General features: G+C 40.7%; 48 protein-coding genes and 1 pseudogene. 15 read left to right on the top strand and 34 right to left on the bottom strand.

Translation table 11 applies throughout. The features are described from left to right. Positions 1-176 precede the first annotated feature (176 nt). Together NDN60_RS08215 and NDN60_RS08210 are read left to right on the top strand one after the other, a co-directional pair. Positions 177-1715, top strand: coding sequence for a BCCT family transporter (locus NDN60_RS08215; RefSeq protein WP_256470489.1), 1539 nt, complete (start codon positions 177-179; stop codon positions 1713-1715). A 42-nt stretch (positions 1716-1757) separates the two neighbouring features. Further along, on the top strand, positions 1758-2225 hold the full coding sequence (locus NDN60_RS08210) for a DUF2798 domain-containing protein (RefSeq protein ID WP_056947689.1): 468 nt from the start codon (positions 1758-1760) through the stop codon (positions 2223-2225). Positions 2226-2348: 123 nt separating this feature from the next. Here the strand turns inward: NDN60_RS08210 and NDN60_RS08205 are convergent, their stop codons facing one another. The 6 genes from NDN60_RS08205 to NDN60_RS08180 all read right to left on the bottom strand — a co-directional run bounded on the left by NDN60_RS08205 (position 2349) and on the right by NDN60_RS08180 (position 8123). After that, the gene (locus NDN60_RS08205; RefSeq protein WP_056947691.1) at positions 2349-3335 is read right to left on the bottom strand and encodes an aldo/keto reductase; all 987 of its coding nucleotides are present in this window, start codon (positions 3333-3335) and stop codon (positions 2349-2351) included. A 113-nt stretch (positions 3336-3448) separates the two neighbouring features. After that, complete coding sequence (locus tag NDN60_RS08200) at positions 3449-4639, bottom strand: NupC/NupG family nucleoside CNT transporter (RefSeq protein ID WP_056947693.1); 1191 nt, start codon at positions 4637-4639, stop codon at positions 3449-3451. A gap of 22 nt (positions 4640-4661) precedes the next feature. Continuing rightward, complete coding sequence (locus NDN60_RS08195) at positions 4662-5813, bottom strand: iron-containing alcohol dehydrogenase (RefSeq protein ID WP_056947695.1); 1152 nt, start codon at positions 5811-5813, stop codon at positions 4662-4664. Positions 5814-5822: 9 nt separating this feature from the next. Then, positions 5823-6422, bottom strand: coding sequence for a YczE/YyaS/YitT family protein (locus tag NDN60_RS08190; RefSeq protein ID WP_076632351.1), 600 nt, complete (start codon positions 6420-6422; stop codon positions 5823-5825). Between the two features lie 48 nt (positions 6423-6470). Continuing rightward, positions 6471-7112 (bottom strand): phosphoribosylanthranilate isomerase, encoded by a 642-nt coding sequence (locus NDN60_RS08185; protein WP_231953182.1) that lies wholly within the window; start codon positions 7110-7112, stop codon positions 6471-6473. A gap of 72 nt (positions 7113-7184) precedes the next feature. Further along, a complete protein-coding gene (locus tag NDN60_RS08180; RefSeq protein ID WP_011373964.1) occupies positions 7185-8123 on the bottom strand; it encodes a PfkB family carbohydrate kinase in 939 nt (312 codons plus the stop codon). A gap of 168 nt (positions 8124-8291) precedes the next feature. Here NDN60_RS08180 and NDN60_RS08175 point away from each other — a divergent pair, with 168 nt between their 5' ends. Next, positions 8292-9383 carry a PfkB family carbohydrate kinase gene (locus NDN60_RS08175; protein ID WP_011373963.1) on the top strand — a complete coding sequence of 364 codons (1092 nt, stop codon included), beginning with the start codon at positions 8292-8294 and terminating at the stop codon, positions 9381-9383. On the opposite strand, the gene uriH is transcribed toward NDN60_RS08175, so the two are convergent. The 3 genes from uriH to NDN60_RS08160 all read right to left on the bottom strand — a co-directional run bounded on the left by uriH (position 9380) and on the right by NDN60_RS08160 (position 11947). Further along, on the bottom strand, positions 9380-10315 hold the full coding sequence (gene uriH / locus NDN60_RS08170; protein ID WP_099947609.1) for a uridine-preferring nucleoside hydrolase UriH: 936 nt from the start codon (positions 10313-10315) through the stop codon (positions 9380-9382). The genes NDN60_RS08175 and uriH overlap by 4 nt on opposite strands. A 193-nt stretch (positions 10316-10508) precedes the next feature. Beyond that, positions 10509-11072, bottom strand: a complete 564-nt coding sequence (gene efp, locus NDN60_RS08165; protein ID WP_016264554.1) for an elongation factor P — start codon at positions 11070-11072, stop codon at positions 10509-10511. A gap of 86 nt (positions 11073-11158) precedes the next feature. Beyond that, positions 11159-11947, bottom strand: a complete 789-nt coding sequence (locus NDN60_RS08160; protein ID WP_011373960.1) for a hypothetical protein — start codon at positions 11945-11947, stop codon at positions 11159-11161. A 152-nt stretch (positions 11948-12099) separates the two neighbouring features. Here NDN60_RS08160 and NDN60_RS08155 point away from each other — a divergent pair, with 152 nt between their 5' ends. Then, positions 12100-13164 (top strand): baeRF6 domain-containing protein, encoded by a 1065-nt coding sequence (locus NDN60_RS08155; protein WP_076645174.1) that lies wholly within the window; start codon positions 12100-12102, stop codon positions 13162-13164. A gap of 14 nt (positions 13165-13178) precedes the next feature. Here NDN60_RS08155 and NDN60_RS08150 read toward each other — a convergent pair whose 3' ends face one another. From NDN60_RS08150 to NDN60_RS08120, 7 genes are all read right to left on the bottom strand, one after another. After that, the gene (locus NDN60_RS08150) at positions 13179-13919 is read right to left on the bottom strand and encodes a class I SAM-dependent methyltransferase (RefSeq protein ID WP_099947224.1); all 741 of its coding nucleotides are present in this window, start codon (positions 13917-13919) and stop codon (positions 13179-13181) included. Positions 13920-14029: 110 nt separating this feature from the next. Then, positions 14030-14464 (bottom strand): universal stress protein, encoded by a 435-nt coding sequence (locus NDN60_RS08145; RefSeq protein ID WP_099947608.1) that lies wholly within the window; start codon positions 14462-14464, stop codon positions 14030-14032. Between the two features lie 17 nt (positions 14465-14481). Further along, positions 14482-16056: an Nramp family divalent metal transporter gene (locus NDN60_RS08140; protein WP_025016221.1), complete on the bottom strand. Its 1575-nt coding sequence runs from the start codon at positions 16054-16056 to the stop codon at positions 14482-14484. Between the two features lie 154 nt (positions 16057-16210). Next, positions 16211-16786, bottom strand: coding sequence for a PepSY domain-containing protein (locus tag NDN60_RS08135; RefSeq protein ID WP_099947223.1), 576 nt, complete (start codon positions 16784-16786; stop codon positions 16211-16213). A gap of 89 nt (positions 16787-16875) precedes the next feature. Continuing rightward, positions 16876-17547, bottom strand: coding sequence for a YoaK family protein (locus NDN60_RS08130; protein ID WP_099947607.1), 672 nt, complete (start codon positions 17545-17547; stop codon positions 16876-16878). A gap of 162 nt (positions 17548-17709) precedes the next feature. Further along, positions 17710-19524 carry a glycerophosphodiester phosphodiesterase gene (locus NDN60_RS08125; RefSeq protein ID WP_056947707.1) on the bottom strand — a complete coding sequence of 605 codons (1815 nt, stop codon included), beginning with the start codon at positions 19522-19524 and terminating at the stop codon, positions 17710-17712. 187 nt (positions 19525-19711) lie between these two features. After that, positions 19712-20866, bottom strand: coding sequence for a CHAP domain-containing protein (locus NDN60_RS08120; RefSeq protein ID WP_056936439.1), 1155 nt, complete (start codon positions 20864-20866; stop codon positions 19712-19714). A gap of 305 nt (positions 20867-21171) precedes the next feature. On the opposite strand from NDN60_RS08120, the gene NDN60_RS08115 reads away from it, so the two are divergent. Both NDN60_RS08115 and NDN60_RS08110 read left to right on the top strand, forming a co-directional pair. After that, entirely contained in the window at positions 21172-21624 is a 453-nt protein-coding gene (locus NDN60_RS08115) for a MarR family winged helix-turn-helix transcriptional regulator (RefSeq protein WP_016264544.1), read from the top strand. A gap of 19 nt (positions 21625-21643) precedes the next feature. After that, on the top strand, positions 21644-22162 hold the full coding sequence (locus NDN60_RS08110) for a GNAT family N-acetyltransferase (RefSeq protein ID WP_016264543.1): 519 nt from the start codon (positions 21644-21646) through the stop codon (positions 22160-22162). Between the two features lie 54 nt (positions 22163-22216). On the opposite strand, the gene NDN60_RS08105 is transcribed toward NDN60_RS08110, so the two are convergent. The 3 genes from NDN60_RS08105 to NDN60_RS08095 form a co-directional block, all read right to left on the bottom strand. Beyond that, a complete protein-coding gene (locus NDN60_RS08105; RefSeq protein WP_016264542.1) occupies positions 22217-22642 on the bottom strand; it encodes a MerR family transcriptional regulator in 426 nt (141 codons plus the stop codon). Positions 22643-22663: 21 nt separating this feature from the next. Then, positions 22664-23524, bottom strand: a complete 861-nt coding sequence (locus tag NDN60_RS08100) for an aldo/keto reductase (RefSeq protein WP_011373948.1) — start codon at positions 23522-23524, stop codon at positions 22664-22666. A 91-nt stretch (positions 23525-23615) separates the two neighbouring features. Beyond that, a complete protein-coding gene (locus NDN60_RS08095; protein WP_056947712.1) occupies positions 23616-24371 on the bottom strand; it encodes a helix-turn-helix transcriptional regulator in 756 nt (251 codons plus the stop codon). Positions 24372-24690: 319 nt separating this feature from the next. Between NDN60_RS08095 and NDN60_RS08090 the strand changes: the two genes are divergently transcribed. Both NDN60_RS08090 and NDN60_RS08085 read left to right on the top strand, forming a co-directional pair. Further along, positions 24691-24819: a hypothetical protein gene (locus NDN60_RS08090; RefSeq protein ID WP_011373946.1), complete on the top strand. Its 129-nt coding sequence runs from the start codon at positions 24691-24693 to the stop codon at positions 24817-24819. Between the two features lie 40 nt (positions 24820-24859). Then, the gene (locus NDN60_RS08085; RefSeq protein WP_011373945.1) at positions 24860-26554 is read left to right on the top strand and encodes an oleate hydratase; all 1695 of its coding nucleotides are present in this window, start codon (positions 24860-24862) and stop codon (positions 26552-26554) included. 58 nt (positions 26555-26612) lie between these two features. On the opposite strand, the gene NDN60_RS08080 is transcribed toward NDN60_RS08085, so the two are convergent. From NDN60_RS08080 to NDN60_RS08045, 8 genes and pseudogenes are all read right to left on the bottom strand, one after another. Continuing rightward, complete coding sequence (locus NDN60_RS08080) at positions 26613-28286, bottom strand: cation:proton antiporter (RefSeq protein WP_312845155.1); 1674 nt, start codon at positions 28284-28286, stop codon at positions 26613-26615. Further along, a complete protein-coding gene (locus NDN60_RS08075) occupies positions 28283-28666 on the bottom strand; it encodes a cation:proton antiporter domain-containing protein (protein ID WP_011373943.1) in 384 nt (127 codons plus the stop codon). Before NDN60_RS08075 ends, NDN60_RS08080 begins: the two co-directional genes overlap by 4 nt. A gap of 282 nt (positions 28667-28948) precedes the next feature. Beyond that, positions 28949-30700 carry an ABC transporter ATP-binding protein gene (locus tag NDN60_RS08070; protein WP_025016227.1) on the bottom strand — a complete coding sequence of 584 codons (1752 nt, stop codon included), beginning with the start codon at positions 30698-30700 and terminating at the stop codon, positions 28949-28951. A gap of 12 nt (positions 30701-30712) precedes the next feature. Beyond that, complete coding sequence (locus tag NDN60_RS08065; RefSeq protein ID WP_016264536.1) at positions 30713-31246, bottom strand: MarR family winged helix-turn-helix transcriptional regulator; 534 nt, start codon at positions 31244-31246, stop codon at positions 30713-30715. Positions 31247-31395: 149 nt separating this feature from the next. Continuing rightward, entirely contained in the window at positions 31396-31797 is a 402-nt protein-coding gene (locus tag NDN60_RS08060; protein WP_025016228.1) for a MerR family transcriptional regulator, read from the bottom strand. 14 nt (positions 31798-31811) lie between these two features. Then, positions 31812-32410 (bottom strand): annotated as a pseudogene (locus NDN60_RS08055) (NAD(P)H-binding protein). Next, the gene (locus tag NDN60_RS08050) at positions 32410-33024 is read right to left on the bottom strand and encodes an MFS transporter (protein WP_307722583.1); all 615 of its coding nucleotides are present in this window, start codon (positions 33022-33024) and stop codon (positions 32410-32412) included. The pseudogene NDN60_RS08055 and the gene NDN60_RS08050 overlap by 1 nt, the downstream one beginning before the upstream one ends. Beyond that, positions 32999-33739, bottom strand: a complete 741-nt coding sequence (locus tag NDN60_RS08045; RefSeq protein WP_307722582.1) for an MFS transporter — start codon at positions 33737-33739, stop codon at positions 32999-33001. Before NDN60_RS08045 ends, NDN60_RS08050 begins: the two co-directional genes overlap by 26 nt. Before the next feature lie 252 nt (positions 33740-33991). Here NDN60_RS08045 and NDN60_RS08040 point away from each other — a divergent pair, with 252 nt between their 5' ends. From NDN60_RS08040 to NDN60_RS08020, 5 genes are all read left to right on the top strand, one after another. Further along, entirely contained in the window at positions 33992-34111 is a 120-nt protein-coding gene (locus NDN60_RS08040; RefSeq protein WP_099947606.1) for a CAT RNA binding domain-containing protein, read from the top strand. Beyond that, positions 34083-34847: a BglG family transcription antiterminator gene (locus NDN60_RS08035; protein WP_157771043.1), complete on the top strand. Its 765-nt coding sequence runs from the start codon at positions 34083-34085 to the stop codon at positions 34845-34847. Before NDN60_RS08040 ends, NDN60_RS08035 begins: the two co-directional genes overlap by 29 nt. A 119-nt stretch (positions 34848-34966) precedes the next feature. Then, complete coding sequence (locus NDN60_RS08030) at positions 34967-36919, top strand: beta-glucoside-specific PTS transporter subunit IIABC (RefSeq protein ID WP_056947719.1); 1953 nt, start codon at positions 34967-34969, stop codon at positions 36917-36919. Positions 36920-36938: 19 nt separating this feature from the next. Beyond that, complete coding sequence (locus NDN60_RS08025) at positions 36939-38390, top strand: 6-phospho-beta-glucosidase (RefSeq protein WP_099947604.1); 1452 nt, start codon at positions 36939-36941, stop codon at positions 38388-38390. A gap of 17 nt (positions 38391-38407) precedes the next feature. Further along, positions 38408-39868, top strand: coding sequence for a glycoside hydrolase family 1 protein (locus NDN60_RS08020; protein WP_056947721.1), 1461 nt, complete (start codon positions 38408-38410; stop codon positions 39866-39868). Between the two features lie 40 nt (positions 39869-39908). On the opposite strand, the gene NDN60_RS08015 is transcribed toward NDN60_RS08020, so the two are convergent. The 4 genes from NDN60_RS08015 to NDN60_RS08000 all read right to left on the bottom strand — a co-directional run bounded on the left by NDN60_RS08015 (position 39909) and on the right by NDN60_RS08000 (position 44803). After that, positions 39909-40724 (bottom strand): Cof-type HAD-IIB family hydrolase, encoded by an 816-nt coding sequence (locus tag NDN60_RS08015; RefSeq protein ID WP_056947722.1) that lies wholly within the window; start codon positions 40722-40724, stop codon positions 39909-39911. Between the two features lie 106 nt (positions 40725-40830). Then, positions 40831-43362 (bottom strand): M1 family metallopeptidase, encoded by a 2532-nt coding sequence (locus NDN60_RS08010; RefSeq protein WP_056947724.1) that lies wholly within the window; start codon positions 43360-43362, stop codon positions 40831-40833. A 120-nt stretch (positions 43363-43482) separates the two neighbouring features. Further along, positions 43483-44226, bottom strand: coding sequence for an SDR family oxidoreductase (locus NDN60_RS08005; RefSeq protein ID WP_056947726.1), 744 nt, complete (start codon positions 44224-44226; stop codon positions 43483-43485). A gap of 1 nt (position 44227) precedes the next feature. After that, the gene (locus NDN60_RS08000; protein ID WP_011373934.1) at positions 44228-44803 is read right to left on the bottom strand and encodes a DapH/DapD/GlmU-related protein; all 576 of its coding nucleotides are present in this window, start codon (positions 44801-44803) and stop codon (positions 44228-44230) included. Positions 44804-44925: 122 nt separating this feature from the next. Between NDN60_RS08000 and NDN60_RS07995 the strand changes: the two genes are divergently transcribed. Both NDN60_RS07995 and NDN60_RS07990 read left to right on the top strand, forming a co-directional pair. Then, a complete protein-coding gene (locus tag NDN60_RS07995; RefSeq protein ID WP_056947728.1) occupies positions 44926-45813 on the top strand; it encodes a LysR family transcriptional regulator in 888 nt (295 codons plus the stop codon). Between the two features lie 115 nt (positions 45814-45928). Beyond that, on the top strand, positions 45929-47161 hold the full coding sequence (locus NDN60_RS07990; protein ID WP_056947729.1) for an ArgE/DapE family deacylase: 1233 nt from the start codon (positions 45929-45931) through the stop codon (positions 47159-47161). A gap of 593 nt (positions 47162-47754) precedes the next feature. Here the strand turns inward: NDN60_RS07990 and NDN60_RS07985 are convergent. The 3 genes from NDN60_RS07985 to NDN60_RS07975 form a co-directional block, all read right to left on the bottom strand. Next, entirely contained in the window at positions 47755-47979 is a 225-nt protein-coding gene (locus NDN60_RS07985; RefSeq protein WP_182159577.1) for an Inner membrane transport protein YeaN, read from the bottom strand. 84 nt (positions 47980-48063) lie between these two features. Beyond that, positions 48064-48933, bottom strand: a complete 870-nt coding sequence (locus tag NDN60_RS07980) for a CynX/NimT family MFS transporter (protein WP_197704867.1) — start codon at positions 48931-48933, stop codon at positions 48064-48066. A 54-nt stretch (positions 48934-48987) separates the two neighbouring features. Beyond that, entirely contained in the window at positions 48988-49545 is a 558-nt protein-coding gene (locus tag NDN60_RS07975) for an XRE family transcriptional regulator (RefSeq protein ID WP_011373929.1), read from the bottom strand. Positions 49546-49879: the final 334 nt, after the last annotated feature.

Below are 49879 nucleotides of genomic sequence, written 5' to 3'. Positions count from 1 at the left end.
AGTAATCACTCCCTATATTGGTTGGAATTAGCTACTACCATTGTAAGTGATTGCTTTGGGCTTTTTAATTTCTGTTCGGATTAATTATAGAATTTGCCTGACTAAACAACTTAGACTTTAACAAACACAGGAGGAACATTATTTTAAAGCGTAAGAATGTTGATAAAGTCGTCTTTATCCCCACGATGTTATTGTTCGGGATTGTCTCCGCATTTCTAATGTTAGGAGGTGACACACTCCAGCACTCTATTTCGCAATTATTGGACACGATGACGTCCCATTCCCAATGGCTCTACATAGGTATTTATATTATTAACTTCATCTTTTTAGTTTGGTTGGGCTGTAGTCACTATGGCCGGATTCGTTTGGGCCAACCTAACGAAAAACCTGAATATAACGATTTTCAATGGGGTAGCATGGTTTTTGCCACTGGGATTGATGCCAGCATCTTAATGCTCAGCACCACGGATCCACTCCAATACTTACAAAATCCACCATTTGGCGCTAAGCCCTTTTCAGCAGCGGCTTACCGCTACGCTAACGTCTGCGGTCAGTTTAACTGGGGACCAATGGCCTGGATGATTTTTGCCACCGCCACAATTGCGATTGGCTATGCACTCTATGTTAAGAATTTACGCGTTCAACGCTTGAGTGCCGCCATCGATTTATTAGAAGGCCCTCAAACTTACAAAAAGGTTCTCCGCCAACTCATCGACTTCATTGTCGTCTTCGGGATTATGGGCGGAATCGGCTCTTCAATTGGGATGGAAATCCCCGTCATTTCTAAAGTCCTTAGCACGATGACTGGTTTTTCAGATACTATCTGGTTAAAACTAGCCTTGTTCGTTGTTTTATTCATTCTCTTCACTTTAACCGTCTACGCTGGGTTAAATAAAGGGATCAAGAAACTGAGCGCTTGGCATATTTACACCGCGATTGGCTTTTTATTACTCGTTTTATTAATCGGCCCCACCCGTCATCTGATTGGTGCTGAAGGTCACAATCTTTTCCATCTATTTGGTAAATTTGGGCAACTCAGTTTAAACGCAACTGGTTCTGATAGCCATTTCGCCCAACACGAAATGCTCTTTTATTGGGGTTGGTGGTTATCTTACATGCCTGTGATGGGCTTGTTCATTGCCCGCATCTCTCGTGGCCGGACTATTCGCCAAGTGCTACTTGGGATGGCCACTTATGGTGCGCTTAGTTGTATGAGTTTTTACGCCATCCTCGGCGGTTACGCCCTCTTCTTACAAAGTTCCGGTCAAGTTGACCTTGTTACTTTATTGAACACACAAGGCCAAGCCGCCGTTATCGCGGCCGTCATTACGACACTTCCTTGGAAGATTGTCATGCTCGCGATTTTCTGTCTATCTTGTTTCATTTTCCTAGCCACGACCATTTCATCATCAGCCTTCATCGTTTCGTCATTTACTAGTCTTGAATTGAAAATTGGCGAACAACCTAACCGTTGGAATCGGATGGCTTGGGTTGTCATTTTCATTTTATTTTCACTCGGAATTGTACTCGTCGGTAGTTTCCAAACCGTTCAAGCGGTTTGTGTGATTGCGGGCTTCCCACTGATTTTTGTCTGTGCATTGTTACTCGTTTCGATTTTCCATGCCGTCCATAACGGTGAAATTCCGATCGAAATTGAAAATGAAGAAACTTCTCATTTTCTGAAAAAAAAACTTACGCCAAAATTTTTTATGTGATACGGTTATATCTGTTAACTTTTCAGAAAGAAGGAAATTGATATGCCTACCAATAAAAAAGAAGGTATTATTTTTACAACATTAATGTGTTTCTCAATGGTACTTGGAATGAGTATCTATAACTTATTATTACACGGGAGTTTTTCATTTGTCGCTTTAATCACCGGCTTGATTCCTGGCTTCATCGTAGCTTTCATCCTCGATGTTTTCGTGATCGGCGTACTCGCTAAAAAAATTGCATTCAGCTTACCACTTAATAAGGACAATAAATTAGTCATGATTTTAACAATTTCATGTTTGATGATTCTTGGTATGGTCACATGTATGTCACTCTTCGGTGTATTAATCGAAGGTGGGATTCCAAACGATCTCGGCGGTGCTTACAGACACGCTTGGGCAATGAACATTATCGTTGCCTTACCACTTCAATTAATCGTAGTGGGACCATTCTCACGTGCGATTCTTGGCAAAATCCAAGCAAACGCAGCAACTGCAGAAACAGCTGAATAAAAAAGAAAGTGTGTTTGAAACGGTTTGACGAGTGACACTAAGCGCAGAAGTCAGTTTCAATAAGCACATTTGAATAGTAAAAAGGCGTTAGGGCAAAATTACATCTGCCCTAACGCCTTTTTACTATTTTAATACCTTTTGAATGGCCGCTAATTCTTCAGGTGCAAACGTTAAGTTGTCTAACGCATGCACACTATCTTGAAGTTGACTCAATCTAGAAGCACCCACCAAGACACTCGCAACGGTTGGTTGTTGCAAGTTCCAAGCAAGCGCCATTTCAGCCAATGATTGACCACGTTGTTGCGCAATTTTATTCAGTTCTTGAACAGTGCTGATTGTTTGGTCGACCTTTTCAGGTGATAAGAATGGACTATCTGGACGGGCAGCACGTGAATCCGCTGGAATCCCATTTAAATAACGGTTCGTCAACATGCCTTGAGCTAATGGGCTAAACGTAATTGCGCCTAAACCTTCTTCAGCCAAGACATCGGTTAAGCCATCTTCAATCCACCGATCCAACATATTGTAACGTGGTTGGTGAATAATAAATGGTGTGCCAAGTTCTCTAAAAATTTTGGTAATCGCTTTTGTTTGTTCAGCGGAATAATTGGAAATTCCGATATATAAAGCCTTCCCTTGATGGACTAATAAATCCAACGCCCGCGCCGTTTCTTCAATCGGCGTCTCAGGATCTGGTCGATGACTATAGAAAATATCGACATAATCTAATTGCATCCGTTGCAATGATTGGTCACAACTAGCGATTAAATTCTTTTTTGAACCCCATTCACCGTAAGGGCCGGGCCACATATAATAACCCGCCTTAGACGAAATAATCATTTCATCCCGATATTGCTTCAAGTCTGAGTGCAAAATCCGACCAAAGTTTTCTTCCGCGCTACCGGCTGGTGGACCATAATTATTCGCTAAATCAAAATGTGTAATGCCCATATCAAAGGCCCCAAAAATAATTTCTTTTTGAGTAGCCACTTTATCTGTTTCACCAAAGTTATGCCATAACCCTAATGAAATTGCAGGTAATTTCAACCCAGAATGGCCGACACGCCGGTAGATCATATCGTCATACCGCGTTTCTTTTGCGTTATACATGCTTAAACGCCCTCTTTATCTGTATTTTTATGCAATCGGTTACATACGATAGTATACCATTTTCTATTAAAATAAAAAAACATCTCTTATTAAAATTAAGAGATGTTTCTTTCCTAAAAATACATACCAACAATCGTACCAGTCAGCATGGAAGCCATTGTAGCACCTAACAATAATTTCATAGTAAATTTCGCAACAACAGCACCTTGTTTCTGATCAATTGCTTTGATTGATCCTGAAATAATACCAATCGTTCCAAAATTTGCAAAACTAACTAGATAAGTCGAGATAATGGCTGTTGCTTTTGGACTCAAGGAATGTGCAATCTGTGATAAATTCCCCATTGCAACAAACTCATTTGTAATTAACTTCGTGGCCATTAAGCTTCCAACCTTAACAATATCGTCAGCTGGCACACCAATAACAAATGCGACAGGTGCAAATACCCAACCAATAATATCAGTGAAAGTGACATTAAAGAAAAAGCCAAATGTATTGTTTAAAAACGTTACTAATGATACAAATCCAATTAACATTGCTGCTACGGTTAAGGCAAGTTGAAAACCATCAACAATATAATTACCTAAAACTTGGAAGAATGGTTCCTTTTCAGTGGAGAGATGAGCTTCTATCGTTTTTTGATCCTCTACTTCTGGTTCATACGGATTAACAATACATGAAATAATAAGGGCTGAAAAAATATTTAAGAAAACAGCGACAACAACAAATTTACCGGGAACCATTTTCATATAAGAAGCCAACATTGCCGCACTTACCGCTGACATTGCGGATGCGCAGATTGTATATAAACGTTGTGGTGATAAATTAGGAATTCGTTCCTTAATTGTTAGAAAAACTTCAGGTTGCCCCAAAACAGCTGTTGAAACTGCAAAATAACTTTCTAATTCACCCATTCCTGATAATTTATTAATGCCTTTTCCTAACCATTTAATAATAAATGGTAAGACCTTAATATAGTTCAAAATGCCGACTAACGCCGAAATAAATACAATTGGCATCAATACGTTGAGGAAGAAGACTGAAGCGCCACTCTTAATTACAACGCCACCAAAAACAAAATCGACGCCACCTGCAGCTTGCCCCATTAACCAACTAAAGAAATTAGAAATACCTGCCAACACTTTAACCCCACCTGATGTATGTAAACACAGGAAGGAAATCACAAATTGGGTAACTAATAAAATACCAATTTGTTTATATCTAATTTTCTTTCGGTTGGAACTGACTAACCAACCAATCGCAAATATAAAGACTAATCCGACTATCCCCATTAATATACTCATAATAACCTCCACTTTCAGTTATCTAGCCAAAGTTTTTCAATAACATCATTGCGCCCTCTTGATCAATTTGCTTAGGTGTATTTCCCGCAAAACGTTCATTAACGACACTTTCTATATTAGTTAGTAATTCATCTTCTGAGATATTAAAATCAGTGAATGGCTTCATCCCAAGAACTTTATCTCTAAATTCACGATATTGAATAGCCGTAATTCTACCGATTTCGGTATCTGTTGGATCTGCGGGGTATTCAGCGCCCAAAATCAAACCAATTTCTTTTACTTTTTTACTTCTAACTGGTGCAATAAATTGAAGTACCCCAGGCAACGCATAAGCACAAGCCATTCCATGGGGCATATGGTACTTAGATCCAATCACATGTGCAACGGAATGACCAGCATGTGTCCCTGCATTATTTAGCATCCAACCACCTAGTGTAGCAGCGACCATCACACGTTCACGTGCTTCTCGATCCTGTCCATCTTCAATTACCTTAGGTAAGTATTTGACTAGTAAATACATAATTTTTTCGCAAATCGCATCTGTGACAGGACTCGCTAAGGTTGATGTATAACCTTCTGCCGCGTGTGAAAATGCATCTAAGCCCGTTGCAATTGTCATCCCTTTAGGTAATGTCATTACTAATTCAGGGTTCAAAACTGCAAATTCACTAACTGCGTTATTCGCTAACACCGCTAATTTGGTCTGATTTTCTGTATCCGTAACGATTAATGCATTCGATAATTCACTCCCCGTACCAGAAGTTGTTGGTACTGCTATCAATCCGGGGCAATCTTTTATTTCGTTACTTGCTGTGACGTATTCGCTAATTTTGCCACCATTTATACGAACGATATTAATTCCTCTAGCAACATCAATGGCACTGCCACCGCCAATTGCAATTAAACTATCACAATCTTGCGCCTTAAAAAATTCAGCACCTTCATCCACCACAGTTGTTGGCGGATCAGAAACGACTTTATTATAGATAGAGAATTGAATATTGTTCTCCGTCAATTTAACTTGCAATCTTTTTACAATTGCAACTTCTTTTAAAAAACTATCCATAACAATTAATGGCTTTTTATATTGTGTTTCTTTCAAAATACTCAAAATCGTTTTAGGTAAATCATCGGTTACTAATACTTTGGTCTTTTGAACTAATTTATAATCCATTTTATCCTCCTAAATTCTCTCACCGTATAACAATTGGCTAAATAATTGGCTTAAATATTGAATTGCTGGTCCTGTTGTTAATGCCGTCAGAATTGTGATTGCACCAAACCGACCACCCAACAAAACGCCAGCAATAATCAAAACAACATCCATTGTTATTTTCGAACGGCGAATACTCCAGCCTGTTTTGTCCCGGAGTGTTAACATTAATCCGTTAAAAGGATCGACACCGATGTTACTAGCAACAAATAGGCTAATCCCTAAATAATATAAAGAACAACCAACTAGACCAGCTAACCCTCGTATCCATAGCGTATTACCTACAAAAACGACGGTATACAGATAACTACCTATGCTGATAAAAAAGCCATAGGGTACAAGATAGATAAGTGTTCCGACATTAATATATTTCCGTCCAAAGAAAAACAAAATAATGATCAAACCAGTATTAATATAATTGGAAGCCACGCCTAACTGCGCATGTGAAAGCTGAGCAGCTTGTCGAATACCATCATAAATAATTCCTACCGGATCATTACCTAGTTGTGTGTTGTTATTAATCGCTACTCCAACACAGACTAAAAATACACCAATGATCGCAGTTGCCATTTTCTTTAGCGATACCGTCTTAAAACTTGTCCATATTATTTTCAATTTTTATAAGCCAACTTCTGCAGCAGCCTTATCTGCTCTTTCACAGAATTCACGCACCTTATCGATATCTTTTTCCATACGACCGCCATCATATTTAATACTTGTCTTTGTTAATGAATCAACGCCATAAGGTTTAATTTCCTTAATACACTCTTCAACATTATCTGGTCCTAAGCCGCCAGCAATAATAACTGGAATATCTACATTAGCAACAATTGCCGCATCAATTGACCAGTCATGTGTTAATCCACTAGCACCAATTCCTGTATCTGCAGCTAAACCAGAATCTGTTAATAAGTAATCTGAGAATTTTGCATATTCTTTAGCACGTTCCACCGCTTCCGGTCCATCTACTAAAACGGCTTGCATTAATTCTGTTTCCGGGCAAACCGCTCTCAATTGATCTCTAAACGCTTGATCTGCAGTATATTCCATCCCAGCAATGTGCAGGATATCTGGACGAACCCGTTTCGCAATATCTAACATTTCTTTAGGATCTTTATTCAACATGATTGCCACTGTTACAACGCCACGTCTTTTGGCTTCAGCAAAAATTTTATCAACAGTTTCTAATGGCACTCGATGCGCTGGTACACCACCATCTTGCATTGGTACAAGCCCAATATGATCGGCACCTGCCTCCATCGTTTTTACGCTTTCATCATAAGTAATAAGTGAATAAATTTGTTTTTTAATCATTAGTAAATCCTCCAAAAATTAATTTTTTACTGCTTGTCGACAACGATCAATAACATTTTGCGCAGTTAAATGTGATGAAACGGCTGAAGCACTTCCCACCGTAATACTTGAAGCAGCTTGCGCATATTGACCAATCTCTTTTAAAGAAGCCTTTTTACCAAAGTGATAATATGCCCAAGCAATGGTTGCCATGCTACAATCCCCAGCACCATTACAACTTATAATTGGTACCTTAATAATTGGCACTAGTACTGTTTGACTTTCATCTGCACATAGAATACCGTGTGCGCCAAGCGAGATAAAAACATGACGAATTCCTTGGTTAACTAAATATTCTGCTGCCATTTTAGCTGAGCTTTCATCGGATATTTTAATTCCAGTTAGAAGTTCTGCTTCCATTTCATTAGGTTTAAACGTATCAATTTTATTTAAAACGTTTTCAAAACGACGTGCTTTAGCAACTGAAACCGGATCAACATACATCGGCACTTTCAAATGATCTGCCAACCATTCAATTGATTCTTGTGGAATATTAGCATCCACAATACATAAAGTAGCCTGATTAATTACCGCTAATCGTTCCTTTAAAAAATCAGGAGTAATATTATTAACGATACTCATATCATTAATTGCCGCTAACATGTCTCCTGAGCCATCAGTTACATAAAGATAGGTTGAACTATTAGCGCCTTTAATTTCAGCTGCATAATCTAAATTGATCTTATTTGTTTCACATTCTCGATGTAATATTGCACCGTATTGATCGTCTCCGTAAACCGTCATCAGATACGTTGGTACACCTAAATTGGCTAGATTATGTGCAATATTTTGTCCAACACCACCAACGGATAGGTTAACCTCACCAGGATTAGAATCACGTTCAATAAAATCCTTGCCTGGCATACCTGCAATATCCATATTCAACCCGCCAACGACTACAACATATTTATCTTCCATTTCGACACCTCCGTCTCTTTATCTCCTGTATGCAAATTCATTATAAAACGCTTACAACTATTTGTAAACACTTTTTTATAAAATAAACTTTTGTTTATCAAAATTGACCTACAGTAGTTAATAACCTATACTTAAGCTACTTACTAATTAGATGGGGACTGGATTAGCATGACAAAACGCGAAGAAGAAATTTTAAAAATAATTAAAGAAAATCCATTAATTTCACAACAAGAACTGGCCGATAAATTCGGTTTAACAAGATCTGGCGTCGCTGCCCATATTTTTAACCTCACCAAAAAAGGTTACATTGCCGGCAAAGGTTATATTATTAACGAGCCAAATTTTGTAACCGTTATTGGTGGCGTTAATATTGATATCCTAGGATTAACCGATACAACACTTATTCAACAAAATTCTAATCCTGGGCATATCACTTTTTCTTTAGGTGGAGCTGGTTATAATATTGCCCATAATTTAACAAAACTTGCAGTTCCAAATTATTTTATTACGGTTTATGGTGATGATCTGAATGGGCAAAAATTTGAAGAAGATGCTCAAAAAAATCATCTCGCTATCCAGCATTCAAAAAAAATACCTGATAAAAGTACATCTTCTTATCTTTACGTCAATGATCCAGATGGCACCCTGAATGTAGGTGTCGATGACATGGGAATTTATGACGATATCACGCCCGATTTCCTTAGTGAACGACTAGCCACAATCAATACTTCCGCTTACTGTATTATTGATACTAACCTACCTGAAAAGACAATCGACTGGCTATTTGACAATTGCAAAGTACCTATTTTTGTTAAAACTGTTTCACTCAATAAAAGTTATAAATTACAAAACGTACTTTCTAAAATAGATACATTAATGACAACTGATAAAGAACTTGCAATGCTAACTAACTCATCTGTGACTGATGCTAAAACTGCTGAAAAAAGTGCCAAAAAGCTACTAAAAAAAGGCATAGAACATATTTATGTTCTAATGCCTCATACTGGATTATTTTATATTGATAATCGAAACACTAAATTAATCGCTGGTATTCCAATCAAGCGTGTTAACAATAATGGCGCCAGTGCCGCGTTAACAGCCGCAGTAGTTGATAGCCGCTTAAACAACCTAGGTTGGGAAAAAACAACACAGATCGCTTACACCGCTGCCCTAATTTGTATGGAAAGCGCCAAAAGCGTTAACCCGTTATTGTCAAAAGATTATCTTCTTAAAACCGTAACCCGTTACTTAGAAAGTTAGCCAATCGTCCGCAACGCATCTTCAACTAGACCCCAGAATTTAGCATGGTCTAATTTAACAGCGACTGATGTTTGGCAATCTTCAGGGATTGGATAGCTGAAATCAGCGACAGTCATCCCGCGCGTCAATGTCCCGTTGAGTTCAATATCAACTGGGACTTTTTTAGTAGTCATGACGGTTGGATCAATCACATAGGCTACCGCACATGGATCATGAACTGGAGGAGCATCGAAGTTTTGGCCCTTCTTGTACATATCGCGGAAGAAGGCCAATAGATCGACAACAAATGCCGATGTTTCAGTATGGATGGCCTTAATTTCTGACACAATATCAGGTGTCGCTAAGGCTTGATGGGTTAAGTCTAGGCCAACCATCGTGACTTGCCAGCCCGCATTGAAGACAATCTTAGCGGCTTCAGGATCAAACTTAATATTAAATTCAGCAACAGAACTCGCATTAGCTTCGTGGTAACCGCCACCCATGAGGACTACTTCTTTAACCCGGTCGATAATCTTAGGTTCTTTGCGTGCTGCCATCGCAATATTCGTTAAAGCACCAGTTGGCACCAACGTAATTGTTTTAGCTGGATGACTCATAATTAAATCGATGATTAAATCGACTGCATGAATTTTTTCAAGTTCGACAGTGGGTTTTGGCAAAACAACGCCGTCTAGTCCAGATTCACCGTGGATATCTGCTGCAACCTTAATTTCTTCAATCAAGGGGCGTGAACACCCAGCGGCAATTGGCACATCATGCATACCAATCATTGTCGCAACAGCTAATGCATTGCGTGTTACCTTAGTTAACGTTTGATTAGCAGCAACTGTCGTAACCGCTAGCAAATCGATTTCAGGATTCCCGTGAGCAAGCATCATTGCGACTGCGTCATCATGCCCAGGATCACAATCGAGAATTATTTTCTTCGTCATTATTAATACCTCCACTTTAAATAACTATCGTTTACATTATCACTATAACGGTGAAGCGCTTACTTGTCAAATCACTATTGGATTTCCTAATAAAAAATCAGCTAAATCACAAGCAATTAATAACAAGCATCTAAAAAACAGCTCACCAAAATTGGTGAACTGTTTTGCATTAAACATTAATTAAAAAACTTTATTATTTTGCTGCACGTTTAACGTATGTGCCTTCTTGGGTGTTAATTTCTAAGACTTCATCAGCACTGATGAAATCAGGCACACTAACCACTAAGCCTGTTTCCATTGTTGCTGGTTTACCAGAACCTGTAACTGTTGCCCCTTTAATAGAAGGTTGTGTTTCAACAACGCGTAAGTTAACAGTTGTTGGTAACGTAACACCGATGACTTCTGAACCGAAGAATTGAATCTTGCAGTTCATGTTTTCTAATAGGTATTTCAATTCTGCTTCAATGGCTGAAGTTTGAATTTCATATTGTTCATATGTTTCAAGATCCATGAAGAAAGCCACGTTATCTTGTGTATATAAATATTGAACATCTTTAGTGTCAATCATTGCTTGTTCAACTTTAACTTCTGGGCGCATTGTTGTTTCAACAATTGAACCAGTCCGTAAGTCACGCAATTTCACACGCATAACAGTATTACCCTTACCTGGTTTGTGGTGATTTGCTTCCAAAACTTTAATTAATTTGCCGTCTTGTTCAAACGTCATACCTGCTCTAAGATTTACTGCTTCAATCATATTATTAATCTCCTTTGTTAAAAAAGTACTCACTTATAACTTTACCAAATGAAAGCCGTTTAATCTAGCTAATCTGGTAGTTTAATTTACTCAATATCTAATTTTTGAACAGTTTCACTTGATTTTGGCGTGTAGTGCTGATACATCTTCGTCACTGGCACCGTTGGCAAGCCTTTTTGACTCAGATAAATAGTTGGTTTTAAATATTTTTTGTTAGCCGGTTGTTTTAATTGATAAGTTTCAATCTTCAATGGATTTTTAACTTTTCCTTGATCTTGACCATTAAATTGAACTTTAGAAAGTGGCAAACTGATGGTTGCTTGATCTACTTTGAAATAAGCACGGTCTTGCTGACTCCCTAAATATTGAACTGACTGATTATCTGTCTTCTTATAGAAGCGATTAATCTGTTTCATACTATGTTGGTCAACGAGTTTAACGGTTGGTTGATCCGTCTTAAATAGGTTCAGCCCGTCTAAATCAGCCCGAACACTTTGCGCACTCATCATTAACCAGACAATCACGACAATACTGATAAAATAAACAATGTGTAAGCTTAAACTGCTAGCAGCATGAGATAAATTAAAAGTATAGCGATCTTCAAGTTCCTTATCCATAACTTGGCGTTTAATCTGGAAAGCAATTAATTTATATGAAACATACCAGATAATCAATGCGACCACCGTTGAGCCTAAGGCCATCAAGATTGTCTTATTAAGAATTTCCGAATCCGTCATTAACGGGTTAAAACCACTTACGATTTTAGCGGTGACACTTCCGAGAACGAGAATGACCACCATTTGTAAAACAAAAAAACGCGTTCTAATGCTTTTACTGATTGCGGTTGGTGTAACTGTTGCCGTTTGTTTCTTCATGCGTGTATCCTCCCTTATTAAGCTACCTATATTTTAGCATAATCCCCCACTCAAAGGCGCTAAAAGTAAACGCCATAAATTAAAGAAAGCACTTTCCTTCTCTGCTTCTTTTCAATATGATACGCTTGAACTAATCAAATGGAGGTGTTTCTATGTTATATCCAGATAGTTTAACGCAGTTACTCACAGATTCAAGTCAGCCTGTTGTTTCATTATTCATTAACTTAGATACAGGTGGTCAAGCACTTAGCGCCAACAAAATAAAACTGAATAGTTATGCTAAACAGATTCGTGACCAACTACTTGCCAATCATCCCGATCAAGCAGGCCTTTTAAAACAAGTTGAAGCCTGCTTATCGATTGCCCCCCAAGAACTCGCTCATGTGCAATCAATTGCCTTCTATATTACTGAGAATAAATGCTACCATCTCATTTTGCATTATCCAATTAATAGCGAATACTTTACGATTGATGCGCATCCAGATTTACGGCCATTAAGTTCCGAACTGGCCCTCAGTTTAAATGGCACGATTTTAAACCTCAACAAAACGAGCTTCAGTCTTAAAACCATTCAACAAAACGTGATTCGCGACTACCCATTACCAGCTGATGCGCCAACAACGATTGAAAAAGGCATTGGGACTGACCGTAAAGGTGAAGTGGTCCAAGGCTTCTCAAGTCCAACCCACAGTTACGTGGTCAAGGATAATGAACAACTCATCGATCAAACCAACTATTTCCGCGTAATTGATCGCTATCTCACCGAACTACTCCCACAAAAGGCCCCTATTTATGTGGTGACCTTACCTGGTAATCTCAATCTCTTCAAAGAACTCGCAACAAACGTGAATTACCAATTAGACCAAACCATTCAGACCTCTCCAGAATCGTTGACGGATGATGAATTACTAACCACCTTACTAAAAGATGGCCGTCACAGCTTACGTCAAGAAGCTCTTGCTTTAGCAGAGCGAGCAACTAACACTTACCACAGCGATCCTGAATTGGGGAATCCCGATATTATTTTATCGCGGATCAACAACCGGCAATTGACCGCACTAATTGTGCCCACCGCACTAACGCCATCTCCAACCATTAGCGCTGATCAGATACCAGTCCTCAACAGCTTGCTGGTGGCCGCGGTTAAAACCGGTCTTGCGCTTTATCCCGTACCGGTTGAAAACCTGCCAACTGGCTTAATTGCACTTGGCTTCTAATCAATGTCCTCCCTTTACACGTGCCAATACAACAACGTATATTCAAGCGTTGTCGTACTGGCACGTGTTTTTTTGTTGATGAATAATCGGTCCAAATAAGCCTTTAGCAATACTTGCGGTACTTCCGCATAATAAGCTTCTAAAAATGCCCGGTCGAAAGTCTCGGTTGTTTGATATTGAAACTTTTGTTGCCGAACTTGATAGCCAGCACTTGTTAACAGTTTAGCCACCGCCGGGATAATCGTTGGCTCGATATTGGGGTTTTCTTCAGCAATCCCAAAGTGTTGTTCCAGTGGCGCAAATAAATCATCGCTATTCTGCGTTAGCCGTAAAAGACCACACCACTGCCGACTTTTTTGCGTAATGTTGAGTAGTGTTTCGTCCGCCGTTACCGCCGGGTTGAGTGCCATCCACACTAAATCATAACTTTGATCTGGGGTTTGTTGGCAAAAATCGGCCACCGATTGTTGTTGATAAGTCACTGATCGCGGCTCCGATAGCGCTTGGTTTTCCACCTGTGCATAACGCAACATCTGTTCTGAGATATCCACAATTGTGTATTGTTGACTATTTTGCGCGAGTATTGGTAGATACCTGCCGCTACCACCGCCTAAATCGACAACCGAATTGGTTGGCAACAAGCGCTGTTCTGTTAAAAATCTTTCAATATCGGTCACAATCGGCACTTGCGATTCCTTTTGAATTTGATAGTATTCCGCCGCAAAATTATCCCAAAATTCAGCCACTTCATCCATGCGCTTATTCCACTTCCTTCTATATAATTGCATTTAGCTTACCATAATTAGGCCCTAAAAAGGCGTTGAGACCATGTTACTTTGTCTCAACGCCTTTTTTTCGTGTTCTGTTAACGCACTACCAATACCGGTACCGGTGCGTATTTAGCCATATAGGCTGCTTGGCTCCCAAAATATTTTGCGATGCCTTCTTTGGCTTTTGAGCCGATAATCAATAAATCGGGTTGGACCTTTGGAATCACCTCTTTAATAATCGCTTCGCCTGGTTCCCCTTCAGCGATTACTGCTCTGACGTTTTTGACCCCTTCAGCCCGCGCTTGTTCCTGATAATCTAAAGCATGTTTTTCCAAATCATTATATTGACCGTGGATATAATCTTTATTCAAAGCCTGGTAGACATTCAACTCATCATTTTCTAGCACCGATACAATGACTAATTCTAAATCATCCTTAACGGCCCGTTTAATCGCATATTCAAAGGCTAATAGCGCATCTGCTGAATCATCCACGCCGACTAATACCCGTCTCATATTTAAAATTGACATCTTAACCCCTCCTCAAGTTATTCCGCAGCTTGAGCCGCGAGTTGCTGTTCAAATCGTTGATTACCTTTATATAATTCAACAATCATCCAGACCAATAGGGCTAAAACAGCTGCAATTAAAACATAGGCGATTTTATCCGCTAATGCTAATTGGGCCGCTGTTGCCTGATCGCCGAAGAACGCTTCGATTTGACCCGGTAAGCCCAACATATTTAAGTAAGTTAAACCAATGACGGATAACCAACCCAACACGCGAATCACGAGTGAGTTTTTGAACCGATCACCCATTTCAACCCGACTATCGGTAAACATCAATAGTGGTAACATTGAAAATGGTAAGGCAAAAGCTAGGAAAACTTGGGAATTATTCATTAACGTATTCAAAGCTTGATGTTCTTCCAATGGTGGCTTGTTGCTGGTCATCATGACACAAATTAATACGGGAATCACTGATAACAAGCGCGTTACTAACCGCCGTAACCAAAGTGGCATCCGTAAATGAACGAAACCTTCCATAATCACTTGACCAGTTAAAGTCCCTGTAATGGTTGAATTTTGACCAGAAGCTAACAAGGCCACTGCGAATAAAGTTGATAGAATCCCGGTCCGCGCAACGCTCGCTAGAATCCCGTTGCTCATTGTTGATGTATCAGATAAAGCTTCAAATAATCCGAAGAATGACGGATCTTTGACCGCACCCGTTTTGAAGACGGCAACACCCATGATTAACAAGAGTGCGTTAACGAAAAAGGCCATCGTCAATTGAATATTTGAATCCCATGTTGAAAACCGAACAGTTTGCGCAACTTGTTCTTCGTTGTTGCGATCAATCTTCCGCGTTTGTGAAATGGCAGAATGGAGATAGAGGTTATGCGGCATCACTGTGGCACCGATAATCCCTAGCGCACCTGTTAGTGGTGACATCCCGCCAACATTTGGTGTCGTGGCGAATGTTTTAGCAGTTGGTACTAACCCAACAATTACCCCTGCCCAATCAGGATTTGATAGCGCAACTTCATAAGCAAAGACAACAAAAATCACGACGATTAACGCCACAACAATTGCTTCAATTTTTCTAAAACCAACTTTTGTTAATAATAATAATAGCATGACATCTAAAATCGTAATAAAGACCGCAATCACTAACGGAATATTAAACAGTAAGTACAGCGCAATTGCCGCCCCAATCACTTCGGCAATATCGGTCGCCATAATGGCTAATTCCGTTAAAATCCATAACACAATCCCCAACGATTTACTGGTTCGTGCTCTGATAGCTTGCGCCAAGTCCATTTGAGTTACAATGCCTAACTTAGCCGCCATATATTGTAACAACATCGCGATTAAACTAGACACCAAAATCACGGACATCAACAGGTATTGGAAACTCTGCCCACCTGTAATTGAGGTTGACCAATTACCTGGATCCATATACCCCACTGCCACTAATGCACCCGGTCCTGAATAGGCCAACAACGTTTTCCAAAATGTTTTACCCTCAGGTACTTCAACTGTCCCATTAATTTCTTCCAGAGATGGCCCGTTAGCATATTCAATCAACTTATGCTTTTTGGGTCCCTTAACTTTATTCATCACACACACTCCCTTTTTTTATTCCTTGTAACACGTTTATTGTACACCGATTTAATTCAAAGTAAATAAAAAGTTAGCAAAGCCTAACTTTTTATTATGCTTAACCACATTAAAAAAGCAGCCCCCACTAAAGGAGACTGCCCGTTATTAATCTTTAATCATCTAACTCAGTATCGATCACTTCACCAGTCGTGGCATCGATCTTCACCTGCATCTTTTGGTGCTTTTGTCGCCCTTCAATTTCCCAATAAACAACGCCATCATCTTTTTCAAGCGTTGCTTCCAAGACATCGCCGCCAAAATAGTGTTGGGCTTTTTTCTGAGCAGCTTCAAGCGTCATTAACGATTTAAAATCGAATCGTTCTTTTTGACGGGCGACACCGTTTTGTTCATCGGTATCTAAGGTTTCTTTCGTTAAATGGCTAATATCACCTGTTTGACTATCAATCTGCATTGCGAGTTCTTCAGTATCGCTCAAACCAGTCAAGCGATAAACTGTTTTGTTCAGTTGCTTTTTTAGCTGCAATTCTGAAATATCCGCGTTTGGATACTGCTGTTTAAACAACTCACGTGCCTTTTCAAGACTCACTTTCGGTTGGAGCTTAGTTGGTGTTTGTTGCTTAACCGTGGTCGCTTTTTTAGTTGACGCTGTTTGCTTAGCTTGTTGATTTGAGCAACCCGCTAGCAACGCTATGGTTAATAAACCGATAAGTAGGGGGGATTTTTTCATGATCAAACCTCGCTTTACTTTAGTATACTTAATTATAACATTTTACTAATCAAAAAAATGGTTTGCCACTTTCGCGACAAACCACTTGATTAGATTTTTTTATGGGGATTCACCTGTAAAATTAACAACGTCACGAGTAAAAAGACGGCTGATAAAATAATGGTCCGTTCGCCCAGTAATGAGACACAAAGGCCGGTCATCACTGCACCTAATGTAAAGCTAATAATGATTCTTAGAATTTCCCAAGCTTTCTCAAGCGCTTGGGCATTCTTTTTAAAAATGCCATCGTATAAACTTTCTGCGAGTGTCCGGACGTTCCCGGTCATCATCAATGAGGTGAATGGTCCCCCATTTAATTCCCGGAATTCTTGTAATTGTGCGGCGGCAATCATCGACACTGATGCGCTCGCCAACAAGTCTGGAATATATGGCGAGATCCCTGCAATCACCGTTAAAACGGCAATTTCAACCCCTAGGATTAACCGTTGCCGTTTGTTAATGGAATCGGCCTCCTTGAAATGATGTTGCACAACCCGCGTTAAAATCGTCCCTAACATAAAGGCCAAAATGGGCGTAATATGCTGGATTAATACCGACCATTTCATTTGACCAATGTGCGTCCCCAACAAAATTAGGTTCCCCGTTTGTAAGCCGGCAAAGACTTGTCCGTACACTAAAAAGGTATAGGAGTCAAAGCCCCCTGCGGCAGCTAATAACCCACCGTATAGTACTTTGTCACTTGTTGCCATTTTATCTGTCATGAATTCGTTCGACTCCTCAAATTAACTATAAGTATTAACTTTATCGGAAAATATGAAGGTCGTCTACTACTTCATTCAAATTTCCAAAACAAAAACGCTCTCAATGAGAAATCTCTCAAAAAAGGCGGTCTAAACGTATTTAGACTGCCTTTTTATCCTGCTTTAATTTTCAGATTCGCCACTGAAACCAGCTAACTGACTGGAATAAATTAGGAGTCTTGTCGCATAACTGGGATGATCATTATTTTCAGCGACCACGGCTTTTAAATCACTCAAGTTATCCGTGATAATACCGTCGACCTCGGTTAATAACAAGCGTTGCATCACATCAGAATCGTTCACCGTCCATGCATAAACCGCTTGTTTCTTGGCATGTGCTTGATCAATAAAGGCCGTGTTCAAGGTTGTGGCTTCCATCGTATAGGCATTGGCCGGCGTTTCTGGAAAACTGATGTTATACGGCAAGATAAAACTAACAAATAAGCGCGGTGCTTGTTTCTTCAATGCCGCTACGACTGGATAGCTCAACGAATGGATACGATCGCCATTTTTCAATAGCCGTTGCTGGTAACGTTTGATAAAGTTAGTCATCATCTGTGGGCTATCTTGAGGCGAAACTTTGATTTCAACCAATAATCGTTGGTGCGCCTTTTCCGCAGCAGTCAGATACTGGTCGAAACTTGGTATTTTTGCTGAATAACCATTCTCGCGAACCGTTAATGCCGTCAATTCGGCTAGTGTTAACTCATGAACGGTCCGATTAACTCCGGCTAATTCTTCGAGATTGTTATCGTGCATCACGACGAATTGATGATCCTTCGTCTCTTGAATATCCATTTCCACATAGTCTGGTTTTTCACGCGCTGTTTTTTGGAGGGCCGGAATCGTATTTTGAACGCCATTGCCGTCATCAACACCCCGGTGGGAAATCAAAGCTGGTCTGTTATCCATCGCACCTTCTAAATAAGCATAATCGTATAAGGCGACACCAGCGGCAACTAAAATCAACAATAACATCGCTGCGCCTTGACGCATTCGTATTCTCAGTGACCGCTGTTTTAAAATCACTTTAACGCGTGTTTCACTCGGCACCAGATAACCTGCCTGTTTTAAGATCAGTTGTAAAATCATCACAATACTCATCGCTAACAATATCTGACTGATAATTTCTAGGATAAAAAGATTTAAAATTGCTAACAAGAGTGCATAATGCGGTAAATTTTGATCGTAATATCGTTGTAGATTAAAGAATAGTAGTTGACTTAAAACTCCGACTAGCGTAATTGCAATTGCTAGAACCCCAACCTTAATTAATAGACGCCAAAACCGACCTCTCGTCGTTTGCCAACATTTTTGCAAGAGTCGAGTTGTCGATAATTTTTTATTGAAGATTGTCTCCGGTAAAAAAGTGATTAAGCGAATCGACAGAATCAATGCTAACGTGTAAACCAAAATGATGGGACCCCAAATCTTAGGTGTGGTCCACATATCCTGAATGATAAATGCTGGGATGGTAACTTTATTTAGTAAAACAGATTTAAAAATAATCTGCCCAAACGGTAGAATCAGCAGAAAATAACCAATCATAATCAGCATTGTTAAGGGCTTCAGAGTCAATAAGTCATGCCCGGATTGTTTTAAAAGCTGCCACTGTGATGCTGGCGTCTGTTCCTGAATTCGTTTGATTTGCCGGAATAAAAAAGCCATTTGAATATAGACTAACCCGCAAATCAACAGCACCAGCAAAACCAAGCTAATTAAAACGAGCGGGTGTTTAGTCAATACTGAAACGAAGTTCGTGTAGGTCAGATATCCAATCCCATTAACCACTAATAAACGGTTTACCCCCCACGTCAGTCCCGGCACAATTAAACTCGTCAAAACAAGATTGATACTCACAACCAATAATACATAGACGCTCCAATGCCGTCCGAATGCCTGAAAATTCGCTTTTAAGAACCTAAACAATCGTCGCAAGCCTTAACCTCCCCAAAAACCACTCATTTTAGTTTGTCACCTTAATTATTATTAGAACCAGTATACCAGATTCAAAGTACCATTCTTCAATCTAGCGCTTATTAGCAATGTCTCACGTGAAACATTGCGTTGCAAAATAAAAGATGATCCGCCGATAATAGAGGGACCATCTTTTTTTAATATTAAATTATTTATGAATATAAGTTAATGATCTCGCGTTAGAAACGGTTTGTGTATTAGGACCAGCAGGACTACCAAAGCCTAAGCCACCTTGTGAGATTGTAACAGTGTTCTTATCCGCATCATATGATTGGACGTAGGCAACATGCCCATATGAAGGATCTGCTGCCCATGAACCAACTTTTTGGCCAGCAGCAAAGCTAATAATTGTGCCGGCAGCTGGATTATGATCAACTGTAAAACCAGCGGCTGCAGCCGAAGCGCCCCATTGGTTCCCATTGCCCCAACTATTACCAGCCCATGGCGCAACAGCTTTAACATACCAAGTACATTGTCCCCAAGCGTAAGCATTACCCGCTGAACTCGTTGCTTTTTTACCTTCGCCAACCGAACTATCCGTTCCCTTTTCACCTTCAGCAGCTGAGGCAGCTAATTCCTTGAGTTCTTTTTCAGTTTCTGCCTTGTTTGCTTTGTCATAATCCGCTTTCAAAGCAGTTAATGCTTTTTTATTATCGTTAATTTTTTTCGTTAAGTCATTTTGATTCTTAGTTGCCTTGTCCTTTAAGTCTAACAAGTTTGTTTTTTGCTTTTCTAAATCAGCTTTGTCAGCTTCAAGTTTAGCTTTAGCTTTTTCTTGGTTATCCTTCAAATCGGTTAACTTCGCTTTAGATTCATTAACATCTGCCAACGCTTCTTTACTTGCTTCGTTTAACTTATTAACGGTAAATGTCCGGGCCACCAAATCCGTTAGGTTGTCTGAATTTAGAATAAAATCCACATAGACGTTGCCACTAACAGCGTCGCCACTTGTCTTTTGAAGTGAGATTAATTGGCCTTCCAACACAGTTGTCCGCTTAGCCACTTCTTCCTTAGCTGCGTCAATCTTAGTCGAAAGATTATCAATTTCATCAGTTGCTTCTTTAATTACAGCTTCTTGAGTTGCAATTTTGGCAGAATTATCTTTAATTTGTTGATCTAGCTTAATGCCCTCTTCGTTAGCGGCAGCAATCTGTTTTAACAGCGCTTTCGCGTCATCTTGATTTTTTTGAATGGCTTCTTTAGCTGCGGCTGAAGAGCTCGCAAAGGCCGGTTGCGTTGATGCAATTGTTACCCCTACCAAACTTACTGTCACTGCACTAATAATCGATTTTTTGAATGTCATTTTATTTTCTCCTATTATTTAAGCCCGTTATCTAATTATACCCATATTATATAGAGATTTTTGTTACAATTCAATGACTTAACCATTAACTTAATTTAACAAGAATCAATTGCCCACAATGTTATCTATCAACACTATAATCCTTTTATTTAAAAAAATCTCGTCTATTTTAAATTAAAAAATAGCTGTCAGCTCCATTATTCTAGCATTGACCACCAAATTACCCTAATAATTTGTTTTTAATTTATGTTGCATTTACAATAAAAATATTTTATACTACTATTCAACAAGAGGGAGGCATTATTGTGAAAGATATTTTAAGACCGATTGGCGTCATCGCTCGCTCACTAGATTCGATTGCTAATATTGAATTCAAAAAATTCGATTTAACCCGTGGCCAGTATCTCTATCTCGTTCGCATTGCGGAAAATCCAGGCATCATTCAAGAGCGCCTGGTCGAACTGATTAAGGTTGACCGCGCTACTGTCACTCGTGCCATTCAAAAATTAAGCCGTGCCGGGTTAATTACCCGCCAAGCTGATGAGACCAATCTCAAAATCAAACATCTCTATTTAACCCCAGCCGGCCAAGCCATCTATCCCGAGATTAAACGGGAGAACGATTATTCCAATCAGGTAGCGCTGCAAGGCCTAACAACAGCGGAAACCCAGGTATTACACGAACTATTAACCAAAGTCAGCACCAACGTTGCCGCCGACTGGGAACAAGTCAAAAAAGGGCAACAGCGGCCCTATTAAACCATAAAGGAGTTTTACCATGTCAATTGAAAAAGTTACCTCAAAACAACTTAAAGCATTACAAACAATCAGTATTCAAACCTTCACCGATACTTTTGGTGCTGATAATTCAGAGCAGGATTTAGCTGACTATCTAGAATCTGCCTACAGTGATACGCAACTTAGTTCAGAAATCGCTAATCCTAATTCAGCCTTCTACTTTATTAAACACAACGGCAATATCGCGGGATACCTTAAATTAAACAGTAACGATGCCCAAACCGAAAATCCTAATCCTGATTCAATGGAAGTTGAACGCATCTATATCCTACCAACATTTAAACGACTTGGTCTTGGCACACAACTCATCGAATACGCCATCAAAATGGCGCAAGAGGCCCATAAAGCCCATATTTGGCTCGGCGTTTGGGAACACAACACTGCCGCACTCGCCTTTTATACCAAGTTAGGCTTTAAGCAAATTGGCGGTCATATCTTCCAACTCGGTGACGATGCGCAACGCGATTTGATTATGCAAAAGGATTTAAACCTTCATTAATATTGGTTATCTGTTAACAAAAAGAGGCGACCTATCAAGGTCGCCTCTTTTTGACTACTTATTCTGATGAGCGCGTTCGTATTCCGTATCACAATCCGCTGTAAAAATAGCCTCTGTCCCAGCCTCACTTGCTTTAGTGTAATACCACTCTTTATGATCTAGTTTTGTCAATTCTGCTTGCAATGATTCAATCTCACTAGCCAACATTTGTCGCCGTTGTTGAATCAGTGCCAAGCGTTGGTCCAATGTTTCATCGCCCGCGGTTCGCCAATCGATATATTGCTTAATGTCTTTCAACTGCATGCCCGTTTTTTTCAAACATTCAATATCACATAAACAATCCAAATCAGCTTGCCGGAATTCACGCCGACCAGCGGGGCTGCGTTTAATAAACGGTAGCAGTCCTTGTTCTTCATAATACCGTAGTGTCGGAATGCTTAAATCATACTGTTGAGCGACTTCGCCAATTGATAATGCCATATTAACCTTCCTTGCGCTTGATTAAAAATCAACCTCATCTGGCACCATGCATTGACCGCCTAAGTTTTCCAAAGCACTAATTTGGGTCATTTCAGCATCTGTTAGTTCAAAATCAAAGATGTCAGTATTTTGCGCCATACGTTCTTGATGGGTTGACTTAGGTAATGGTAACACACCTTGTTGAATCCCCCAACGAAGACAAACTTGCGCTGCTGTTTTACCGTGCTTCGTCGCAATTGCCGCAATCGTTTCATTAGAAAGAGCACTTGCTTCACCAAGTGGTGCCCAAGCTTCAACTAAAATGTCATGCGCTTGATTATAACGCACAGCTTCTGCTTGTGGCCAGCCTGGATGCACTTCAATTTGATCAACCATTGGTTTGATTACAGCAGTCTTCATGAGTTCATCTAAATGATGGGGCATAAAGTTAGAAACACCAATTGCACGAATTTTGCCTTCATTATATAGATCTTCCATCGCCCGCCAAGTTTCAGCGTTTAATTCGGCCGCTTTAGCTCCAAATTGTTTGGTATTTGCTGGCCAATGAATCAAATATAAATCTAAATAATCAACACCTAATGTCGCAATTGTTTTCGCAAATGCAGCCTTAGTAGCGTCATAGCCACGTTCCGTATTCCATAACTTACTTGTCACAAAGATGTCTTCACGAGCAATATCACTTTCTTTCAAAGCATCCCCGACACCTTGTTCGTTACCATAAACGGCAGCTGTATCGATATGGCGATAGCCAACTGATAAAGCTTCTAAGACCGCTTTTTTCGTTTCTTCGTTAGGTGTTTGGTATGTGCCATAACCTAATCCTGGAATTGTAACACCGTTGCTTAAGGCCATTGGGGCCGTTAAGGCAGATAATTTTTGCATTTAAAAGTCTCCTTTTTCTAATCGATAAGACTACTTTACAACCTCAAGCTGACTTGAGGTCAAGCATTTTTACCCGTTAAATTTAAATTAACTACCGTTTAGTAATGATCTCTTGTTTCTTCTGAAGACTATTTTGAATTAATGCTTGATAAGTCTTTTGGTGTTGCTTTAAATACGCTTTAAAATACGCCTTCTTAGCACCCGTTAACCGTGGTTGATCAGCAATCAATTCACCTGCTAGATTAACTTGAACACTACCTTGATACTTTAGTTTGGCATCATTTGACTTCGAAAAGACGACGGTAATATGCTGACTATCTAAAACATCAACAACGTGTCCATTTCGTCGCGTGATAATATTCACCTTACGTTCTTCCAACGGAATTGGATTATAACCAGTTGGTAGGATATAAGTGTAATAGGTCGTATCCTCCGTCTTAAGTTCATACGCACTATTGTTGGCATATGGACTGGTATCTTTATCAAGATGCCAGCCGTAATGCGTTAAATTCTCCCGATACCGTTGTTCCAATTGGTTTAAACGTCGGTTACTAATCACCAATCCTAATAAAATAACTGCAATCATCGTCAAGACGATTTTATAATACTTGTTCATGTGCATCCGTTTCGAAACTTCTTTGGTCATGACACTGTCCTCCCGTAATAATTTATCAAGAGAAATAGCAAATAAATCACTAATCGCCACAATCGTTTCTAAATCGGGGTAGTTTCGCCCAACTTCCCAACTCGAAACTGTTGAACGTGATACATTCAACAGCTGGGCTAAGTATTCTTGGGTCCATTCTCGTTTCAATCTATTTTGTTTGATTTGGTGACCAATGTTCATACTATTCCTCCTGTCACTACGAGTATCATTTAATAACCATTGATTGCCTAGCTATTATCCCACACCCCGCTTCAATAAACGCGCGACATTCTCTAGCATCCTTATTTGGCGCTTTATTTTGACAAACCTTTCATTTCCCAGGAAATAATTAACAGCGACTTAACCTAAACTTAATTAGTCCCCTTTTCCCTTATTTAATAGGGCATTTGTTCTTATTAAATCCTTATCAGCATTTCTGTAAGGGTTTTACCTTTTTGTTTTTTTCAATTCGCAGTATAATATAGATATCCAAGGTAGTTAATGGAAGGGAGCGAATATCATGAAGAAATTCTTATTAGGCAGTCTTGTACTTGCAGGGATCACAGTCACCGGTGCTTGCTTAGTTGCTAAAAAAATGGAACTATTTAGAGATGATTCAGTTGATTACGAAAAGTTTGAAAGTCGTTAATCGCTAGTAATTTCTAAACTGAATCTAGGAGGTTTTTCATATGATCAAGAAAAAAGCAATCATGATTGGCGCTGGCCTTTCAAACATGGCCGCAGCAGTCTATTTAATTCAAGAAGGCGGTTGGTCTGGTGATGCTATTACATTCTACTCATTAGATGACCATGGTTCAAACGATGGTGCACCTGTTTCCGAAACAACCGATGAATACTGGAACAAGAATCATCCACTAGAAAATACTAAAGGTTACGTTGCCCGTGGTGGCCGGATGCTTAATTACCGGACTTACGTCGATTTAATGGATCTTTTAGATCGGATTCCTTCAGCAACTGAACCTAATATGACGGCCGAAGAAGATACCCGTTCATTCGACGCGCAACACCGCACGTTCGACAAAGCGCGTTTATTGGAAGGTAGCAAAGGTATTTTAGATGCTGGCCACCTCGGCTTCAATAATAAAGATCGGTTATTAATGACCAAATTAATTATGATGCCCGACTCTGAAGAAGAAAAACTAGACAATGTTTCAATTGCCGAATACTTCAAAGATGATCCACATATGTTCCAAACTAACTTCTGGTACATGTGGGAAACAACCTTTGCTTTCAGAACACAAAGTTCCGCACAAGAATTACGCCGGTATATGCACCAAATGATTTATGAATTCACACAGATTGAACACTTAGTCGGTGTTAACCGGACACGTTACAATCAATACGAAAGCATCATGTTACCTCTTATTAACTACTTAAAAGATCAAGGTTGCCGCATTATTCTCAACCGTCGAATCACTGATTTAGACTTTAAAGAGACTCAGATGACCGATGAAATCACGGTTACTGGTATGACGATGACCAATACTGAAACAGATGAAGTTGAACACATCACGGTTGATGACGATACTGCTGTTATCTTCACGAACGGTTCAATCACTGATTCTGCAACACTTGGTGATTACAACACACCAGCTCCTGAAAATATGGATTACGGTGCTGCTGCCGGTTTGTGGAAACAAATTGCTTCTAAATTCTACAACCTCGGTAATGCCGATAAATTCTTCGCTGACCGCAATGCCAGTGAATGGGTCAGCTTTACTTTAACGACTAAAAACCATATTTTATTAAACGAAATCGAACGCATTACCACTCAAATTCCAGGGAATGCCTTAAACTCATTCCTATCAACGAAACCAATCACACCACTTGGTCAAAAAGATGTTAATATGTCGATTGTTGTTCACCATCAACCTCACTTCACAACTCAAAAACCAAACGAAGCGGTTATCTGGGGTTACTTCCTCTATCCACGTCGGAGCGGTGAATTTGTGGACAAGCCTTACATCGAAATGACTGGTAAGGAAATGTTACAAGAATTGATTGGTCAATTAGCTAAGGTCGATCCTGGCCCAATCAATATCCGCGAAAAGGAAGCTGAAATTATGGACAGTATCATCAATAACATTCCTGTTTACATGCCATATGCTTCAGCACTCTTCAACAATCGTGCCAAGACAGATCGTCCAGAGGTCATCCCTGAACATTCAACCAACTTAGCCTTCACTGGTGAATTTGTTGAACAACCTTATCAGATGATTTTTACTGAACAAAGTGCCGTTCGTTCTGGCGAAATTGCGGCTTACCACTTTGCTGGGATTCCAATGGCGAAATTAGTCGACACACCACGTTACGATCGTGATATCAAGACATTGATGCGCGCTACTAAGAAAATGTTTGAATAATTATAAAAAAAGAGCCGTTCAGATTTTAATCTGAACGGCTCTTTTGAGTTACTATTGATTAAGCTTCAATCAACGCCATCTCTTCTGTTTCTTGGAATTGTTGCAGTTGTAATAACTGTGCTTGATTAATTTCGGTATACAACACACCAGCAATTGATTGGTTAATATAACCAGCATTGATGCCTTGTTGCACGAAATCATACTCATGTTGGAATGCTTGAACGTATAAGATATCTGGCACTGTTGCCGCACTCTTTTGATAATCATGTTTGATGTGCGCACAGAAATGATTCATCGTACGACGAACCAGATAAACGAAATCATTATCGCTATGCTTTTGCTTCAAGCGATTTTCTAGAACCGTATCGAGATAATGATCAATCGTATCTGTCACTTCATTATTAAGTGCTAATAAATCATCCCGCATCACTTCGCGTTGTTTAATCTGTTCTGACAATTCAGGGTTTTCGGCAATTCGCGCATCCCGGAAACGGCGTTGTTGTTCATGCGTAATCACGCGATGACTTGTATGCCACAATACTTCCTTTTTCCAATGCTTAATAGAATGTTTCATTCGCAAGGTAAAGTGATTACGTTTTGGTTCGACCAGTACGCGTCGTAATATTTTGTCATAAATATTAACGATTTCTGGACTATAACGATTATTAACGTCCTCGCAATGAAGGAAGTTATCCACCACTTCCTTAGTCTCACTCAACAACGCATTATAATTTGCCGTCGACTCCGCGCGATCCACTGTTAATCGATTGCTCTTTTGTGATTGGAGCTGATCCGTTAGTGCTTCGCGAACGGCATGATCTTCAATTTGAGAACGCATTTGTAAAATAACGTAATCGACCATCTTATTGCGGATATGATCCAAATCGGCCATTGTATAAGCTTCCGTTTTTTGTGGCAACATACGTGGCAACACAATCGAGCTGACCACCATACTGATTAAAATAACGAAAGTCGCGATCGCAATTAATTCGTCCCGATATGGAAAGGCGTGCCCTGCAATCTTATTCGGTAGTGAAAAGGCCATCGCTAACGTCACTGTACCGTGAATCCCACTGACTGCGAATAACCGGGCAAAAAATGGCCGCTCATCACTTTTTCGATCACCAAAGAAAGCTGAAATTGAAGCACTATCCCCACGTAATGCCCAAACATAGCGCACAATCCACATGACAACGTAGACTAAAACACTGACCCCTAATAAGGCGGCAGCACCCTGCCAACCCATTTGCGTCACATTTCGAGCAACTTCTGGTAACGAAATCCCTAAAATTAAGAAAACAAAGTCATTGAGAATATCCGCTAGAATATTCCAAATTGTTCGTGAAGTGAGTTGAACGTTAGTTGATGTTAATCGTAAACGATCAGCTTCCCAGTTATGTTCAATCCCGGTTGCGACCACCGCTAAGATTCCGGAAACGCCAAAATGTTCTGCTAATAAGTAAATCGCAAATGGCGTCAATAAACTAATCGGAATCGTCGTTAATTCCGGATTTTTACCATGTCGATTCAAGTTAAAGCGAAGCATTACCAATAAGACCCCACCAACAGCTACGAATAGGAAATGACCAATCCCTTCAACAACCGAGAACGTCCCTTTTGAGAGCACTGACAAAGCAAGGTCCAGCATCACTAACCCGGTCGCATCATTAAATAGCGATTCAAGTTCGAGTGCTTCACCGACACCCTTTGGCATATCATTGTTACCGGTCATTGATTTGACCGCGACTGCATCGGTTGGTGTGACGATTGCGGCCAGCGCAAGCGCCGGGCCTCAATTTGCTTAGTCATAACGCCAACTACTGCTGCTGTGACACCGGCTAAGACAACCGAGAGTAGGAAAATCCCTCGGAATCTTTTACGAATATTGGCAAACGATTGCTTTTGCCCATCGATAAACATCAACGGTGCAATAATCAGTAACATGAAAAATTCAGGTTCCAATTGAAAGTTGTGGAACACTGGCATAAACGATAGGCCCCAGCCCATCGCAATTAATAAAAAGGCTTCTGGTATCCGTGGTACAAGTTGCTTGACCACGTTGACCACGATGACGCCGACTAACAGTAGCGCCACTAGGTAAAATTCATTCATCTTATAATCTCCAATAGCTAACAAATATTGATATATTATGCACTAAATTGTTGCTCTTATCTACTATTATAACTTAAAACAAAAAACAGAGTAGTGTCCAATTGATTCGGACGCTACTCTGTTTTTGAAAGAGCCTAAGATAATCAGTTAATGACGCACGCTTTTTTTAACGTGCTTTCATTAACAACTTCTTCCGCTTAGCGCTATGCCGCAAACGAACGAGGCTATCGTTCATTCACGTCATTGTGCTAATGCTCAGAAGTTAACCGTCAATGACGCACTCTAGTCTTGATTGAATTGTGTCTCCACATATTCTCTATAGAGTTCATGGTTGGCGACTAATTCTTGATGTTTACCAGCACCTGAAACGTGCCCATTTTCAATGAAGTAAATTTGATCTGCATCAACAATTGTACTTAAACGGTGCGCAATGACGAGGGTCGTTCGACCTTCCATCAAGGTTTCCAAAGCTTTTTGGACCATTGCTTCTGATTCGGAATCTAGACTAGCGGTCGCTTCATCCAACATCAAAATCTTAGGATCGCGTAAAAAGGCCCGCGCAATTGCCAATCTTTGCCGTTGACCACCCGAAACTTTAACACCCCGAGTACCGACTTCTGTATCAAGACCCTCAGGCATCTCACGCACAAACTTTTCAGCAAAAGCTAACTGCAATACAGCCCATAATTGTGCGTCTGCGTATTCGCCGGTTAACCCATAAGTTAAGTTATCTCGAATTGTCCCCGCCATAATAGCTGAATCCTGACTGACGAAACCGATTTGTTTCCGCCAATCCGCTAAGGAAACATCGTTAATTGACGTTTCGCCAATCTTGATTGCACCCTGATTTGGTTCGTAATACCGTTCTAATAAGCTGAAGATTGTCGATTTTCCGCCACCGGAAGGGCCTGCAAAAGCGACTACCGTATTAGGTTTCGCTTCAAATGATAAATCATGTAAAATCGTTTGATCATCTTCATAACCAAAATCAACTGATTCAACTTTCAATGTTTGACCTTCGACATCTACCGCCGTTCCATGATCAAAATCTTCTTCAGATTCTTGCATCAATTCTTGAATCCGTTCTGTCGAACCACTAGCCTTTGAGAGCGTTGTAAAGAATTGCCCTAGTGTTGCGGCTGGCCCCATTAATTGGAATAAGTACATTAAAAATGAGAACATCGCGCCAATTGTCATTGTGCCTTGAGCAACTCGCGCTGACCCATAAGCCAAAATACCAACAATTAAGCCCATCATGACCGCGGTCATAATCGGACCCGCAACAGAATCATAAATGGCTTCCCGTAAACCAATCTTATAAAGGCTACCAATAGCTGTTTGCCCTTGTTGGCTGGCTTGTTGTTCTGCATTTGATGATTTGACTAAGCGGATTTCGCTCAATGTTTCATCCGTTTCGCCGTTGAAACGCGCTAACTCATCTTGGCGGGTGTGGCCAATGGCATGTGACTTCTTCGCAATTGGTAACATCACAGCCATAACCAATGGCACTGAAAAGGCCATGATTAAAGTCATTTTCCAATCCATGAAGAGCATAATAGCGAATGCCCCCACAATTGTGAAAATGGCTGTTACTAACCCGGGAAATGATCGTGATAATAAATCTTTGATCTGAGTTGAATCATTCACCAACCGTGATGTCATTTCGCCCGACTTCACGTCATCAAAATAACTCACTCTAAGATGCAATAATTTATGCCAAATGTTATTCCGTAATTTCTGGATAACATCCTCCCCGAAAAAACCGAGTAGCGATCCCGAAGCGGCACTGATCACCGCACTCAAGATGAATAAAACAACAATCCCAATCAACATGTAAATATTAAATTGTTTTGAAAAACTATTGATCAATTGTTTAGCGTAACTAGGAACCGCTAACTGAACACCAGTTGCAACTAGCCCTAATGCTAAACCCAAGAACAACTGCCAATATTTAGGTTTTGTATTCTTAATTAAACCTAGAAAATCTTTGAAACTAAATTGACTTTTAGATGGTGCGACTCTCATTTGTTGCATAATAACAACCTCCTACCAAGGGAATCGTGAACGATTCCAATCGCCGTGATTTTGATGACGCATATGGTGCCCGTATTCGAAAAAGGCTGAATCAAACTGTGTTTGTTGTACATTATTAGCAATTTTGCTTAAAATCACTCGTAATTCATTGATTTCAGATTCGCTTAAGCCAGCCAAAATTGTTTCTGATAATTTATCAGTTTCCAAATCACCTTTTTCGATTGAGTCCCGTCCTTTATCCGTAATGAAAATGAGGGAAACGCGTTTATCTGCTGCTGATGCTTGGCGTGTAACATAGCCATCTTCTTCAAGTGCCTTAACTTGCAAGCTCACTGAACTAGGACGAATATCTAGTAATTCTGTAATTTCAGCATTCGTTAGCCCATCTTTAGCGGCCAATAAATTCAATAATCGTGATTTACCCTTCGTATTCATAAAATCGCGCCGTCTTTCTTTGCCGACCGTCATCCATGCCGATGCCACAAAATACCGCGATTGAACGAGTTTAGCGAATAACGCCATGGTTTCTTGTGTTTCATTTGTCATATTGATCACTGCTTTCATAATTAGTTAGTTTTGATATCGGTTAACCTAACGAAAATTAGTTTAACGCGTTAGTTAGGTTGTGTCAGCAAAAACCTAACAATTAATTTTAAAAAAAGTTGGCACAGTATAAACTGCCCCAACTTCAGTGATTACTGATCAGCTCTATTTTTTTCAACCTCTCTTAATTCTTCTTCTGTGACTGCCATATGATCTTCATAGTGATCAACCTTCCAACGCAGATGGTCAATTGCCGTTTGAAGGTCATCGCGCTTTTCTTCCATAATTGCGATTTGTTCGTTCAACAGTTTAAACTGCTGAGCTGTATTATCTTCTTGGGCATCAAATAAACGAATATATTCCTTAAGCGCTTCGATACTCATCCCGGCTGCACGCATTGTCTTTACGAAATTAATTCTTCTAATAATTCGGTCGTCAATCGCTCGCACGCCAACATCGTTGCGATCAATCGCTGGGATTAAGCCCTCTTTTTCATAATAACGAATGGTTGTCGCGGTAACGCCTGTTTGTTGACTCGCTTCTTTAATATTCATCTCACGTAACTCCTTTATTGTGGCCGGTTAATGCCGACACTTGTTCGTGCATATAATTGCTCGTCTTCAAGCACCCGCCGGACTAAATCAGCAATTGCCCAGTGAGAAACGTCATGCCCGCCAAAAGGTTCATTGCGGCCAGTCACTTCATAATCATGGCTACCTTGATCAAACCAACCGGGTCGAACCACAGTATAATTCAAAGTACTCTCCGTGACAATATCCGCGGCTTTGCGATAGGCTTGCAACATCCCATTAGAGGCCAGATTACCCGAAGCACCAATGCTAGCTGGAATTTCATTATAAATCCCCATAGAAGCAATGAAAACCAGTTTATGAATCTGCAATTTAGTCATCGTTGTGTCACGACTGCCTTGGCTACTTGGGGCAATTGACCACTGACCGCTACAAAAAGAGCATCTTGATTACGCATTACTTTTTCGAGTTGCACGAGATTGGTCGCGTCTCCTTGAACCCACGTGACGCGTTCTTGATTAGGCTGATTAACGTGGCGCGCTAATAAAGTGAGTTGCGCATCCGTTTCGTCTAATAAATGTGCGGTAACTTCTGAACCAATTGAACCTGTTGCACCAATAATTAAGATTTTTTTCATCATTCAGACTCCTTTTTAAGTGTTGGTAAAATTAAGCCGATCACCGCGAGCAACGCACCAATCAAGAGAACGGTCGCTAACCCCATTGCCACGTGGTAACTTGTTAGGCCGTTTTTAAAAGTCGCTGAAACAGCCACAATAAACGACATCCCGATTGAACCCCCAATTTGATGGACCATGTTGACCACGCCCGAAGCTGCGCCAGCATCTGCAGGTAACGTATTGGCAACACCGGCGACCGTTAATGGACTGAGTGTTAAACCTTGTCCAATCCCCATCAAGATCATGGGAACCGCGATACCTAGCGCATAGCCAACTTGCTCTGAGAAAAAGCCTAAGGCACACATCCCAATTGCGGTCTTTGCAATCCCCACGGTTAGTAATTTCGTATTACCAAAGCGCGTTGTTAATTTTGAAACTTGCAAGGCAACGATGAAATTAACCACCGTTAAGGGGAAAAAGCCAATCCCTGCTTGAAGGGGCGTAAAACCTAAATGGGTTTGCATAATTTGAGGTGTCAAAAACCACATACTCAACATTGCACCCAGATAGAAGAAGCGCGCAATATAGCCCCCTAGTCGTTCGCGATCAGCAAACAAGCGCAATGGCATCATTGGTTGTTTCGTTCGTGCTTCTTGCCAGATAAACGACTGCTACTAACAATGCTAGTAAGCGACCTTGTTGGCCAACTAGGCTATAAACAAGTGCCGTCATCCCAATAATCGACGTCAGTGCACCGATTAAATCTAATCGCTTAGCTTGTGTGGCTTGAGTGGTTGGTATGAAAAGAACCGTTAAACCAATCATAATAATCGCAATCGGTACGTTGATGAAAAAGCCGTCCCGCCAAGATAGTAGACTGGCAAAAATACCACCAATAACTAACCCAATACTAGCACCAATACCAGCTGTGTCACCATAAGCCGCAATCGCGCGTGTTCTTGCTTCGCCTGAAAAACTGTCCATTAAGAGTGCCAAAGTCGTTGGTGCCAAGATTGCTGAACCAATGCCTTGAAATGCCCGGGCTAAAATAATCATCACCGCACTATTGGCAAGGCCAACTAATAATGACCCTACCGCGAAAACTGTCAGTCCAATCATGAAAACCCGCTTACGGCCAATAATATCACCAATACTACCGCCAAGTAATAACAAACCACCAAACGTTAGTGAGTAAGCATTTGTGACCCACGATAATGTTGTTTGACTTAAGTTTAATTCGGCGGCAATTTTAACCGTCCCTGTAAAAATAATTGAATTATCCAATAAAATCATAAAATAACTGATGAGGATAATCGCTAAAATAACCTTCTTGTTTGTCTTTTTCATTTTAATAACTTCCATTTCGTTTAATCTCTAATCAACAAAATGAAGTATAGACCTTAAAGTACACTTCAAGACAAGGGCTATTTTTAAATTAATTAATTTATCATTTGATAACGTTTACATAAATAGCTTATAGTAATCATATAAATAGCGTGTTACTGATTCGATCAGGCATGACCTACTATCTCTTCACACATATAGACTGTGTTGAATTAGTGGGTCTTTTTCTTGCCGTGCAAAAAAGAGGAGAGTAAGATGAAATTTCAAAAAAATTTTAATAATAATGCTGCCCTCGTTGAAGACGGCCAAGCGCTTGAATGGATTGTAATCGGCAACGGTGTTGGTTTTGGCAAACACCCTGGACTTGGTCGATGAATCAAAGATTGAACGCCGTTTTATCGCAACCGGTTCAAAGGGGTTCGATGCAACCCAAGTTCAGGCACTAACAGAAATCAATGCAAAAATGCTAACCATTATGTCCGAAATCGTTACGTTAGTTGAGCCAGCATTAGATACTAAGATTAACGATCGCCAATATCTGATTCTAGCGGACCATCTCCAATTCGCCGTTAAACGCATCAACGCCCATGTCACGTTAAACGATCAATCATTACTCTGGGAATTACGTAATTTATTTCCAACTGAATATAAAACTGCGCAGCAGACTATTCAACTGATCAATCAAAAATTAGGCTTCAAACTACCTGATGGTGAAGCAGTGCCCCTCACTTATCATTTTGTAAATATCAAAAACGGCGACAGTGAAATCGAAGACACGATGACCATGGCCAAGTTGGTCGCTAACATCATTGGTATCGTCCAAAAAAACTACGGCATTGTGCTAGACGAAGAGTCATTCAATTACAGTCGCTTCATCTCCCATCTTCGCTACTTCATCATTCGACGTCTCAAAAAGACGCAAGAAACAGACACACAACTTGATCCGGCACTACTTGCTATGATGATCACACGTTATCCACAAGCGTATCAAGTTGTCCAACAAATTACGGCATTTTTGAAACTTGAGATGGATTGGGCCTTACAATCCGACGAAGAAGTTTACTTATTATTGCATATCTGGCGTGTCACCCAGCATCAACAAACTGAATAAAATAGTGTGTTACTGATTCGATCAGGCATTAACCCAGTTAACGAATGCGACCTATTTTTAGGCTGTATTCATTAGCTGGGTTTTTGTTTTAACAATTATTAATCTAAGGAGGTACTATCATGGCTTACGAACAACTTGCAACAGACATCTTGGCAAACGTGGGCGGACCCGAAAATATCCGCAGCGTCGTCCACTGTACGACGCGCTTGCGCTTCAAATTGAAGGACGAAAAAAAGGCGCACACTGATATTTTAAAAAATATGGACGGCGTTGTGACGGTTGTCCAAAGTGGTGGTCAATACCAAGTCGTTATCGGTAATCAAGTCGCTGACGTTTATGACGCACTTTTGAAAATCGGCAATATTACCGGTGAAGGCATCGTCCCTGATGATGACGACCAACAACCTAAAATGAGTTTACTCGATAAATTCATCGATTTAATTTCTGGCATCTTCGCACCAACGCTTGGCGTCTTAGCGGCAACCGGGATGATTAAAGGGCTCGTCGCCCTCTTTGTCGCAGTCGGTTGGCTCACCATCAAATCTGGCACTTATCAAATTCTATTTGCGCTCGGCGATTCATTCTTCTATTTCTTTCCAATTATGTTAGGCTACAGTGCCAGCAAGAAATTCAAAGTCAATCCGTTCCTCGGTATGGTGATTGGGGCCTCCCTCGTTTACCCGTCAATCGTGGGACGAGTCCCTTCAGCGCTGGCGCAAACAGGCGCTAAACCACTTTACACTTTGTTTGCCGGTACGCTATTCGAATCACCAATTTACACAACATTCCTTGGTATTCCAGTGATTATGATGAGTTACGCGTCATCCGTCATCCCAATCGTGGTTGCTGTTTGGTTCACCTCAAAAGTTGAACCCTTCTTCAAAAAAGTCTTACCCGAAGTGATTCGGACATTCTTAGTACCGTTTTGTACGGCCCTCGTCGTTGTGCCGGTGACCTTCTTAGTGATTGGTCCACTGTCAACTTGGCTTGGTGATCTATTAGGCGCTGGTAGTAATGCGCTCTATCAATTCAGTCCAGTAGTTACTGGGGCAGTGCTTGGTGGCCTCTGGCAAGTGCTCGTTATCTTCGGCCTTCATTGGGGGATTGTCCCACTGGCAATTCTCAACATTTCCACACTGGGTTACGACACGATTTTAACACTTGTCTTTGCCGCATCCTTTGCACAAATCGGATCTGTTTTAGCCATCACATTACGAACGAAAAATAAAAAGCTCAAAGGCTTAGGCTGGTCATCTTTCATCTCTGGGATTTTCGGTGTCACAGAACCCGTAATTTACGGGATTACACTGCCACGTAAAAAGCCATTCATCTTCAGTTGTATCGGTGGTGCAGTCGGCGGATTGCTACTCGGCTTATTTGGCACTCGCGGCTACCTCGTGGGTGGACTCGGTGTCTTCGGTATTCCGAACTTTATCAATCCAAAGACCGGTCTCGATATGACCGTTTACGGTGCGCTAATTGCTGCCGCTGTTGCCTTCGTAATTGCATTATTATTAACACTTTTCTTCGGCATTTCTAAGGAAGATCAAGTGGCAACCGTTGAACCCGCTGCTCCTATGGCACCTACTCCTCCGACAGAAGCGCCTGCCAAAGTAACACCTGAAATCATTACTAGTCCCCTTAGTGGCACCGTAATACCTCTTTCAGAACTAAAAGATCCTGTTTTCTCATCAGCTGTCATGGGCAAAGGGGTGGCAATCATTCCTTCTGATGGCCAACTTTTCGCACCCGTTGCCGGAACAGTCAGCCTCGTCTTTCCAACTGGACACGCAATTGGTATTAATTCTGAACACGGTGCTGAAATTTTAATGCATGTCGGGATGGATACCGTCCAACTTGAGGGCAAACCATTTACGGTACATGTGAAACAGGGGCAAGCAGTCCTCCCCGGTGATTTATTATTAACCTTCGATATTGAAGCCATTCAAGCGGCCGGTTACGAAATCGCGACACCGGTCATCATTACTAATAGTAATTTGTACGATTCAGTGGCACCTCTGATTTCAACCGGAACTGTGTCTACTGGCGATCAACTCTTAACTTTAAAATAACATTCAAAGGAGACTAAAGATGACTAATCACACCCCTTTCCCAAAAGATTTTCTCTGGGGCGGCGCAACTGCCGCTAACCAATATGAAGGTGCTTACCAAACCGACGGCAAAGGTTTGTCGCTCGTTGATATTTTGCCAGATGCTCACTATGGCCGCTGGGAAGCCCTAATGAATCCTAAAAAAGCGCAAGCGACTCAATACGACTTCTATCCAAGTCACAAATCCGTTGATTTCTATCATCATTATGAAGAAGACCTGCGCTTGGTGGCTGAGATGGGCTTTAAAACCTATCGGCTATCAATTAGCTGGCCTCGTATTTTCCCAAATGGTGATGATTTAACACCTAACGAAGCCGGTCTCGCCTTTTACGATCGCGTGATTGATCTGTGTCGCGAGCTCAACATTGAACCACTCGTGACCATCAACCATTTCGATACCCCACTAGCGATGATGGATAAGTGTAACGGCTGGGCCAATCGCCAGATGATCGACCACTACTTGCGCTTTTGTTCGGTGCTTTTTAAACGCTATAGAGGTAAAGTTCACTATTGGTTAACGTTTAACGAAATCAACATGATTCTCCACATTCCGTTCTTAGGCGGTGGCATGGACATTTCCGATGCTGCTCATCCAGATCAAATTAAATACCAAGCTTCCCATCACCAATTAGTGGCTTCAGCGTTAGCAACCAAGCTTGCACATGAAATCGATCCAGATAATCAAATTGGCTGCATGCTAGCCGCTGGCGAAACTTATCCGAATACGCCAAATCCAGCGGATGTCTTCAAAGCACTTGAAACCAATCGCGAAGGCTACTTCTTCATCGATGTGCAATCACGTGGTGCTTATTCGAACTATGCCAAGCGGTTATTTAAAGCCAAAAATATCGTATTAGCAATGGGACCTGATGATGAGGCGATTCTCAAAGCCAATACAGTCGACTTCATTTCATTTAGTTATTACTCATCTCGTTTAGTTAGTGCTGATCCAGTGGTGAATGAACAAACTGAAGGTAACGTCTTCGCCTCGCTTAAAAATCCATATCTCAAAACAAGCGAATGGGGCTGGCAAACTGACGGTCTTGGCTTACGGACGACAATGAATCAACTCTATGATCGATATCAAAAACCACTGTTTATCGTTGAAAACGGCCTAGGTGCACGTGATACAGTCACTGCTGATGGTCAAATTCACGACGACTACCGTATCAGTTATCTGCAAGAAAATATCACCGCTATGGGCCAAGCAATTGCCGACGGCGTACCCTGTATCGGTTACACTTCATGGGGCTGTATCGATTTAGTCAGCGCCGGTTCAGGTGAAATGGACAAGCGTTACGGTTACGTATACGTTGACCGCGACAATGATGGTAACGGCACATTAGCCCGTACACCAAAGGATTCTTTCTACTGGTATCAAAATGTCATTAAAACCAACGGTAGCGTGTTATATAACGGCCAAACATTTTAATTTTTGGAGGGACAATTATGTATTCAAAACAACCAATTACCGGCTTTAAACCAGATTTCTTATGGGGTGGTGCAACCGCGGCTAATCAAATTGAAGGTGCCTGGAATATCGACGGCAAGGGGCTCACGACCGCCGAAGTCGTCCAAAAAGCGACCGATCGCCAGAATTTTTCAATGAACACCGTGACTAAAGACAGCATTCAAGTCGCAATTGACGATCCAACCGATACCCTTTATCCAAAACGGCACGGAATCGATTTTTACCACCACTACAAAGAAGACATCGCATTATTCGCCGAAATGGGCTTCAAGGCTTTTCGAATAAGTATCGCATGGGCTCGTATTTTTCCAAACGGCGATGACGCGCAACCCAATGAAATAGGCTTAGCCTTCTACGATAACGTCTTCGCTGAACTCAAAAAATACAATATCGAGCCAGTCGTGACCCTCTCCCATTACGAAATGCCGCTTGCACTGACACTGAAATATAACGGTTGGACCAGTCGCGAAACCATCACTGCGTTTAACCGCTATACCGAAACGGTCTTCAAACGTTATCAACATCAAGTTAAATACTGGATGACTTTTAACGAAATTAATGCCGCAACTTGGGGATTCACTGGTACCGGCGCGGTTGACGATACCCTCTCTCCAAATGAGCAATTACAACTGCGCTATCAAGCGCTGCATCATCAATTTGTTGCGAGTAGCATCGCCGTTAAACAATGTCATGAATTGATGCCCGATGCGAAAATTGGTTCAATGTTGGCGCGGATGCAAAGTTATCCTAAAACACCGAACCCCACCGATGTCCGTCAAGCGCAAGAAGATGATGAATTGAATCTCTTTTTCACAGATGTTCAGGTCCGTGGCGAATATCCCAACTATATGAACCGTTACTTCAACGACCACGACATCGAACTTGAAATGGCACCTGACGACTTACAAATAATCAAAGATTATCCGGTCGATTATTTAAGCTTCAGCTATTACATGTCAATGGTCAGCTCAGCTAAACCCGCCGGTGAAAAAACAGCTGGCAACTTAATCCTCGGTGAAAAGAATCCGTATCTCGAATCAAGCGACTGGGGTTGGCAAATTGATCCCGTCGGTTTACGGATTACCCTCAACAATCTCTGGGAACGCTATGGTGTACCACTATTCATCGTCGAAAATGGCTTAGGCGCAATCGATAAGGTTGCAGCTGACGGTCAAATTCATGACCCTTATCGTATTGACTACATGCGCAAACACATCGCACAGATGAAAGAGGCCGTTCAAGACGGCGTGGATCTAATGGGCTACACCATGTGGGGACCAATCGACTTAATTAGTGCCTCTACCTCTGAAATGTCCAAGCGCTACGGCTTTATTTACGTCGACCAAGATGATGACGGCAACGGTACGCTCGAACGACGCCGTAAAGACTCGTTCTACTGGTTCAAAAACGTTATTGCCAACAATGGTGAAGACCTCTAAAACATAGAAAAAGCCCCCGACTTTTGTCCGGGGCTTTTTCTTATACTGTAAAAATAAATCGATCGAATGCTTGCGCAATCCCATCAGAATCGTTATCGGCGGTAATAAAGTCGACGTGAGCTTTCGCTTCTGCTGATCCGTTACCCATCGCCACCGCAGTTCCGGCAAATTGGAACATTGGAATATCGTTTTTCTCATCGCCAATTGCCATAATTTCATCAGGTGCAATCCCTAGCTCGTTCGCGAGATATTGCACCGCTTTGCCTTTATTGACATCGGCATGCATCACTTCTAAAAAGCGGTCAGCCGCACGAACAACATAGTTATCCGTTCCAAATTGTGCGCGCACTTGTGATTCATGTGCGTCCAGCTGGTCACTCGTTCCAGTAAAGACAGCTTTTACCATTTGTATTGTAGGAGCGACTTTACTCGGTTTACGGATATGAATCCCCGCCTCATTTTCCCAAGCTTGAACAACCGTAATGGGATCAACGTCTAGATTACTTGTATAGATCGCACTATTCTGATTAAGCACGTTATACGCTAAACCTGTTTCCCGTGAAAACTGATCGATGGCTTGATACGTTTCACGGCTGATCCCTGACTCTTTTAGAATCTTACCGGCCGCCGTCTCAATGATGCTGCCGTTAAACGTAATCACATATTGCTCGTCACCAGTAATCCCCAATTGATTCAAAAAGGGTGTCACGCCAGCTAATGGCCGCCCGGAACACAAGACAACCTTCACACCTTGTTCAAGCGCCTTAGCGACTTGTTGCTTCGTACTGGCTAGCGGTTGGTGCTGTGAACTCAATAATGTATCGTCAATATCAATCGCAACTAATTTAATCGTCATCTCAGTACTCCTCAAATTAAATTTAATCTGTAAAATGCTTTGGTTGGCGAATCTATGTGATTGCTATTCAAACCCATCTTTTAGTTTTTGCAATACACCGGTTTAACTATAAACACTTTGCAATTGCCGCATTAACCTTTTCTTTTTCACTTTCAATCAAGGCCACGCGACTTTCGATGACCTTAATGTCCATCGTTATTTCCCGGGTTAAGCCTGGGGTATCTAATTTAGGTTCGAAGAAGGCTTTGAATTCCGCTAAACGTTCTGGCGTCTTGAAGACTGCCGCGATTGATGTGATATAAGTTGTAAATTCCATATCGCCACCGACTGTGTCTTCTAGCCATTGCCAATCATTGCGAATCCAATCCCAAGTGGCTTGTTGACTCGCATCGTTAGCGAGTAAACCCCGGAACCAAGCCCGTAAATCTTGCGGTTTAATTGTCCCGGCATCTTCAAATTTACTAATTAAAGTGATGATTAATTCAGGATCAGTCGTCCGTGTTAAGGCAGCACTCAAGTCGTTCTTATAGCTGGCATCGCTAGTTTGACGATAAGCTTCTAAGAGTTGACTATAAAGCGCGGCGTTACCAAAGTTTTGCACTTCATTCATCAAGACTAGTACCCGAATAGCAGCTGGTAAAGTTGCCAACTGATCTTGGTTAGCTTGGAATAATGCGTGCGCCGCATCAATCGGTGCTTGGTTCTTAGCATACAAGGCTGCACTTAAAACTGTCGGCCGCATCAATTGATCATCATTGGTATCCGTTGGTTGAACCGTCCAACCTAAGCGTGCCACTTGTGCTTTACTCAATTTATCGAAGAAAGTCCGCAAGTGTTGTTCACTTGTTTCACCGGCTGTGACAAACTTCTTCAAATTACCAGCCACTGTATAAAGTGCATCAGCCACTAAGTTAGAATTACTTTTAGCAAATGGTGCTAGAACTGGAACGACATCGGCGTAATTAATTTGCCGTCCTTCAGCCAATAAACGTAAATCTTGTAGTAATTGAAGTTGCGCGATTGGTGCCATTTCAGCACTATCTTTTAAAATATCGTCGAATAACGTTTGATCATAGTTAACGATGAAATGTGATTCGTTCCCCACATTTAAACGGAATGGTTGCCCATTATCGGCACGTAACTGCGCGTAATCGCCAAGCACTAATTTGCGGTCAGTCATCAACAATGGTGCAGCCGCATAGTTGCTCTTCAATGGAATTTGCCATTGCCGGCCAACCTCTTGGCCTTCGCCAATGAAGAATTGTTGTTGACTAAGCGTTAATTGTCCGTCAACGACTTTAGCCGTTACCACTGGATAACCTGGTTGTTCGAGCCATGAATTCATAATAGCACCGACGTCTAAGTTAGCGGCTTTACCAAGTGCAACCCATAAGTCAGCCCCTGTTGCATTTCCGAATTGATGGGCTGCAAAGTAAGCTTTCAAACCCGCGCGTAATGCATCGTCGCCAATTAAAGCGCGGACCATCACGAGCATCCGTGCACCTTTAGCATAAACAATCGCGCCATCAAATAAGGCGTCGATTTCAGCAGGATTGTTAACTTGCACGTGGACTGATTGAACACCGTCAGTTGCATCCCGTTGTAAAGCAGCTGATGCTTCTGAGGTTTGGAAACTTTCCCAAATGTGCCAATCAGGTTCAAGTGCATCGATGGCGACGTATTCCATCATATTAGCAAAACTTTCGTTTAACCAGAGATCATCCCACCATTGCATTGTCACTAAATCGCCGAACCATTGGTGCGCCAATTCATGGGCAATCACGGTTGCTACACGGTGTTTCGTCGTTAGCGCCGTATTATCTGGATCGAGCAATAAGTAAGCTTCTCGATAAGTGACTAAGCCCCAGTTTTCCATTGCACCGGCTGAAAAGTCAGGTAAGGCCAACTGCCATGAATGTGGGAGTGGATATGGTGTTTGGTAGAAATCTTCGAAGAATTCGATTGAACGTTTGGCAATATCCAATGCAAATTCGAGTTCGTTGGCTTGATGCGCTTTAGTGGCAAAAACGCCCACTTGAACGCCACTCTTCGTCTTCGTTTGTGCGCCTTGGAGTTCACCGAAGGCAAACGCCACAAGATACGTTGACATCCGAACTGTCGTTTCAAAATGATGAACGCCATCGATAACTTCTTTTTCAGGCATGTTGCTGAGGATTGTTTCGCCTTCGTGTTCGTCAAATTTAATCGCTAAATCAAAAGTGGCTTTGGCTTCTGGTTCATCGACACATGGAAAAGCTTGGCGCGCAAAGTTGGTTTCAAATTGCGTCCCAATCAATTCTTTTTGCACCCCATCGACTTGATAATAAGAAGGATAGATGCCCATCATCGAATCCGTTAAAACAGCAGTATATGAAATGACCAATGTCACTTCGCCTGGTTGGCCCACTTCGACCTTCAAGGCATTCGCGTCATTATCAACTGTAAATGGCACGCTCTTCCCCGCAGCACTTACCGTTTCAATCACCAAACCATTTTGATGAATTAAGACCACCGCATCCTTAGCGGTCCCGGTAATTGTTGTCCGACCACTAAATCGTTTTTGAGCCCGATTAATATCTAAAAAAACTTGATAATGTTCCGGTTGAAAGCTTTGATAAAAACGCATCAATTCTGCCATATTATGATCTCCAATTTCATTTAGAATACTGTTATTATACGACTTTTCATTTCAAAAAGCTGTTGTCATCCATCTCATCAACATAAAAAAGACGCTCCACAGAACGTCTTCTTTAATCAATTAAACTTGTTGTTTAGCTGGGCGAATCAAGACTTCACTGACTACCACATGTTTTGGTTGGTCAATCGCATATAAGACTGCATTAGCAATGTCTTCTGGATTGAGGGCCAACGCTGATTCTTCTGGGGCATCCATTAATTGCTTAACGCCTTCGAAAACAGCGGTGTTGCCAATTGTATTGACCAATTCTGTTTTAACAGCACCTGGTGAGACAATCGTTGAGCGGATGCCGTTATCTTTTTCTTCTCGTAACCCTTCCATAATGGCGCGTACAGCATATTTTGTCCCGTTATAAACGGCAGAAGCTGGATAAACGACATGTCCGGCAACCGAATCAGTTGAGATAATCAACCCATCTTGTTGGGCTTGCATCGTTGGTAAAACCGCACCGACCCCGTTTAAAACACCCATGATATTGATATCGAGCATCTTTTGCCATTGATCGTAATCGCGTTCGCTCAGATTTCCTTGGGGCATGACGCCAGCATTGTTATATAAGACATCTACGCGACCGAACCGATCGAGTGCTAATTGGACTAAGCTTGCCATCTGGTCTCGATTAGTGACATCAGTGGCTTGGTAAATTGCATTTTCCCCGATTTCTGCCACTAAGGCTTGGAGCCGATCCTTGCGACGAGCGGCCAAAACAACCTTAGCCCCTTTGCTTGCTAATAATTTGGCAGTTGCTGCTCCGATACCTGATGAGGCACCTGTAATGATAACGACTTTATTTTGAATTGACATGTTAAAACTCCTTTTCTGCTTTAATTTGACGAATGACTTTTGCCGGTGTGCCGGCGACAATCATATTAGCTGGTACATCTTTGGTGACAGTTGCGTTGGCAGCCACAATCGCATTTTCGCCGACTGTCACACCGGGGAGAATTGTTGCCCCCGCGCCAATCCATGCGTTCTGTTTGATATGAACTGGTTTAACGAATAACCCACGCCGATCGGCTGGATTTTCCAAATGATTCACGGTAATTAATGAGGCGCGCGGCCCAATCAACACGTGATCATCAATCGTAATCCCACCTAAATCAACGAATAGAACATTATTATTAATAAAAATCTCTTTACCAAAGGTAATGTGTTTAGCGTAGTCCGTATAAAAGGGTAATGACACTGTCACTGGTTCATCTATTTCTTGATCCGTAATACACTTTAAATACGCCCGTACTTCGGCTGCATCGTGATAGCCTGTATTCATTTCCATCACTAATCGCTCATTATTGCCTTTGACCAAATGAATTTCTTTAAACAACTCCGAATCACGGTAAATCGGTTGATTCGCAATTCTCGTTCGCAATGAGTAGTCCACCTTGATTACCTCCTTTTAGCGCGCTTCTTTACTTGCTGTTTTCAGTATACTTCGCTAAACTAACAATGACTAATACTCATATCGAATAGCTAGCTATAACTTTTATCAATAGGAGAAGTATTATGGATTTACGTGTTTTAAATTACTTTTTAACCGTTGCCCAGGAGAAAACAATCAGTAAGGCTGCTGAGGTCCTCCACTTATCACAGCCCACGCTCTCTAAACAACTTAAGGACTTGGAGGTTGAATTAGGCGTTCAACTCTTCACCCGTGGCAATCGCGAAATCACATTAACAACCGATGGCATTTACCTGCAAAAACGCGGACGCGAAATCTTATCTTTAGTTGATACAACGACAAATAACTTAACGCATAATCAGGTCGTCAGTGGGACCATCAGCATTGGCGCCGGTGAAACGCAGGCCTTTCAACTAATCGCGATGATTATCAATGATTTACGACAACGCTACCCTGATATCACTCTGCAATTATTCAGCGGCACTGCCGATGAGGTCAAAGAACGGATTGATCAAGGTTTGCTCGATTTTGGTCTCGTTATTGATCCTGTCGATAAGCAGCGCTATGAATTCGTCCGCTTACCCGTATCAGATCATTGGGGCGTACTAGTTGCCGACGACCATCCAATTGCGGCGCACTCGACCGTTGATGCAGCAACCTTGGCGCAATATCCCTTATTAATTTCGGGACAATCACTCGTTCGTCAACAAATTAGTAATTGGTTTGGCGCTAACCTTGATCAACTTGATATTATCGGGACCTACACGCTTTTATATAACGCCTCATTATTGGTCAAAACCAGTAACAGCGCCGCATTGTGCATCGACGGCATTATCAATACTAAGGACAACGGCTTAAAATTCGTTCCGTTTAATCCGCCACTAACCGTCAATACGAACATTATCTGGAAAAAAGGCCAAGTCTTCTCGAGTGCTGGTCAGGTTTTTAAAGAAGCCCTCACAGATCAGACAAACAAAAAGCCGTCACATTAACTGTGACGGCTTTTTCAATATGCACTTTATTTGCAGAAATTCTTAATTTATGTCCGTTGCTTTCCCTAAATACGGGCCCTATAATGCATATTGAATCTTATCTGGAGGTCTTTTGATGATGGAAAAAACTGAAAAAATCGCAATTTTAGAAAAACTGGTCTCAATTGATACAACAGACCAAGCGGAAGGTGTGATTGCCGACTACTTAGCCGATCTATTCACACAACACGGTATCCAGACTGAAAAAGTGGCTTCTAAACCAGGCCGCGAAAACTTAGTGGCCTATCTAGGTGAAGCAACCGACAAAGTCCTCGGCGTGACTGGTCATATGGACGTCGTCAGCATCGGCGATCGCAGCAAATGGACGAGTGATCCCTTCACCCTAACCGCTCGCGATGGTAAACTCTTCGGTCGGGGTGCTACTGACATGAAATCTGGACTGGCCGCTCTTGTGATTGCAATGATCGAATTACACGATGAAAATGTCCCATTAAATGGTCAAATCAAACTCCTTGCAACAGTCGATGAAGAAAAGAACGAAACTGGTGCCCAAACTTTAACAACCCAAGGTTATGCCGATAATTTGACAGCCTTATTAGTTGCCGAACCATCTGGCGTTGATAAACAAGCCTTGGCAAACAGTAGCGACAAATTTCCCACAGAAATCGTCCAAAAACTACTCAGAGCTAATCAAACCAATGAACAACATTTTCTGATTTTCGCCCACAACGGTTCCCTTGATTTTAAAGTGACGGCGACTGGTAAAACAGCCCACAGTTCAATGCCCGAACTCGGTATTAACGCAATTGACCATTTGCTCACCTACTACAATCGACAAAAACAATACTTCGATCAAAAGCATCCCATCGATGATGTCCTCGGCGATATTGTTCCCGTCACAACCTTAATCAATGGTGGTGAACAAATTAATTCGGTCCCCGGTCACGCAGAACTCACTTGCCGCGTTCGCACGACCCCCGCATTAACTGGCGACCAAGTCATTGCCGATCTCAATGCCATTATTGCTGAACTTAACCAACAAACAGACATGAATTTAGCATTAACTGTCATTAATAACCAACCACCGGTTAAAAGTAATCCACAGGCACCATTCATTCAAAGTGTTCAAAAAATCGGCGCACAAAAGTTATCCCAAGCTTATCCACTGATGCACGTTGCTGGTGGTACTGATGCCGCCCACTTTGCTAAGAATAACCCCAACTTACCAGTGGCAGTTGTCGGCCCCGGCAATGATACCAGTCATATGATCGACGAATACGTTGACGAAGAAATGTACCTCAAACACATCGACTTCTTTAAAGCAGTCATGACGGATTATTTAAAATAGATAGATTGCAAATTTGATCTAAATTTTTTAATAAATTAGTCAACATAATCTGGTAATATCGCCTCGGTTAAGCGCTTCAATCAAAGTTCGGTTAATTCTGAGTAACATAGTCGTCATATTTTGAGCACTAATGTACTTTAACCTATTCTATTTAAGTATTGGACAGTTCTAGCTCACAAAAAATTTCGATTTTAATTCGTTCAGAATAACTTACACTAAACAAAAGAATCAATTCCTAAAAATATGTCTGTGATAAACACTATGTGATACTTACACTGCCATCTGGTATGTGCTGCTAAACTACTATCGTCTTTTACTTGAGACATGATAAAAATCCCTTTCGCTTTTAGATTTGGTTGGTAGCCATTCTCTATAGCGAAAGGGATTTTTAATGCTGAAGCTAATTCTAACTCCCGCACCTAAAAGGTGTGGTTTATTTTTTCCTAAAAAAATGAAACTAGGCGGCACATCGCCGATAAAATATCGACAATGTGCCACCTAGAAAAGACAACTAACTATTTACTTTAACTTTTGGGGTATTTGTTACCCATACTAACGTTTCTATTTATTTGGTAAAAACATCTGTCATAATTTTAATTTATATATTTATCTTCACCAGCAAAGAATCCAAATCCCCCTAATAAAATAGCAGTCACAATTAAAATAATTAATGATACATTCCAATTATGAGTCATATCATGCATAAAGCCAAAGAGAGTTGGGCCAATTGCAGCTAACAAGTAACCAATTGATTGAGCCATGCCTGATAGTTCTGCCCCTTCTCTTGCATTTCTTTTTTTTAGGTTAAAAAACATCATTGATAGTCCAAATGCACAGCCACCACTGATTCCAATAAAAGCAATTCCTATAATAATAGTATTATTTATAAAAAGCCCACTAATTCATAAACACATTAGGATTGATGTGTTTATGGCAATTTTACTCTGTCTTTTGACCCTCCCAGCAATAATTGGAATTATAAATGTAAATGGTAATAAAAATAATTGCATCATTGACAATAAATAACCAGCTTGTTCTGCAGTGAATCCCTTTTGAATAAGCATTTCAGGTAACCACGCGACTAACACGTAGAATACTAGTGACTGTAGGCCCATAAATATAGTAACTTGCCACGCAGTTTTTGAATGCCAAATACTATTCTCTATAGGTAATTCCTCTATCTTATCTGGTTTATCATGTCTTTTCAATTGTGGAATCCATGCGATACAAGCAATTAAAGCCAAAATAAGCCAAATCCTAAGTGAATTATTCCAACCTAGATTTAGATTATTAGCTAATGGAAAACTAACTCCAGATGCAATTGCCCCACATAAATTCATACTAATTGAATAAATACCAGTAATTAGGCCTAAGCGATGATTAAATTCTCTTTTTATTAAACTTGGAATTAATACGTTACACATGGCAATTGCACTACCTACTAAAATAGTTCCAAATAATAAAGTGCTTGTTTGGGGAATTGATCTAATAAATAACCCTATAACTAATACGATTGTAGAATAACCAATAGTATATTCTAGACTCAATTTTTCAGCTATTTTGGGTGCCACTGGTGATAAAATAGCAAAAGCCAATAACGGAATTGTCGTTAAAAATCCCGCAATAGTTCCAGAAATACCAATATTGTCCTTAATTAAACCTGTTAAAGGGCCAACTGCAGTTAATGGTACTCTTAAATTTGTTGCGACAAATATAATTCCTAGAAGTAATACAGTTACCTCTACACTCTTCTCTTGTACTCTCTCTCTCATATGAACCCTCCAAAATATGCAATTATATATTATAGTATATAATTGCATATTACATTATAGGTTCTCATATTTTACAACTATGTTCATCAAAATATCTTCATTAGTATCATTAATATACTCATGCGAATTATTATTTATGAAGTAAATTGTATTGTGTTCATGAACAATATAACTATCATGCTCAACTCTAAGATTTAATGTCCCTGATAGTACAGTTATCACCTCTAAAGTATTAGAAGTCTGGCTATCTAGATAATACTTACTATTAGCTTTTAGCCGAACTTTATATACCTCGAAATCAAATTGACCTACAATTGGTTCGACTTCCCACTTGTGATTTTCATCTTCTAAAAAATAACCATGATTTTCAGTTGAAAAAACGACATTACTTCCTCTATTTTTAAATAGAGACATTAGTGGGGCTTCTAGACATTTTGTTAACTTCCATAAAGTATTTATTGTTGGATTCGATTTTCCATTCTCTATCTTTGTTATAGTTAGTGAACTTAGTCCTGATAATTCTGATAATTTTTCTACACTTATTTTTTTACTTTGCCTTAATTGTTTAATTTGTTCTCCGATATTATTAACTATATTATTATTTGAACTCATAGTAATTATCCCCGTTATATTAATTTTTGGCTAAAATGCTTAACTAAGCTCCTTAGTTTATATATATTATACTCTGTTATATTTATAATAGACATTTTTATAATAAAATATATATTCTTATAAATTAGTTAGCAATAGTCCTATTAGGTAGGATTATTGCTGATCCAATACCTTCCCCAAAAAGCTACTAGCATTAAAAGAGACTGCTTTAAGTTTTTTCTGCTCGAATTAATTTCGCGCGTTTTATAATCAAGTTAGCCAAATACTTTTAGCTAATTGATAAAATAAAAAACACCAAGACAAATCTCTGTTATCATTGATGTTCCTACACAAA

Source organism: Latilactobacillus sp. (assembly GCF_033176295.1).
Lineage (GTDB): Bacteria > Bacillota > Bacilli > Lactobacillales > Lactobacillaceae > Latilactobacillus > Latilactobacillus sakei.
This window is presented reverse-complemented; position numbering and strand designations above follow the sequence as displayed.

Coding starts and splice junctions, on each gene's coding strand:
- NDN60_RS08090 (WP_011373946.1), top strand. CDS start 24,691: ATGAAGAAATTCTTATTAGGCAGTCTTGTACTTGCAGGGATCACAGTC.
- NDN60_RS07990 (WP_056947729.1), top strand. CDS start 45,929: ATGATGGAAAAAACTGAAAAAATCGCAATTTTAGAAAAACTGGTCTCA.
- NDN60_RS08050 (WP_307722583.1), bottom strand. CDS start 33,024: ATGATGCCATTGCGCTTGTTTGCTGATCGCGAACGACTAGGGGGCTAT.
- NDN60_RS08065 (WP_016264536.1), bottom strand. CDS start 31,246: ATGACAAATGAAACACAAGAAACCATGGCGTTATTCGCTAAACTCGTT.
- NDN60_RS08070 (WP_025016227.1), bottom strand. CDS start 30,700: ATGCAACAAATGAGAGTCGCACCATCTAAAAGTCAATTTAGTTTCAAA.
- NDN60_RS07995 (WP_056947728.1), top strand. CDS start 44,926: ATGGATTTACGTGTTTTAAATTACTTTTTAACCGTTGCCCAGGAGAAA.
- NDN60_RS08175 (WP_011373963.1), top strand. CDS start 8,292: ATGACAAAACGCGAAGAAGAAATTTTAAAAATAATTAAAGAAAATCCA.
- NDN60_RS08205 (WP_056947691.1), bottom strand. CDS start 3,335: ATGTATAACGCAAAAGAAACGCGGTATGACGATATGATCTACCGGCGT.
- NDN60_RS08075 (WP_011373943.1), bottom strand. CDS start 28,666: ATGAATGAATTTTACCTAGTGGCGCTACTGTTAGTCGGCGTCATCGTG.
- NDN60_RS08060 (WP_025016228.1), bottom strand. CDS start 31,797: ATGAATATTAAAGAAGCGAGTCAACAAACAGGCGTTACCGCGACAACC.
- NDN60_RS08140 (WP_025016221.1), bottom strand. CDS start 16,056: ATGAATAAAGTTAAGGGACCCAAAAAGCATAAGTTGATTGAATATGCT.
- NDN60_RS08015 (WP_056947722.1), bottom strand. CDS start 40,724: ATGACGATTAAATTAGTTGCGATTGATATTGACGATACATTATTGAGT.
- NDN60_RS08135 (WP_099947223.1), bottom strand. CDS start 16,786: ATGAAAAAATCCCCCCTACTTATCGGTTTATTAACCATAGCGTTGCTA.
- efp (WP_016264554.1), bottom strand. CDS start 11,072: ATGATTGAAGCAGTAAATCTTAGAGCAGGTATGACGTTTGAACAAGAC.
- NDN60_RS08020 (WP_056947721.1), top strand. CDS start 38,408: ATGTATTCAAAACAACCAATTACCGGCTTTAAACCAGATTTCTTATGG.
- NDN60_RS08200 (WP_056947693.1), bottom strand. CDS start 4,639: ATGAGTATATTAATGGGGATAGTCGGATTAGTCTTTATATTTGCGATT.
- NDN60_RS08100 (WP_011373948.1), bottom strand. CDS start 23,524: ATGCAAAAATTATCTGCCTTAACGGCCCCAATGGCCTTAAGCAACGGT.
- uriH (WP_099947609.1), bottom strand. CDS start 10,315: ATGACGAAGAAAATAATTCTCGATTGTGATCCTGGGCATGATGACGCA.
- NDN60_RS08180 (WP_011373964.1), bottom strand. CDS start 8,123: ATGGAAGATAAATATGTTGTAGTCGTTGGCGGGTTGAATATGGATATT.
- NDN60_RS08110 (WP_016264543.1), top strand. CDS start 21,644: ATGTCAATTGAAAAAGTTACCTCAAAACAACTTAAAGCATTACAAACA.
- NDN60_RS08155 (WP_076645174.1), top strand. CDS start 12,100: ATGTTATATCCAGATAGTTTAACGCAGTTACTCACAGATTCAAGTCAG.
- NDN60_RS08030 (WP_056947719.1), top strand. CDS start 34,967: ATGGCTTACGAACAACTTGCAACAGACATCTTGGCAAACGTGGGCGGA.
- NDN60_RS08160 (WP_011373960.1), bottom strand. CDS start 11,947: ATGAAGAAACAAACGGCAACAGTTACACCAACCGCAATCAGTAAAAGC.
- NDN60_RS08210 (WP_056947689.1), top strand. CDS start 1,758: ATGCCTACCAATAAAAAAGAAGGTATTATTTTTACAACATTAATGTGT.
- NDN60_RS08150 (WP_099947224.1), bottom strand. CDS start 13,919: ATGGATGAAGTGGCTGAATTTTGGGATAATTTTGCGGCGGAATACTAT.
- NDN60_RS08130 (WP_099947607.1), bottom strand. CDS start 17,547: ATGACAGATAAAATGGCAACAAGTGACAAAGTACTATACGGTGGGTTA.
- NDN60_RS07980 (WP_197704867.1), bottom strand. CDS start 48,933: ATGAGAGAGAGAGTACAAGAGAAGAGTGTAGAGGTAACTGTATTACTT.
- NDN60_RS08080 (WP_312845155.1), bottom strand. CDS start 28,286: ATGACCGGTAACAATGATATGCCAAAGGGTGTCGGTGAAGCACTCGAA.
- NDN60_RS07975 (WP_011373929.1), bottom strand. CDS start 49,545: ATGAGTTCAAATAATAATATAGTTAATAATATCGGAGAACAAATTAAA.
- NDN60_RS08190 (WP_076632351.1), bottom strand. CDS start 6,422: ATGGCAACTGCGATCATTGGTGTATTTTTAGTCTGTGTTGGAGTAGCG.
- NDN60_RS08145 (WP_099947608.1), bottom strand. CDS start 14,464: ATGTCAATTTTAAATATGAGACGGGTATTAGTCGGCGTGGATGATTCA.
- NDN60_RS08185 (WP_231953182.1), bottom strand. CDS start 7,112: ATGGAGGCAGGTGCCGATCATATTGGGCTTGTACCAATGCAAGATGGT.
- NDN60_RS08010 (WP_056947724.1), bottom strand. CDS start 43,362: ATGGCAGAATTGATGCGTTTTTATCAAAGCTTTCAACCGGAACATTAT.
- NDN60_RS08045 (WP_307722582.1), bottom strand. CDS start 33,739: ATGAAAAAGACAAACAAGAAGGTTATTTTAGCGATTATCCTCATCAGT.
- NDN60_RS07985 (WP_182159577.1), bottom strand. CDS start 47,979: ATGATGTTTTTTAACCTAAAAAAAAGAAATGCAAGAGAAGGGGCAGAA.
- NDN60_RS08025 (WP_099947604.1), top strand. CDS start 36,939: ATGACTAATCACACCCCTTTCCCAAAAGATTTTCTCTGGGGCGGCGCA.
- NDN60_RS08085 (WP_011373945.1), top strand. CDS start 24,860: ATGATCAAGAAAAAAGCAATCATGATTGGCGCTGGCCTTTCAAACATG.
- NDN60_RS08095 (WP_056947712.1), bottom strand. CDS start 24,371: ATGAACATTGGTCACCAAATCAAACAAAATAGATTGAAACGAGAATGG.
- NDN60_RS08105 (WP_016264542.1), bottom strand. CDS start 22,642: ATGGCATTATCAATTGGCGAAGTCGCTCAACAGTATGATTTAAGCATT.
- NDN60_RS08005 (WP_056947726.1), bottom strand. CDS start 44,226: ATGTCAATTCAAAATAAAGTCGTTATCATTACAGGTGCCTCATCAGGT.
- NDN60_RS08040 (WP_099947606.1), top strand. CDS start 33,992: ATGAAATTTCAAAAAAATTTTAATAATAATGCTGCCCTCGTTGAAGAC.
- NDN60_RS08195 (WP_056947695.1), bottom strand. CDS start 5,813: ATGGATTATAAATTAGTTCAAAAGACCAAAGTATTAGTAACCGATGAT.
- NDN60_RS08120 (WP_056936439.1), bottom strand. CDS start 20,866: ATGACATTCAAAAAATCGATTATTAGTGCAGTGACAGTAAGTTTGGTA.